Source organism: uncultured Aliiroseovarius sp., assembly GCF_947497285.1.
Taxonomy (GTDB): domain Bacteria; phylum Pseudomonadota; class Alphaproteobacteria; order Rhodobacterales; family Rhodobacteraceae; genus Aliiroseovarius.
In genome coordinates, this window is the sequence record NZ_CANMFT010000011.1 from 1 (window position 1) to 53,025 (window position 53,025).

62 protein-coding genes and 2 pseudogenes are annotated in these 53,025 nt (G+C 52.6%); 31 read left to right on the top strand and 33 right to left on the bottom strand.

Annotation, left to right across the window (positions count from 1 at the left end):
* The first annotated feature begins 603 nt into the window (after positions 1-603).
* Both Q0864_RS16010 and Q0864_RS16015 read left to right on the top strand, forming a co-directional pair.
* Positions 604-1,047 (top strand): hypothetical protein, encoded by a 444-nt coding sequence (locus tag Q0864_RS16010; RefSeq protein ID WP_298571794.1) that lies wholly within the window; start codon positions 604-606, stop codon positions 1,045-1,047.
* A gap of 384 nt (positions 1,048-1,431) precedes the next feature.
* Positions 1,432-1,842, top strand: a complete 411-nt coding sequence (locus tag Q0864_RS16015) for a helix-turn-helix transcriptional regulator (RefSeq protein ID WP_363317629.1) — start codon at positions 1,432-1,434, stop codon at positions 1,840-1,842.
* A 418-nt stretch (positions 1,843-2,260) separates the two neighbouring features.
* Here Q0864_RS16015 and Q0864_RS16020 read toward each other — a convergent pair whose 3' ends face one another.
* The 4 genes from Q0864_RS16020 to Q0864_RS16035 form a co-directional block, all read right to left on the bottom strand.
* The gene (locus Q0864_RS16020; protein WP_298571797.1) at positions 2,261-2,764 is read right to left on the bottom strand and encodes a hypothetical protein; all 504 of its coding nucleotides are present in this window, start codon (positions 2,762-2,764) and stop codon (positions 2,261-2,263) included.
* A 412-nt stretch (positions 2,765-3,176) separates the two neighbouring features.
* Complete coding sequence (locus Q0864_RS16025) at positions 3,177-3,578, bottom strand: hypothetical protein (protein WP_298571800.1); 402 nt, start codon at positions 3,576-3,578, stop codon at positions 3,177-3,179.
* Positions 3,579-3,826: 248 nt separating this feature from the next.
* Positions 3,827-5,029, bottom strand: a complete 1,203-nt coding sequence (repC, locus tag Q0864_RS16030) for a replication initiation protein RepC (protein ID WP_298571803.1) — start codon at positions 5,027-5,029, stop codon at positions 3,827-3,829.
* 622 nt (positions 5,030-5,651) lie between these two features.
* A complete protein-coding gene (locus Q0864_RS16035) occupies positions 5,652-6,404 on the bottom strand; it encodes a hypothetical protein (RefSeq protein ID WP_298571806.1) in 753 nt (250 codons plus the stop codon).
* Positions 6,405-7,131: 727 nt separating this feature from the next.
* Here Q0864_RS16035 and Q0864_RS16040 point away from each other — a divergent pair.
* The 22 genes from Q0864_RS16040 to Q0864_RS16140 all read left to right on the top strand — a co-directional run bounded on the left by Q0864_RS16040 (position 7,132) and on the right by Q0864_RS16140 (position 25,178).
* Entirely contained in the window at positions 7,132-7,479 is a 348-nt protein-coding gene (locus Q0864_RS16040) for a hypothetical protein (protein ID WP_298571808.1), read from the top strand.
* Positions 7,439-8,140, top strand: coding sequence for a lytic transglycosylase domain-containing protein (locus tag Q0864_RS16045; RefSeq protein WP_298571810.1), 702 nt, complete (start codon positions 7,439-7,441; stop codon positions 8,138-8,140). The genes Q0864_RS16040 and Q0864_RS16045 overlap by 41 nt, the downstream gene beginning before the upstream one ends.
* Positions 8,137-8,442 carry a TrbC/VirB2 family protein gene (locus Q0864_RS16050; RefSeq protein WP_298571811.1) on the top strand — a complete coding sequence of 102 codons (306 nt, stop codon included), beginning with the start codon at positions 8,137-8,139 and terminating at the stop codon, positions 8,440-8,442. Before Q0864_RS16045 ends, Q0864_RS16050 begins: the two co-directional genes overlap by 4 nt.
* A 61-nt stretch (positions 8,443-8,503) precedes the next feature.
* Positions 8,504-11,158: a VirB3 family type IV secretion system protein gene (locus Q0864_RS16055; RefSeq protein ID WP_298571813.1), complete on the top strand. Its 2,655-nt coding sequence runs from the start codon at positions 8,504-8,506 to the stop codon at positions 11,156-11,158.
* A 171-nt stretch (positions 11,159-11,329) separates the two neighbouring features.
* Complete coding sequence (locus Q0864_RS16060; protein WP_298571816.1) at positions 11,330-12,445, top strand: lytic transglycosylase domain-containing protein; 1,116 nt, start codon at positions 11,330-11,332, stop codon at positions 12,443-12,445.
* A gap of 29 nt (positions 12,446-12,474) precedes the next feature.
* A complete protein-coding gene (locus tag Q0864_RS16065; protein WP_298571819.1) occupies positions 12,475-13,254 on the top strand; it encodes a type IV secretion system protein in 780 nt (259 codons plus the stop codon).
* Positions 13,255-13,325: 71 nt separating this feature from the next.
* Complete coding sequence (locus Q0864_RS16070) at positions 13,326-13,754, top strand: hypothetical protein (RefSeq protein WP_298571822.1); 429 nt, start codon at positions 13,326-13,328, stop codon at positions 13,752-13,754.
* A gap of 3 nt (positions 13,755-13,757) precedes the next feature.
* Positions 13,758-14,762: a type IV secretion system protein gene (locus Q0864_RS16075; protein WP_298571826.1), complete on the top strand. Its 1,005-nt coding sequence runs from the start codon at positions 13,758-13,760 to the stop codon at positions 14,760-14,762.
* A gap of 33 nt (positions 14,763-14,795) precedes the next feature.
* Positions 14,796-15,449 (top strand): type IV secretion system protein, encoded by a 654-nt coding sequence (locus tag Q0864_RS16080; RefSeq protein ID WP_298571829.1) that lies wholly within the window; start codon positions 14,796-14,798, stop codon positions 15,447-15,449.
* A 6-nt stretch (positions 15,450-15,455) separates the two neighbouring features.
* Positions 15,456-16,196 carry a TrbG/VirB9 family P-type conjugative transfer protein gene (locus Q0864_RS16085; protein ID WP_298571832.1) on the top strand — a complete coding sequence of 247 codons (741 nt, stop codon included), beginning with the start codon at positions 15,456-15,458 and terminating at the stop codon, positions 16,194-16,196.
* A 1-nt stretch (position 16,197) separates the two neighbouring features.
* Positions 16,198-17,610, top strand: coding sequence for a TrbI/VirB10 family protein (locus Q0864_RS16090; RefSeq protein WP_298571835.1), 1,413 nt, complete (start codon positions 16,198-16,200; stop codon positions 17,608-17,610).
* On the top strand, positions 17,610-18,602 hold the full coding sequence (gene virB11 / locus Q0864_RS16095; protein ID WP_298571838.1) for a P-type DNA transfer ATPase VirB11: 993 nt from the start codon (positions 17,610-17,612) through the stop codon (positions 18,600-18,602). The genes Q0864_RS16090 and virB11 overlap by 1 nt, the downstream gene beginning before the upstream one ends.
* Before the next feature lie 247 nt (positions 18,603-18,849).
* Positions 18,850-19,386: a hypothetical protein gene (locus tag Q0864_RS16100; protein WP_298571841.1), complete on the top strand. Its 537-nt coding sequence runs from the start codon at positions 18,850-18,852 to the stop codon at positions 19,384-19,386.
* Between the two features lie 301 nt (positions 19,387-19,687).
* Entirely contained in the window at positions 19,688-20,104 is a 417-nt protein-coding gene (locus Q0864_RS16105) for a hypothetical protein (RefSeq protein ID WP_298571844.1), read from the top strand.
* Between the two features lie 252 nt (positions 20,105-20,356).
* Positions 20,357-20,800 carry a hypothetical protein gene (locus tag Q0864_RS16110; protein ID WP_298571847.1) on the top strand — a complete coding sequence of 148 codons (444 nt, stop codon included), beginning with the start codon at positions 20,357-20,359 and terminating at the stop codon, positions 20,798-20,800.
* 188 nt (positions 20,801-20,988) lie between these two features.
* Positions 20,989-21,180 carry a hypothetical protein gene (locus tag Q0864_RS16115; RefSeq protein ID WP_298571849.1) on the top strand — a complete coding sequence of 64 codons (192 nt, stop codon included), beginning with the start codon at positions 20,989-20,991 and terminating at the stop codon, positions 21,178-21,180.
* Positions 21,181-21,236: 56 nt separating this feature from the next.
* A complete protein-coding gene (locus tag Q0864_RS16120) occupies positions 21,237-21,638 on the top strand; it encodes a hypothetical protein (RefSeq protein ID WP_298571851.1) in 402 nt (133 codons plus the stop codon).
* On the top strand, positions 21,635-22,633 hold the full coding sequence (locus Q0864_RS16125) for a hypothetical protein (protein WP_298571854.1): 999 nt from the start codon (positions 21,635-21,637) through the stop codon (positions 22,631-22,633). Before Q0864_RS16120 ends, Q0864_RS16125 begins: the two co-directional genes overlap by 4 nt.
* Before the next feature lie 257 nt (positions 22,634-22,890).
* Complete coding sequence (locus Q0864_RS16130; protein WP_298571857.1) at positions 22,891-23,388, top strand: hypothetical protein; 498 nt, start codon at positions 22,891-22,893, stop codon at positions 23,386-23,388.
* A 25-nt stretch (positions 23,389-23,413) separates the two neighbouring features.
* Complete coding sequence (locus Q0864_RS16135) at positions 23,414-23,950, top strand: hypothetical protein (protein WP_298571860.1); 537 nt, start codon at positions 23,414-23,416, stop codon at positions 23,948-23,950.
* A gap of 92 nt (positions 23,951-24,042) precedes the next feature.
* The gene (locus Q0864_RS16590) at positions 24,043-24,639 is read left to right on the top strand and encodes an RHS repeat-associated core domain-containing protein (protein WP_363317630.1); all 597 of its coding nucleotides are present in this window, start codon (positions 24,043-24,045) and stop codon (positions 24,637-24,639) included.
* Entirely contained in the window at positions 24,639-25,178 is a 540-nt protein-coding gene (locus Q0864_RS16140) for a hypothetical protein (RefSeq protein WP_298571863.1), read from the top strand. Before Q0864_RS16590 ends, Q0864_RS16140 begins: the two co-directional genes overlap by 1 nt.
* A 282-nt stretch (positions 25,179-25,460) precedes the next feature.
* On the opposite strand, the pseudogene Q0864_RS16145 reads toward Q0864_RS16140, so the two are convergent.
* From Q0864_RS16145 to Q0864_RS16175, 7 genes and pseudogenes are all read right to left on the bottom strand, one after another.
* Positions 25,461-25,652 (bottom strand): annotated as a pseudogene (locus Q0864_RS16145) (transposase domain-containing protein); the annotation flags it as partial.
* 11 nt (positions 25,653-25,663) lie between these two features.
* Positions 25,664-27,187: an IS66 family transposase gene (locus Q0864_RS16150; protein ID WP_298571866.1), complete on the bottom strand. Its 1,524-nt coding sequence runs from the start codon at positions 27,185-27,187 to the stop codon at positions 25,664-25,666.
* A 54-nt stretch (positions 27,188-27,241) separates the two neighbouring features.
* Entirely contained in the window at positions 27,242-27,595 is a 354-nt protein-coding gene (tnpB, locus tag Q0864_RS16155) for an IS66 family insertion sequence element accessory protein TnpB (RefSeq protein WP_298571869.1), read from the bottom strand.
* The gene (locus Q0864_RS16160; RefSeq protein ID WP_298571872.1) at positions 27,592-27,978 is read right to left on the bottom strand and encodes a transposase; all 387 of its coding nucleotides are present in this window, start codon (positions 27,976-27,978) and stop codon (positions 27,592-27,594) included. The genes tnpB (Q0864_RS16155) and Q0864_RS16160 overlap by 4 nt, the downstream gene beginning before the upstream one ends.
* 81 nt (positions 27,979-28,059) lie before the next feature.
* A pseudogene (locus tag Q0864_RS16165) lies at positions 28,060-29,400 on the bottom strand (IS66 family transposase); the annotation flags it as partial.
* Positions 29,401-29,454: 54 nt separating this feature from the next.
* Positions 29,455-29,808 carry an IS66 family insertion sequence element accessory protein TnpB gene (tnpB, locus tag Q0864_RS16170; RefSeq protein ID WP_298571869.1) on the bottom strand — a complete coding sequence of 118 codons (354 nt, stop codon included), beginning with the start codon at positions 29,806-29,808 and terminating at the stop codon, positions 29,455-29,457.
* Positions 29,805-30,191 carry a transposase gene (locus Q0864_RS16175; protein WP_298571872.1) on the bottom strand — a complete coding sequence of 129 codons (387 nt, stop codon included), beginning with the start codon at positions 30,189-30,191 and terminating at the stop codon, positions 29,805-29,807. The genes tnpB (Q0864_RS16170) and Q0864_RS16175 overlap by 4 nt, the downstream gene beginning before the upstream one ends.
* A gap of 267 nt (positions 30,192-30,458) precedes the next feature.
* On the opposite strand from Q0864_RS16175, the gene Q0864_RS16180 reads away from it, so the two are divergent.
* A complete protein-coding gene (locus Q0864_RS16180) occupies positions 30,459-30,833 on the top strand; it encodes a hypothetical protein (protein WP_298571875.1) in 375 nt (124 codons plus the stop codon).
* A 53-nt stretch (positions 30,834-30,886) separates the two neighbouring features.
* On the opposite strand, the gene Q0864_RS16185 is transcribed toward Q0864_RS16180, so the two are convergent.
* Positions 30,887-31,090, bottom strand: coding sequence for a hypothetical protein (locus tag Q0864_RS16185; RefSeq protein ID WP_298571878.1), 204 nt, complete (start codon positions 31,088-31,090; stop codon positions 30,887-30,889).
* The gene (locus tag Q0864_RS16190; protein ID WP_298571881.1) at positions 31,083-31,802 is read right to left on the bottom strand and encodes an acyl-homoserine-lactone synthase; all 720 of its coding nucleotides are present in this window, start codon (positions 31,800-31,802) and stop codon (positions 31,083-31,085) included. The genes Q0864_RS16185 and Q0864_RS16190 overlap by 8 nt, the downstream gene beginning before the upstream one ends.
* Positions 31,803-31,977: 175 nt before the next feature.
* On the opposite strand from Q0864_RS16190, the gene Q0864_RS16195 reads away from it, so the two are divergent.
* Positions 31,978-32,646 (top strand): autoinducer binding domain-containing protein, encoded by a 669-nt coding sequence (locus tag Q0864_RS16195; RefSeq protein WP_298571884.1) that lies wholly within the window; start codon positions 31,978-31,980, stop codon positions 32,644-32,646.
* 324 nt (positions 32,647-32,970) lie between these two features.
* Here Q0864_RS16195 and Q0864_RS16200 read toward each other — a convergent pair whose 3' ends face one another.
* The 3 genes from Q0864_RS16200 to Q0864_RS16210 are packed head-to-tail and all read right to left on the bottom strand — an operon-like array spanning position 32,971 to position 37,803.
* Positions 32,971-34,887 (bottom strand): type IV secretory system conjugative DNA transfer family protein, encoded by a 1,917-nt coding sequence (locus Q0864_RS16200; RefSeq protein ID WP_298571887.1) that lies wholly within the window; start codon positions 34,885-34,887, stop codon positions 32,971-32,973.
* A gap of 17 nt (positions 34,888-34,904) precedes the next feature.
* Positions 34,905-37,223 carry a relaxase/mobilization nuclease domain-containing protein gene (locus Q0864_RS16205; RefSeq protein ID WP_298571889.1) on the bottom strand — a complete coding sequence of 773 codons (2,319 nt, stop codon included), beginning with the start codon at positions 37,221-37,223 and terminating at the stop codon, positions 34,905-34,907.
* Positions 37,216-37,803 (bottom strand): helix-turn-helix domain-containing protein, encoded by a 588-nt coding sequence (locus Q0864_RS16210; protein ID WP_298571892.1) that lies wholly within the window; start codon positions 37,801-37,803, stop codon positions 37,216-37,218. The genes Q0864_RS16205 and Q0864_RS16210 overlap by 8 nt, the downstream gene beginning before the upstream one ends.
* Before the next feature lie 604 nt (positions 37,804-38,407).
* On the opposite strand from Q0864_RS16210, the gene Q0864_RS16215 reads away from it, so the two are divergent.
* Positions 38,408-39,172, top strand: coding sequence for a ParA family protein (locus Q0864_RS16215; protein ID WP_298571895.1), 765 nt, complete (start codon positions 38,408-38,410; stop codon positions 39,170-39,172).
* Positions 39,169-39,831: a hypothetical protein gene (locus tag Q0864_RS16220; protein ID WP_298571898.1), complete on the top strand. Its 663-nt coding sequence runs from the start codon at positions 39,169-39,171 to the stop codon at positions 39,829-39,831. Before Q0864_RS16215 ends, Q0864_RS16220 begins: the two co-directional genes overlap by 4 nt.
* Before the next feature lie 23 nt (positions 39,832-39,854).
* Here Q0864_RS16220 and Q0864_RS16225 read toward each other — a convergent pair whose 3' ends face one another.
* From Q0864_RS16225 to Q0864_RS16235, 3 genes are all read right to left on the bottom strand, one after another.
* Positions 39,855-40,280, bottom strand: a complete 426-nt coding sequence (locus Q0864_RS16225) for a hypothetical protein (RefSeq protein WP_298571902.1) — start codon at positions 40,278-40,280, stop codon at positions 39,855-39,857.
* 752 nt (positions 40,281-41,032) lie between these two features.
* Positions 41,033-41,620, bottom strand: a complete 588-nt coding sequence (locus Q0864_RS16230; protein WP_298571905.1) for a hypothetical protein — start codon at positions 41,618-41,620, stop codon at positions 41,033-41,035.
* Positions 41,620-42,501, bottom strand: coding sequence for a zincin-like metallopeptidase domain-containing protein (locus Q0864_RS16235; protein ID WP_298571908.1), 882 nt, complete (start codon positions 42,499-42,501; stop codon positions 41,620-41,622). Before Q0864_RS16235 ends, Q0864_RS16230 begins: the two co-directional genes overlap by 1 nt.
* A gap of 447 nt (positions 42,502-42,948) precedes the next feature.
* Between Q0864_RS16235 and Q0864_RS16240 the strand changes: the two genes are divergently transcribed.
* Complete coding sequence (locus Q0864_RS16240; protein WP_298571913.1) at positions 42,949-43,368, top strand: hypothetical protein; 420 nt, start codon at positions 42,949-42,951, stop codon at positions 43,366-43,368.
* 89 nt (positions 43,369-43,457) lie between these two features.
* Here the strand turns inward: Q0864_RS16240 and Q0864_RS16245 are convergent, their stop codons facing one another.
* Complete coding sequence (locus Q0864_RS16245) at positions 43,458-43,652, bottom strand: hypothetical protein (RefSeq protein WP_298571916.1); 195 nt, start codon at positions 43,650-43,652, stop codon at positions 43,458-43,460.
* Positions 43,653-44,508: 856 nt separating this feature from the next.
* Between Q0864_RS16245 and Q0864_RS16250 the strand changes: the two genes are divergently transcribed.
* Positions 44,509-44,718 (top strand): hypothetical protein, encoded by a 210-nt coding sequence (locus tag Q0864_RS16250; protein ID WP_298571918.1) that lies wholly within the window; start codon positions 44,509-44,511, stop codon positions 44,716-44,718.
* 44 nt (positions 44,719-44,762) lie between these two features.
* Here Q0864_RS16250 and Q0864_RS16255 read toward each other — a convergent pair whose 3' ends face one another.
* Complete coding sequence (locus Q0864_RS16255) at positions 44,763-44,924, bottom strand: hypothetical protein (RefSeq protein WP_298571920.1); 162 nt, start codon at positions 44,922-44,924, stop codon at positions 44,763-44,765.
* Between the two features lie 262 nt (positions 44,925-45,186).
* Here Q0864_RS16255 and Q0864_RS16260 point away from each other — a divergent pair, with 262 nt between their 5' ends.
* Positions 45,187-45,384 (top strand): hypothetical protein, encoded by a 198-nt coding sequence (locus Q0864_RS16260; RefSeq protein ID WP_298571923.1) that lies wholly within the window; start codon positions 45,187-45,189, stop codon positions 45,382-45,384.
* Positions 45,385-45,431: 47 nt separating this feature from the next.
* On the opposite strand, the gene Q0864_RS16265 is transcribed toward Q0864_RS16260, so the two are convergent.
* The 12 genes from Q0864_RS16265 to Q0864_RS16320 form a co-directional block, all read right to left on the bottom strand.
* Entirely contained in the window at positions 45,432-45,611 is a 180-nt protein-coding gene (locus tag Q0864_RS16265; protein WP_298571926.1) for a hypothetical protein, read from the bottom strand.
* A 382-nt stretch (positions 45,612-45,993) separates the two neighbouring features.
* On the bottom strand, positions 45,994-46,803 hold the full coding sequence (locus Q0864_RS16270) for an N-6 DNA methylase (RefSeq protein ID WP_298571929.1): 810 nt from the start codon (positions 46,801-46,803) through the stop codon (positions 45,994-45,996).
* Complete coding sequence (locus tag Q0864_RS16275; RefSeq protein WP_298571933.1) at positions 46,800-47,006, bottom strand: hypothetical protein; 207 nt, start codon at positions 47,004-47,006, stop codon at positions 46,800-46,802. Before Q0864_RS16275 ends, Q0864_RS16270 begins: the two co-directional genes overlap by 4 nt.
* Entirely contained in the window at positions 47,003-47,209 is a 207-nt protein-coding gene (locus Q0864_RS16280; RefSeq protein WP_298571936.1) for a hypothetical protein, read from the bottom strand. The genes Q0864_RS16275 and Q0864_RS16280 overlap by 4 nt, the downstream gene beginning before the upstream one ends.
* A complete protein-coding gene (locus tag Q0864_RS16285; RefSeq protein ID WP_298571940.1) occupies positions 47,206-47,409 on the bottom strand; it encodes a hypothetical protein in 204 nt (67 codons plus the stop codon). The genes Q0864_RS16280 and Q0864_RS16285 overlap by 4 nt, the downstream gene beginning before the upstream one ends.
* Positions 47,402-47,635 carry a hypothetical protein gene (locus Q0864_RS16290; RefSeq protein WP_298571943.1) on the bottom strand — a complete coding sequence of 78 codons (234 nt, stop codon included), beginning with the start codon at positions 47,633-47,635 and terminating at the stop codon, positions 47,402-47,404. Before Q0864_RS16290 ends, Q0864_RS16285 begins: the two co-directional genes overlap by 8 nt.
* 1,167 nt (positions 47,636-48,802) lie before the next feature.
* On the bottom strand, positions 48,803-49,234 hold the full coding sequence (locus tag Q0864_RS16295) for a type II toxin-antitoxin system VapC family toxin (protein ID WP_298571947.1): 432 nt from the start codon (positions 49,232-49,234) through the stop codon (positions 48,803-48,805).
* The gene (locus tag Q0864_RS16300) at positions 49,231-49,470 is read right to left on the bottom strand and encodes a plasmid stabilization protein (protein ID WP_298571950.1); all 240 of its coding nucleotides are present in this window, start codon (positions 49,468-49,470) and stop codon (positions 49,231-49,233) included. Before Q0864_RS16300 ends, Q0864_RS16295 begins: the two co-directional genes overlap by 4 nt.
* Positions 49,471-49,647: 177 nt before the next feature.
* Positions 49,648-50,022, bottom strand: coding sequence for a hypothetical protein (locus Q0864_RS16305; RefSeq protein ID WP_298571953.1), 375 nt, complete (start codon positions 50,020-50,022; stop codon positions 49,648-49,650).
* Positions 50,010-50,285, bottom strand: a complete 276-nt coding sequence (locus Q0864_RS16310) for a hypothetical protein (protein WP_298571956.1) — start codon at positions 50,283-50,285, stop codon at positions 50,010-50,012. The genes Q0864_RS16305 and Q0864_RS16310 overlap by 13 nt, the downstream gene beginning before the upstream one ends.
* Before the next feature lie 55 nt (positions 50,286-50,340).
* On the bottom strand, positions 50,341-52,194 hold the full coding sequence (locus Q0864_RS16315) for a ParB/RepB/Spo0J family partition protein (protein WP_298571959.1): 1,854 nt from the start codon (positions 52,192-52,194) through the stop codon (positions 50,341-50,343).
* Between the two features lie 306 nt (positions 52,195-52,500).
* Complete coding sequence (locus Q0864_RS16320) at positions 52,501-52,887, bottom strand: DUF3768 domain-containing protein (RefSeq protein WP_298571962.1); 387 nt, start codon at positions 52,885-52,887, stop codon at positions 52,501-52,503.
* Positions 52,888-53,025: the final 138 nt, after the last annotated feature.

Below are 53,025 nucleotides of genomic sequence, written 5' to 3' on the forward strand. Positions count from 1 at the left end.
TCCTTTGTGGTGCGACGTTTCGGGCTTGGTGCCTTCTTTCCGCCGATGGGCTGCGCCTCGGCTCTCTGATCTGACCGGAAACGCATGTTTCCGGCGGAACAGAGTGGAGAGGGCGTAAGCCCGACCCACGGTCCTGAACGGGACTGTCAACGGTCTCGGGGCAGGGGTGGTGCGGCCCGCAGCTCGGCACGAGCGAGGACACGGCCCTGAACCGCGACGACCGCGCAGCGGGCGCTTGCCGATTGACCGGCCTGGGCAGGTCTGTTGGGCGGACAAACAAGAAATGGAAAACTGCCTGATCCGATAGAGCGCAAGCGGAATCGGGTCAGACCTTTGGGATGTGTGATCTGCGCGCCTCGCGCGGATCTCAAAAGACTGACTGCGCCAGTCGATCGTTACCGGCATGGGCCGAACCGCGCTGTCCTGGGCGACCATGCTGGCCGTGTCGGGTGCTGGCTCATGTGAGACAGAAGCAGGCACACCAGGCCGCAAGGAGATAGGGCAGGGTGGTTCGGGGTGAAAGCCGCCTGCCTGCTGAATCCTAGGACGTGGCCTTCACCAACCCTATACTTGACAAAGCGAAGACGATGGAAAGGAAGTTAAATGCCAAGTGAAATCAATGTAATAGGCTTGGAAAACTGGTACAAGCTGCTGTTCCTAGGAATCTCCTCAGTGAGTGCTTTGCTTACTGCCGCCGTGGTGATTATTTGGTTAAGGCCAAAGCAACTAACTATGATTATTGACCGAAATCGATACTATCGTTGGTTAGTTTTTTTGATTGCATCACTACTGCCAGCATCACTGTTTATAGGCCTCTCATATTTAGCAATGGCCATTTGGTATCTTAGTGTAGAAATAATTGTCTTCAATGAGACCAATAGTTCTCTATTTGCTGGTGTCATGAAAAGCACCGATTATGTCCTGCGAGCGCTCAAGTTCATATTCGTTGGCTTGGTCCTGTTTATTACCAGCGCCAGCGCGCCCCTGTTTTTGCCATCTGCTAAACCATCACCCTCAGACGAAGAACAATCGGTTGCTAAAAAGTAAGTTCTCATCCGGGCAACCCTAAAACCTTAAACTGTCAGGTCCGATAGAGCGAAGCGGAGTCGGGCCTGTCTTGTGCTTCCTCGATCTGCGCGCCTCGCGCGGATCTCGAAAGACTGACTGCGACAGTCGATCGTTACCCGCATGGGCCGATCCGTGCCGTCCTGGGCGACCATGCTGGCCGTGTCGGGCGCTGGCTCATGTGAGACAGAAACCGGCACACTAGGCCGCAGGGAGACAGGGCAGGGTGGTTCGGGGCGAAAGCCGGACTGCCGGCTGAAGCCTAGAGCACGGTTTGGAGCGTTTCGCGACAAAGTTACCAAAAACCATCTATTGCAGCGTAAGCTAGTTTATGCCAGAAATTGAGTAATAAAAAAGATTCTCGTATTGAGCGAAACACAACGTCCACAGAAGGAAAAATCATTGAAACATCCTGTTGATGTTCATGTCGGACGCCGCATTCGGCAAGCGCGCTGGCACGCTGGAAAGACCCAAAAGCAACTGGCAGCCAGCCTCAATATCAGCTTCCAACAGCTGCAAAAATACGAAACGGCCGGCAACAGGGTGAGTGCGTCACGGCTTACCGAAGTGGCAGACGAACTCGGCGTTCCCGTAACCTATTTTTTCGATGGCCTTCAGAAGAAAAACACAGGAAAGAAGCGCAAGGCTACTCTTTCAGAAACGCTGAATGATCGAGAAGCTGTCGAGCTGATGCGAATGTACCAAAACACGCCTGAAAAACTGAGAAAGCAAATTTTCGAGCTAACGGCAGCGCTCGCGACCAAGAACCCCGCGTGACCGAGAGAACTATTGAAGATCAAGCAAAGTTCGCTTTATGTTCTCTCCCATGCCATTCGAGGAAATCACTCTTGCTCCTGCCTGGGCGCTTAGGCTCAACGACCTCGCTGCTACAGACGCACTCGTAACAAAATGCTTCATTTGCAATCGTGTGTGGCGCGTACCGCCGCACCAACTGTATGCAAAATTTCGGCCCCATACCCATGTCAGAGAAATAGTAGACTATTTCAAGTGTAGAGAGTGTGGCGGAAGAACCTGCACTTGGCATGTTGAACGAGCCTTCCACGAACACGACTTGCTCTAAGGCCAACCGGGGTGAACGTACATTTCTGGCGCCACGAACCAAAATAGACGTTGGAAAAACGCTAGGTCAACGAGCGGGAACGATGGGCGTATCCGAAAGGCCGGGAATTCATCATCAAGATTCAGGGAATACCGTGCAAACCCCATTAAGCAATGGCTCACGCTTTTGGTTACTAGTGAAATAGCCGTTGCCAAAAGACAGGTGTGACAACCGTGTTCTTAGTTCAAAATCGTCGCCTCTAAATTCGAGGGCGACCGATTGCGACCTGGTTCCAAAAGCACTTCCCCGAGCAACTTCCAAACCAGTCCTTGGAGCAAAGACAAAAAACTGAAACTCGGCCTTGATGGGACCACTATGACTACGCAACTTGTAATTAGAAAAATCGGCATTCTCTTTATCGAGCTGTCTAATTTCTAGTTGATAACTCTCGCCGAGAGGGGCCGCAAGACGTGGCGTGTTCTGTCTATCCGGGTTGAATAAGCACTTTATTACGATCGGGTGGCCAACATAACGTTCGAGGGCTGGCATAGTAGAACCTAGCTCAAAGAATTCATCATCTGCCAAGAGAGGAGCAGAGAACAGCAGACTACAGAAACAGAATAGAAGAATACGGCGCATGTATCACTACCCCCCGACAAAAACCTAGATTCTACTAACAAGCATAAGTCTTTTAATACTACATCGCGCACTACTCAGCGATGATGACGTTTGTTACTTTGTGCCTAATTGCGGTAATTGAGATCCAAATATACACGTTCGATCCTTTAGACCGCAAGAGGGGCTTCCGCCCCCGCGCCTTGGCGCTCCCCCGAGGATATTTTGGGAAAGATGATGGCGCGAGATAACTAACGGTTGCTAAACTAGCTAGCGACTATACAATTATTGGTGCGGAACAGGCAGGGATGCCGATGGCCGTGAAAGGTGATAACCTAGAACCGGATGTTTGCGGTAAACTTGCAAATATCCGGTTCAATCCACTCAAAGAAAACGCGCCGGGCGTAAGAACGTTACTGCAACGGCCCCTATCCCTTCAATCACAAAGGGGCAAACTGCAATAGTCGTCACCAACCGCACATGTAATATCGGCCTTGCAGATCATAATAGTGGGTTTGGGAGAAACGCCATATTTCGCCAAAGTCTCTATCTTAAACCTAAGAGCTCTCGAAATATTTCTAACAATGCTGTCTATTCGATCTCTGGGTTGCTCCGTCCAGCAAAGGCTTTCGCACTCACTGATTTTGCGCGGAAGATCAGCGTTAACCTCGGCGGCAGACTTACCAAAAATAACTTGGTCGTACTGCATTTGCACTTCTATGTCTCGAAAGCACAAACCTTTGCACCCCTCGTAATATCGTCTTTCTTGTGCTTCAGCGATCCCTGCTGAAAGCGAAAGACCAAGCAACGCAACGCGCCATAGAGATAATCCAAACATTGTCTACTCCATTCGCAATAAGGGCAGCATAGCAAAAACGCACGAAAATTGCGAAACCAGTGCGCAAAGCGCTAAATGGTAGCGTTTTTCAGGCCGAGCACCTGGGCAATGGCGCGCAAGATCATGTACGAGGCCAACGAGAGGCGCGATTTCGAGCCCGAAATAGGGTGGAAAAACGCGCAAACCGACCAAGGCGAGGCCGCAGGATCCAAAACCAAGTTGCGGAAATTGGCCGATGAACTTGGGCATCAGAAACCGCGGCGGCGCGCGAGGCCAATGAGGCTGCCGACCAGGTTCAACTTACCCGATTTGTAGCGATCAGTCATGGCGCGCAGCGCCCCGCCCGGGTTGCGAATTGGCGTGCTGGGATGATTGCGATTGGCGTCGATCAGTAGAACACACAGGGCAGCGCCCACGTCGCCCATGAGGCTGACAGCTTTGATCCAAGCGTCGTGATTGATGCCAAGCGGGTGAATGATACGGGTTGCAGCGTCGATGATGTGGATTTCGCGCAAGGTGGGGGTATCGTCCTGACAGGCAAGGATGTAAGACTGCATATCATTACTTGCGAGGTTGAAAATGCGCTCCGGGGTCAGCTGGGCGATGAATTTGTTGTTGTGCGCCGCCCTCTCCGCTTCATGCTTTTTTTCTAAGCAATCTTCGGGGCCGATAGGCTCCGAACAAACAAATTCCATGTGCGCGGGCTTGCCCGCGCTCCGTTCATCCACGCCAGCGTTACAGATTACAGATGAACTATCTTGGTTGTTCTCTTGTATAAAGCACGGGAAGTTTTCTGCCGCTTTGGCGGTAGAATCTGGACGTGTTTCAAGGAAATCATCCAAGGTTGTGCACAGGGCTTGGGCCTCGGAAACGTGACGTTCCAGCGCCTCGATCGGCATACTGGCGAGACGCGCGGCCACGGGCCAGGCGTCAAACGCCTCGATGATGCTCAGAAGGCGAGGATGGGTCAGCTCGTCGGCTGCGGCGTCTCTTAGGTGGCGCTTGATGTGGCGAACGTATGTGCTGCGACGGTTGCGTAGCTCCTTCCGGCGAAACCTCTCGGCCGCCATCTGCTCCTTTAGGTGTAGAAGATCGGGAACAAGCGCGATTAATTTGGAAAACACGATCCCGCACCCGCCAAAGGGCGAGCGAGATCCGTTGCCCTTAACCCGTTTTTCGATCAACCCAGCGGCTTCAAGGGCGGCTTCGTCGTCGTAAAGCGCGCGGCGGGTCTTGTTCAACGCCTCTGCGGTTTGATCCTGGGGTGCGAAAAAGACCGGCTCGCGGTCCGGCGCGGTCCAGTCACCGGGGGCGGTCTGTTTCATCATGTAAAGAAGCGCGTGAAGGCGCGCGCCGCGCAGCCCGAGGGCTGGGGCCAGCTCGATAAGAAGCTGTTCAACGGAAAAACGCTGGTGGCCTTGCGGCAGCGTCGGGAACGTCCTGTCTGTCATGTCCTGTCCTTGCTCGTTAGTGAAGCAAGACGGTGGCGGGCAAATCTTCTTCGTTCGCACTAATGCGTTTTTTGTTGCCAGCACTATGAGGGGGTGGTAAAACCGAGGTCAGAGAATTGGACCTACTGAAGAATTGGCGTTCTTCGGTTTCAGAACCCCCCCCGTTAGGTTTCCGCCTTGCGGGGGTTTCTACTTTCTGGGGGCTGTTTTTCTCCTTTTGATTCTGTTCCGTTGCATAGACGTTAACACACAAGACTTTGCCTGTCGGCTCGTCGGTCTTACTGAGTGTTGTGTCTGAGACTAAACCTTGTGGTTTTTCGAGGCTCAGGCTGAGACACATCTTTCTCGTTCGCAAAAACTGCGTTTTTTACTTGCTTGCGACGATGTGGTGATGTTAAAACCGGAGCTAACTTATGGAGCTTCTTCGGGATTGCCGTCCCTAGGCTTTAACAAAAACCCCCCGTTAGGTTGCCGCCTTGCGGGGGTTTGTTTTTGGGTGTTCTGCTCCTTTGTTTGGGTTTCATTGTATCTGCCTCGTGATTCTTATGTTCTTGGCTACAGACATATAGAATTTAGTAGGTCGTCGCAATTATTGTGGCCCCTGCGATAGGGACCACAATAACTAGTAGTTCACCTGCTCGAACCCATACTTGCCTTCATGATCGCGCCAATCGACAAAGACAGATCGGTGGAACACACTCGGGCAGCTTTGGCCGAAACCTTCCATCCCTGTATGGGCAGCTGGCAAGGCGGTATACGAAACGGTACTTGTTCTGTATCCACCTTGGGGACCATAGGTCCCAAGTTCGACGCCGCCTCCCATTCGATCACAACCGCCAGTGTCGCCTTCAGCTTGCATCGCCAGCCGAACATGGAAAACCCGAATAGAACGCACAAAGTCGAAATCTTTGCCGCTGATGTCGATGTCGGCAGTACCGTTGATCAGTTGCAACATCATATCTTCGGGCAATGGTCGCGCAGACCCCCCGTTCATTTTCAGAACGGCGGGCTGCGCTTCCATCGGTTCCGTGAGTGGCACGGGAGGAAACGATTGTTGCGGGACGGTGCTGTTGTCCATGAGAATTTCGTAAATTCGATCAGCTGTAAGCTCAGATGGGTCAACGTTGAAAGAAGCGCCCATAGGACAGCGCCAAATCTGCAAAGGTGGCTCAATCGGCCAGGGTGTTATTCGGCGGATGAACTCTGCACGGGCGCGAACGCAAGGCACGGAACCGGGCCAACCTCCAGACAGACAAAGCAGAATAGCGCAGTCGATCGGATAAGATTGAGCATTGGCTGGTGCCGGTGCTCCAACAAGCGAAAGCAGCGAAGCGGCGCCAGCGGCGGCGTGAAAAAGATTGCGGGGTAGCTTCATGACAAATCTCCACTCAATTAATAGCTAATAAGCACAAAACTACCTGTCATTGCAATAGATAGCTCTCAGAGCCGCCAGCTACTCCTTGTCACGGCCTTTCCGTGAGGTTAAGGAGGTGGTTGTAGTCGTCAATCGCTTGCTGAATACCCTCACGAGTGGCCGAACCGGAAGCGTTCAGGCAGTTAAGGTACTCAGCGGCAAGGCGAAAGTAGTCATTATACTCTTGCGAGAGTTCGCTTCGGTATTCGATCTGCATTTCGGGGTCGGATGGCAACAAAGGAAGGGCAGGCGGGACGCAATAGACTTCTTGTGAGGAAGCCGAATGTGCACCGACGAAAAACAAATGAATAGCCAAGATAAGTATATGTATAATCTTGCAAATATCGGTTCTGCAACAGGCGATAGAATGACATGAGGGTGATGAAGACAGTGCCATCATAGGCTGATTCAGGTATGCCGATAGATTTGGTGTCATAACAAACGCTGATCAACCTCAGATTAAAGTTGCCGGTGGCACTGTTTGAAGCGGGTGGGTATCTGAGAAGAACATAAGGCCAAGAACCTAGCGACTGCAATAGCTATCTAAAATCGCGTTAAATAGCTATTGACACTCTTAACCACTTCCCGCATCAATAACTAGCTAACGGCATCTTGACTATGGTGACGTAAGCAAAAGTTGGTTATTGCTCCTGTCGTCCACAAACTAAAAAACGACCGGAGCCCCAAAATGGAAACGATCTCGCCAGTGAGTGTCTTAGCGAAAGTGAAGAAGGATCTGGCAGAGGGGGGGCGGCTCGAAGTCGAATGCGAAAAAACAGTCCATAAGGACGGAAGCCAGATGCGCGGACGTTGGATCTTCTTTTTGCTCTATGAGGGCGAAGACGGCGAAACATACCGATCTCAGGTAGTTGTGTGGAAGACTGTGGAACCCAAGGCAATTGTGACCGTAAATGGTCTCGCCGCCTTTGCAAAAGAACTTCGAATTACTGTCCCTGATTTCCCGCTGAATGCGGGTGATAAAGGGGTGTGGCGAATTGACGAAGGCTGTTCAAGTACGAGTAGCGACCGCAAGTAAAGGGTTTCTTTGGTCAGTTCTGGCATCAACCTTCTGCCAGGTCGCACAAGCCGAAGTTTTGGATGTTTCAGGCGGTGAGTATTCGACTGTTCAAAGGTCTTCAGGGACTTTTGTGTCGGGTGTTCTAGACCTTGAGCGACCAAAACAACCCCTTCCACAAGCAGAGGAAGAGGCGCCGCCTCCTAAGGCAGCGGCTCTTCCGATTCCAAACAACACCGGTCGGCGCGGTAGTCCGCAGATCGAAGGTTTGATTCAAGAAATTGCACTACATTACTCGCGACACAAAGGCATTCGCGCAGCGCGCCTTTCGACTACCGAATGGGTTGCTCTGTTTCGAGCCAATATCGCCATTGAAAGCAATTTCAAACAGTCTGCACGCTCGCATGTAGGGGCCATAGGTTTAGGCCAGCTCATGCCCGAAACAGCACGACGGCTTGGCGTAAACCCGAATGACGCAAGGCAAAACCTTCATGGATCAGCCCGATATTTGCTGATGCAACTCGAACGGTTTGGGTCAAAGGAATTGGCTTTGGCTGCGTACAACGCAGGGCCAGAGGCAGTCACTCGGCATGGTGGTATTCCGCCTTATCGAGAAACACAGGGGCACGTCAGGAAAGTGCTCGCAATCTTCCATAAAACAACTGGACAGGAGACCACATGAAAACCTTTGGGAAGTGGATGAAAGAAAGAGTGGGATTGTTTCTGGCAATTCTACCAGTTTTCGTTTTAGCGGCTGAACCTGCGCTGGCGCAGAACCTCGATCCGCTGGAAAATATGTTGCAGACGATTGTGGACGCGCTGACCGGCCCGATCGGGCGACTGATCGCAATCCTGGCCGTAGTGGCAGCCGGATACATGATGTTCACCGGGCGTCTGAATTGGCCTTTGTTCCTCGCCATTTTCTTTGGTGTGGTTCTGGTCTTCTCGGCAGCAACAATCATCGACGGATTTGCGACGCCTTAAGCAAAGACTTTGCCTCGTGCCCAACTGCTGGGCGCGAGGTTTAACCACTTGAGTATGCGATATGAGAGCAACACCAGTATTTCTTGGCCTGACGCGACCGCCGAAGTTCTTTGGACTGCCAATCGGCTACTTCATTGGGCTGATGCTCGGCGCACTTATCCCTTTCGTCGCACTGGATCAGTGGAAGTTTATGCTGCTGATCCCGGTTGTTTACCCCGTTTTGTGGCTCATTGCAGATCGCAATCCGCACCTCTTTGAGATTATGGCGACGGTTTATTCGAAAACGCCGCCAACTAAACAACGGAAACTCCACGGCGGCGACAGTTATGGTCCGATGTTGACCACCCCAAACAAAGCGACACAAGAACTACTTGGAGCTGAGGTATTGAAAGAAGATCCTGCGGCACGACACATCCCATATCTCGCCGGCTTGACCGACGAAATCATTATCACGCGGCAAGGGGATCTGATGGCAAGCGCTGTGATCGGCGGACTGGATAGTCTGACGGTCGAAGAAGTTGAAGTAGACGCTCAGGCCGAAGCGTTTGCACGGCAAGTTGGTCAACTAGGTGAACAGTTCGGATTTTACATCAATAAGATCACTGTACCACAAAAGCTTGACCTTAAGCCGGTCGATTATGACGGGTTTTCAACAGAGGTGGATACGCGCTGGCGGAGTGAACTTAACAGGCGCAAGTTGCAACGGCGCGTAATCATTTTATCCGTCTTTCTCCGTCCATCACTCACGGACAAGCTTGGCCTAGGAGCTTGGCTCTCGCCTCAAAAAGAAGAAGCCGAGTATCGGGCGGAGTTGATGGAGCGCATTGACCGTCTCAATGAAGCGATGCGTATTCTCGAAGGAATGCAGAAAGAAACCGGGTTTAGGCGTCTAAATCTAAAGGACGGTGAGTGGCTGGGACTGTTGGGGACAATCCAAGGACAACCCTTCCAAAAACGTCATGCTTTGCCAGGGCAGTATCTTTCGAATGTTGTTTCAAATAGCACCTTCACCTTCAAGGACCGTGTTGTAGAAATTAGCGACGGTCAGAACAAGCGATATGCCTCGATGTTGGGCATTCACGCATATTGTGCGCAATCCGCACCGGACATGCTGGACAAGCTAGATCTGCCGCATGACATTGTGATCACCAACAGTTTCACGCCGCTGCGGAACAACACGACCGTAGAGAAAATGAAGCTGGTGCGTCGGCAGATGAAGGCAACCGACGACGCGGCGGTTTCAGATGCTCTCGCACTGGAAGAGTCGGCAGACAATGTGGCATCCGGGCGGCAGGTTTACGGATTGCATCACATGTCAATCATGATCGTTGCCAACACGCATGACGAGCTTGAAAAAGCTACGTCTGAGGTATGGCAAGCGGCGCAGGAAACAGGCGCAACGCTTATCCGAGAACGCGCGGAGTTTGCTGTGTTTAAGGGCGCGTTCTCCACGACCTTTTATGGTCAGGCACCTGGCAACTGGTCTTATCGGCCTCGTGCGGTCATGAACTCATCAAACAACTTTTCGGAGTTTGCGGCGTTCCACAAAAGCGCGGGGGGCAGGTTGCCGGAAATGTCCCCTTGGGGTGAAAACATCACGGTCCTGCCAACGGTTTCATCCAGCGCATACCGCTTCAATTTTCATGAAGAGGGTAAACGTACAGAAGAACCGAGTGCTGGACATACGCTTGTAATTGGTCGTCCCGGCTCTGGTAAGACACTGGGGACGGCATTTCTGATGGCCCAAGCGCGCCGTGTTGGCGCTCGGGTGATTGTCTTTGACAAGGATCAGGGATTGGAAATGGCTATTCGCGCAATGAATGGCAGTTACAGCGCAATCCGGGTGGGTGAAGCAACCGGGTTCAACCCGTTTCAAACTGAGACCGATGATCGAGGGACAGCATGGCTCACCGATTGGCTGAGCGACATTCTGGGGCGCCACAAGGCGCTAGATACGACGCAGACGGTCGCATTGAACAACGCTGTGCGTCAGATCGTAACAGCAGCTCCAAACCTAAGAAATTTCAAGGGTCTGGAATCGCTCGTCGCGTCCACGGATGATGAGGGTGAACTGCTGGAAAGAGTACGGGAGTGGACGGAGCAAGGTCGATACGGCTGGCTTTTCAGCAAGAAATCGGACGCACCGATTGAAGTAGGTGAAGAAATTGTGGGCATTGATATGTCTGAAATTCTTGACCTCGACACAGAACGTTCCGCCGTCCTTGCTTACCTGTTCCGACGTATCGAACGCGTTATCGAAGACCGCGAACCAACAATGATCGTGATTGATGAAGCTTGGAAGATGCTCAATGACGAGATCTTTGTAAAGCGGCTGCACGACTGGCTTGTGACCATGCGAAAAAAGAATTGTGTGGTTGTCATGCTGACGCAGACGCCGGGGCATTTGGAGCAAAGCCAAGTCGGGCAGATCATCGCGGAAACCGTCAACACACAAATCCTGTTCCCAAACAATCGCGCTAAACCCGAAGATTACAAAATTCTGCGGACCAATGAAAGCGAAGCGGCATTCCTTTGTGCTGGCGCTGCCGGACTTCGCATCGCTTTGATCAGATCGGCTGGAGACAGCGTTTTCGTGGACTACGATCTCTCCGGTTTGGGAGGTGCTCTGACTGTTCTTGGTGGCGGTCGAACCGGCGATGAAAAGGCACCCCACGGATGGCGACAAAACCCTCAATTCTGGAAGGAAATGCTATGAGAACTATTCTGTTGATTGCGGCTGTGGCCGCCCTCGCAGCTTGCGAGGGAACAACCACTGGCCGGAAATCAGATTGCTTTGGTCAAAAGAGCGCTGATGGAAGCTATATCGCCACGCGGAACGCGACAGATCTCTTCACGATTAGCGCGAGTGATACTCCGGGGGGCCGCTATGATTGCGACTACCAAAGCCTCTAAGTCTGCTGTTTTTGTTCTGGTAGCCAGTGTCGCCTCGTCGGCGCTGGCACAAGGCGTTCCAGTGATCGACGGGAGTAATCTGGCACAGAATATTTCACGACTTACTGAAGCGCTGCGTGATGCAACGGAACAGGGCAATAAGATCGAAAATCGTGACAGTTTGATTGAGCTGAAGGAAGAGCAACGGGAAGCATATGAGCGCTTCCTAGCAGAATCGACAGGCACGACTAACGTCGCCGGGATCGAGGGTGGTTCTGTGAACTTCCCAAGCGCAGATGAAGCCTACCCGGTCTCGGAAGTGGGAAATCAAGATGCTGATCGCTTGTTTGGTGACAACGCTTCAGTTGAACAGATGATCATTACCGTCGCACGGCGCTATGAGGGTCATCCGGGGGTGTCGGCAGCTGGATTAAATCCGTTGACTTGGCGCATCCTGTTTCAATCCCTGATCAAACAGGAAAGTCGTTTCAACAACGCAGCTGTAAGTCATGTGGGCGCGCGAGGGTTTTGCCAGCTGATGCCCGGAACCGCTGCGGATCTTGGAGTGAACCCTTACGATCCATGGGAAAATCTTGACGGTGGCGCACGTTACATTCTGACCCAGCTCGCGAAGTATGGGCGCGTTGATTATGCCCTTGCGGCATATAACGCTGGCCCTGGAAACGTGAACAAGTACGGCGGCATTCCTCCCTTCGAAGAAACACAAAACTATGTTCGACGCATCAAGGGCTACTACGACGAATATTTGTCGGTGATCACCGGTGTCGATATGACCGGATCATTGGATGGGATCGACGGGGCTAATGCCGCGTGGGGCAACTATGCCGATGCTTCGATGGGCTATGGCTCCTATCAATCTGAACAGATCAATGGAGCGATGCGTCGGATTGCTGCAATCCTTGATCAAGGCGATCCAAAGAACGTCAAAGAAGCCTACGACTGGAACACATACCTCATGGCCGAGAGGGCACGCCTGATGGCGCTGACGCTGCGCCTACGCGCAGCTCATGTGAAAGTCGAGGCCGCGCAGGGCTTGAACGAAGCTGCGCAACAACTTCAAGCAACAACCTTTTGGGAGTACGACGAATGAAACTGAAACATTTTCTTTGCACAACCCTGTTGGCGGCTGGCTTGACCGCAAGTCTTGGTGCCGCGCCAGTTTACGCGCAGGGTGTACCTGTTATCGACGGTTCAAATCTCGCCAAAAACATCCAGCAACTGCAACAGGCGCTGGCGGACGCTGACCGGCAACTTCAGCAGATCCAACAGCTACAAGCCCAAATCCAGCAACTGACCGATATTAACGGGTTGCTGGATAGCGTCTTGGGATCAATCACGGGCCTCAATCAAATCGGTGATCTATACAACACGGCTGCGGATATTCGTAGTCGCGCCGAGAAAATCACTGATCTGGGCGGGTTCATGGACTCGCTTGCTATTGGTGATTTTGATGGCCTCATAGATAGCCTTCTGGATGGGCAAGTCACCATGGGCGATAAGATGGCCGCCGAAGCTGTTGAAGAAACGCTTGCAGGCGCTGGGTTTACATCTGATACCCTGAGCGATCTTTCCACATCGGATAATGTCTCGGATGGCACAATCGCGCAAACAGCTGCCGCTAACGCAACAGCTATGGCAGCGGCCCAGATGTCTTACGAAGAGTCGGGCGAAAGTATCGAGCGCACATCCGGCCTTGTTGATGAAATTGGCGGCGCGGACACTCTGAAAGAATCCGTTGACCTCAACACCAGAATGGCAGCGGAAACCAACTATATGCTGGGTCAAATGTGGCGTTTGAACGCCGCGCAAGGGCTTGCCTCGGGACAGAACGGCATCAATTGGGCTGCGGAACAGGCAAAAGAGCGTTCGTTCTTTGACTTCTCAGGGGCGGATGACTGATGCGGAGAAGCATACTCACATTCTGCCTAATTGCCGCCTGTTCGCCCGTGTTCGCGCAGGACGTCGAAGCGATGAACCCGAAAGAGCTGCAAGATGCTGCGGCCGCGGCTGTCATTGCTGAAGACGCAGACTCGCTTCTGGAAATCATGCAGGAAATGCAACGTCGAGAAATGTTGTTTTTCCGGGCAGCGGAAAATCCATTGTGTGATCGTGAACCGCAGAAAGAGGGGTATTTCTCGACCGCACATCCTGGCCATTTCTCAACGGCAAGACAGTGGTATTTTATGAAGCTGAGAGAAACACGCCTCGATGAAGAAAGCTGTGAATGCCTGATGGCCTCAGCAAGCTTTAACGACCTTTTGCAAGAACATTTTGGCATCAATGATAGCGATATTTCCAAAAGCACGATTGCGACGATGCAGCAGGAACGTGACGCGTTTGGCCGCTTGATTGAAGGGCAATATGAGTCGTTTCACCGCGCAAGTTGTCGGGGAGAATAAGGCATGGCGGTAATCGAAGATCTTTTGGGACAAATTGATGCAACGGTCGCCACTATTGGCGGCACCATCTTCAATTCGGTTGCCGCCGAAGTTCTGCCAATCGTCCAAACTGGCTCCATTCTTGTCCTTGCTTTGACGGGGGCAAACTTGGCGATCCAAGCGATACCAATGACACTGCAAAATGGTGTCAGTTTGATGCTGAGAATTGCATTGGTTTATGTTTTCGTTCGCACTTTCAATAACTTCGACGCTGTTTATGGAGTTCTGACTGATGCACCCGCCGAGTTTGGTGGGATTATTCTTAATGAAGTAACTGGTGGATCAGTAACCAATCTCTATGCGGGGTTGGATGAGCTTTATGGTCGAGCGCTCGATGTAGGAGACGCTATTAGCCAAAATGGCAGCTTTATAGCAGGGGCGATTGCTGGCGTTGTGATGTTTTTGGTCGCCGCACTGATGGCGGTTGTCAGTGTAATCATGATCGGCGGCGCTAAGCTGATGATCGGTGTACTGATTATTCTTGGGCCAGTTGCAGTGGCAACGGCCTTGTTCAAGCAGACGGCACCGTTCTTTGAGGCCTACGTAAAGTTGGCGCTTGGTTTCGCGCTGGTTCCGTTGTTGGCAGCTGCGATGGCTGGTTTCACCATTATGTCAGCACAAGCCGTTACACCATCAAACTTAAGCACAGTGGATACCATCGGCGACATGGTGAGCTTCATCGTTGTTATGTTGCTCGGCACCGGCCTAATGGCAATGATCCCCAGCACATCTTCTTCACTTGCACAAACAGGGATCGGCCTGACCGCTGCTGCCGCAGCAACCTATGTGCAGGGCCGCAAAGGGTACGATGCCGGTAAAGCCGGTGCCAGTGCAGCTGGTGGAGCTGTCGGAGGGGCTTACCGCGCCGCCACAGGGCAGGCCCTCGATGCCGGGGCAAGCCGCGCTTCGAAACTTGGTCACGCGACTGTCAGCAAGGTTCAATATCTTGCGAACCGACTGAGAAAATAAACGGAATTAACGAGTTTGAAAGAAAGGCAGCCAATGTCAGAAAAAGGATTCGATGTAGACCTTGTGTTGCAGCCGAAACGTAGTGAACGGCTGGCTTGGAAGGTGGCAACTGCATCTTGCGCTCTGTCGATCGTACTCGGCACAGCAATTGTCTTCATGATGCCGTTGAAGAAAACGGAAGTCTTTACTGTGCTTGTTGATAAAACAACCGGTGCAGCTGAGCGGATCGTTCAAGTACAGCCGACGGGAATTTCAGATGAAGAAGCGGTTAAGGAAGCGCTTCTGGTTGCCTATGTGACGGATCGGGAGAGCTACATTCTTGCGGGTATCCAGGAGCGCCTTGAAAGCGTGCAGCGCCGGTCTGGAGGCAATGCCCAAAGCTCTCTCCGTCGCCTCTGGACAGACAATAGTGACAACGAAAGCTATCCGCCGCGTGTTTACGGGCAAGGATCAGAAGTCACAGTGAGGATCAAGGCAATCAATTTCCTTGAACCACAAGTGGCGCAAGTCCGCTTTGAAAAGTCACTTCGCCGGCCTCGTCAAGAGGCCGTAACCAGATCCTTCGTTGCAACCGTCGGATTTGAGTTCGACCCAAGACGGGAACGCCTGCTTCAAAGAGTTTGGGAAAACCCTCTTGGATTTACAGTCACGACCTTCCGTGTCGATGCCGAAACGCTTGGGGAGTAAAGAGCAATGCACAAGAAACTTAACATAACTATCATTATCGGCGCAGCGTTTTTGCTGGCAGCGACCCCCGCTTTGGCTGAGCGAAAACCGACGACAATGGGTTCTGATGCAAGGGTTATGCACGTCAACTATAACCCAACTGATGTGATCCGTGTTCATACTCATCTGCGTGTAAACACGGCAATCGAGCTTGGGAATGGCGAGCGGATTACCCAAGTGCTTTTAGGCGACAGCGAAAGCTTTGAAGTGGAAGTTCTTTCAAATCGTCAGACAATTTCCATTAAACCCGTGATCGCCCGCGCGAGCTCGAACATGACGGTTTATACGAACCGCCGCGCCATCGCCTTTTATGTGACGGAGGGAAGTGTTCAACGTCAAACCTTCCGTGTGGTGGTCAACTTTCCTGATAACAAACAGCGCCGAACTGTCGCCGCGACCGGATCGCGTGACACCGGATACCAGTTTTCAGGAAAGGCGCGATTCCGTCCTGTACGTGTTTGGAACAACGGTCAAAACACTTTTTTTGAGTTTCGGACCGATACACGTCCATCGATTTTTCGCGTCAACGCCTCGGGATATGAAGTCACAACAAACACCGCGTCAAAGCGCCGGGTTGTTCGTGTAAGCGGCGTTCATACGGAATACTCGATCCGGATCGGAAACGAAGTGATCTGCATTCGCCGCATTCAAGGCGGTAAGGTTAGCAACCAGTCAACTGTCGCCGCGCTTGCCGGGAAGGAGTTCTAATATGGCTGATGATCAAGAGTACGAAGTAAAACCGAAAAAGAAAGCCAAAGGACCAAGCGCAGCTGCAAAAACATTTGTGGGTGCTAGCGTTGTCGGTTTGTTGGGGTTCCTAGCGTATCCGTTGATCGCACCGGACAGCAAGACACCCCTAGAAACGTCCGGTTCACTCGAATTTCAGGAAGGTTCTCCGGACAACAGCTTTGCTCGCATTCAACCAGGCGCAACCGATCCCGAACCGTCCTTTGATTTTTCGGGTGTTGATGCTCAACTAGAAGAACAGCGCAAAGCCATGGCCGAGCGAGAACGCGCGTTGCAAGAACAAGTTCGACAGCTGGAAGCTCAGCTTCGCGGAATATCGGACAATGCGGGCGCAGGGCAGCAAGAACTGGCCGAACAAATCTCGGCCGCTGTGACGGCAGCAAATGAAGAGAACGCCCGTATTCTTCGAGAAATGCAGGCTGCAATGAACCAGCAAATCGAAGGACTTCAAAGCCGATTGAGCGAGGCTGAACAAAAGAACGCGTCAGCTGAAATGGCGCGGCTCGAAGCGGAACGCCTTGCAGCTGAGCGAATGTCGCAAGACGCTCAAGCTCAGAGGTTAGCTGAAGAACAGGCAGCGGCGGAAAGGGAAAGAAGGGCTGAGCTTGAGCGTATTCGGCAGGAACAACGCGCTATTATGGCAGCGCGAATTAAATCACCCTCGGTGATCTATGATGAGCGGGCTACAAGCGGATCTGCAAACCAATCATCGGGTCAGAGTTCTTCAACATCGGCAAACCCAACAGCGGACGAACGCAATCGCGCATTTGTTGAAAGTGGGGCATCGCCAGTCCAAGTAACGTCCGCGGAAGTGATTGCAAATCCTTCAAAGACTGTGGTTCAGGGTACAATGATCGCGGCAACACTGGAAAATGCTATCGATTCATCGTTGCCGGGTGCCGTTACAGCAATGGTAAACGAGCCTGTGTACTCGTTTGATGGATCGGACGTTCTAATCCCGTCAGGATCGAAGGTTTTTGGACAATACAGCTCGGACATATCGCTCGGACAAGGGCGTATTCTCGTTCGCTGGTCCCGTTTGGTAACGCCTGAAGGCCAGTCAGTCCAAATTGCTGCTTACGGTGGTGATCAACAGGGTCGATCGGGCGTAACGGGCCATATTAACTCCCGTTTTGGAATGCGTTTTGGTGGTGCAGCACTAGTATCTTTGATCGGCGCAGCACCCTCGATCGCAGCTAACGCATACGCATCTGATAGTGCGCTGGCCGCCGAAACCGCAGAAGATATTGGCGACGACCTTGCCAATGCAAGTGCTGACGTAATCAATGAATATGCAACACTGCCACCCATTATTACGGTCGAACAAGGCGCGCGTGTGACGATCATGGTTGATCGAGATTTGGAGTTCTATTGATGGACGACGCCGGCTCTTTTCTCGAAGCCTATTTCACGCCGATCAAGGATCTTCTCAAGGACAGTGAGATAGTTGAGATAGCCATTAACAGCGACGGAACCGTTTGGCTGGAAAAGCAAGGAGCGCCGTACATGACGCTCCATTCGCAACACAAGTTCGAAACAATGGATGCAAACAACATCGGCACAGCGATTGCATCCGACATTGGGGCTCAATTCTCAGTGGCAAAGCCGGTGCTTTCCGGAAAGATTTCATATGGTGGCCGCCCACTACGCGCCCAAGTTATCGCGGAACCTGCGATCGAGGGCGGAACTGTTATTACGCTTCGATCCTATAGCCATACAAAAATCTCCCTTGAGAATATGGGCCTCCTGCATGGGGGCCTTATTGATCTTGAGAAAAAGCGGCGCGAGCGCGCCCAACATGTTGCGGATCTCGCCCAGCAAGGAAAAGTGAAAGAAGCGATGCAGGTCTGCATCGAGGATAGGCTGAATATCTTAATCTCTGGCGGGACCTCTAGCGGCAAGACGACTTTCGCTCGTGGCCTTCTCGATCTCGTTGAGCCGCAAGAGCGGATTGTCACAATTGAAGACGCCTTTGAACTATTTCCAGAACAGCCAAACTCTGTTTGCCTTCGGGCAAAGCGGGTTGAAGGCGGAGAAGTCACCGCCGCGAAATTGCTTGAAGCGACGCTCCGGCTGCGACCAGATCGTATCATACTAGGTGAACTTCGAGGCACCGAATGCAAGACTTTCCTAGATGCTATTAACACCGGACACGGCGGTAGTTTCACGACGATTCACGCCGATACTGCGAAAAAGGCGCTGGACCAGCTGGCGCTGATGGTGATGGACGTTGGCATGAATATGACCTTTGGCGAGGTATGGCGATACTGCGCGAATAGCATTGATCTCGTTGTGCAGCTCGGCAGACATGAGGGGCGGCGAGGCGTAGCTGAAATTTACCTTCCTGGGCTTCACGTCGAAAAATAGGGGGCGTCTGCCCCCTGCCCTCCGGCACACCCCCGAGGATACTTTGTGGAAAGATGAAATCTGGGCCGGGTGCTTAGTAAGGGGTGCTTAGGCCCCACCTTTCTTGAACGCGTCTGATCTGCGATGAGAACGGGTAGGTTCGGGACCGCACCCATAAGTAGAGCAACATTCTTGCTTAGCAGCCATCCTACTGTCACAGTGCCGGGGCGGAAAGAAGAAGTGGCTGCCGTACGCTCAAGGGGATCATATGAATTGGCTAAGATCAAAGCTGATTGGCTCAAAGCCATCACGAGAGGAGCAACTTGCGGAGAATTTGTACGCTGCGCTTGTTCTTGACGGTGGGCCATCAAACGCATCGCCGAACCATATAGGCTCCTCTGAATTGGAGATTCCTCTCGGAAGGCTGGAACAGTTTAGCCAGAAGCGGCTAATCTCCTTGGAGGCTCTTCTTTTTGTAGCTGCCCAGATCGAGACGGCCGAGCGCAGTAAGAAACTTCAGATGGCATTTGGCGATAGTCAGCTTCACCCATTTGCATTGGCGACCGGACGGCTCATTTCAAAGAAGTGGCAAGACCGCGGGATTGATATTGAACAATTCGATGCAGGCGAAAGATGCTTCGATGAAGTCGAAGTTTTTCTGGAGAAACCCTTTCGATGGGGTAGGGAATGGCTCGATGAGTTCTTTGGTGATCCAGAGAAGTCAGGTAAGCATTACATCCTCTGGACTGAACAATGGCTGAAGGAATTCGAGGTCATGCGTCAGATGGTAAGACAGGTTGTCTAAGGTATAGGACAGTGAATTTTGATAGGTTGACCATAAAGACCCTTGCCGGCCAACTTGAAGAAATCGGGTATGCAAATGACGAGCAATTTCTGGGCGCTTACACATTCGAGCATCGGGTTGACGAGGTCTTTCAAGACCTATCAGAGATAGGGTACACACGCCGGCTCTTGCATGAAGGGAAGTACTGCTCTGAATCGGGGGCACTGTACTGGTACTACGACCCAGAAATGATCAGCAGCGATGAAGCGTTCACTCATACGTCGCGCCGGGTCAATGATACATCCAATAGAGGTAACAAGCGTTGACAGGCGATCAGATCATTGTGGCCGAGCTCAATCTGCGCCCGCAGGATCGTTTCACCAATCCAAAGAAATATCCACTCGCACGAGAATATGATACGCACTACTGCTCATTCAAAGTCGACGCCCCCAAACGGTCCGGAGTTTACTGGATATTGTTGGATGGCGCGGTAGTATACATCGGCCGTGCCAAATCTTTGCACAACAGGCTCAGCATTCAATATGGAACAGTGTCACCTCGTCACCCGTACAAGGGTGGGCAGCTGCAAAAGTGCCGCACAAATGCAAAGATCAATAAAGCGCTTGGAGCTGGCCGTTCGGTCGTCTTTCGATGGGAGGCGTGTGAAGATTATGAAGATCGTGAAAAGCGTATGCTTGAAGATCCTGAAATGCGACCGCCATGGAACCTGAGATCGTGAACCACAAGACATCCAGAAAAGGTGCAAACGAATGATAAAAAAGTCCCGAATAGCAGGAGTGATAGCTGGCGCTTCCGCGGGCGCAGTCGTTGGAGCGGGTACCGGGATCGTTGGCGGTCCATTTGGCGCAGTAGCTGGTGCATCCGTTTTTACCCTTGTCGGAGCGGGATGGGGCTTCAGCGCCGGACCTGATGCGGCTCAAAAGATTGAAGAGTGGCGTAATAAAAGTTCTTCCAAGAAAGGTGCAGCAGAGTGACTGAGAAACCCAAATACGTTCTTGGTGATGCCGACAGAGGTTTGCAGATTTTTGTTTTCGACCAATACGGAAGCTTGTCCTTTGACAGTTTTTACGTCCTTGATCCAAGCGAAAGCAAAAGCAAAGCATGGGAGGTCTGGCTGGCGGAATGGAGTGATCCAGACATGAAACGAGCTGATCTCATTCGTAAGCAGATCGAAATTCACAGTGATTGGGTGACGACAACCCAGCATGTCCATTTGGTCTGTCAGAGCCTAGAGTACGGATATGACATTGGTGAATTTGACGGTGAAACCAGAATGCAGGCTATCAACCGATTTGCTCACGCGGCTTTGACAGGTGAGGCTGATGCGACAGAGCTTTATGAAGCCACACACCAAGCCGGGTTTGGCATTGAAGAGGACGGAAGCAATTATTCCAGAAAAGGTGCCGAGAAATGAGCTTCTGGAAAACTGTTCTAGCCGTCTTTGTTGGGGTTACGATTCACGGTGTCTTAGATAACATCGTCATGGCAATAATGGCCGGGGTTCAATGATAATACGGCAAACACCGGATGTGCCCATGGATCAGAACACATGTGGCTCACCACGAACCGCATGACCTCCAAGAAAGGTGCAAAGGAAAATCTATGACAAAAAACAATAGCCACACAGATGAAGAACGCGCTGCATGGTACGAGGATCGCCGCCGTGAGCAGCAAGGTGACGCAGGCGCTGAAAGTTCTTCCGTGAGTGGGGATACCTGTATCAATTGCGGCAACCCGCTTGGGCGTGAAATTCCTGACGGCTACGAAGCCGCCCTATGTGACGCCTGCGATTAGGTAGCTTTCGCTCGCAACCCCTTTCATCAAATGACTTCCAACAAAGGTGCAGATGAATGACCGATGCTTCTACAAGCCTCTTCTCGGAAATACTCGAACCGGGAACCTTGGAAAGTGGAACGCCGCATTCACGGGCGCAGAACTTCATGGCACATGTGGGTCTTGCCATGATCCTCACAGTGTCTTTTGGAGCTTTAGGGCTTAGTGCAACCACGGCAGCGCTTGTAGTGATCGCCACAGGCATTGTTTGGGAAGTGAGGGGAATTTTGATCGCCGAAAGAACACTCAAGTTGGCTGCCACTCGAAAATCAATAGTGGACGTTGTTTCTTACTCTATTGGCGCTACCTTTGTGACAATTGAAGAAAGTGCGATAACACTTGTCTTTGGAGCTCTGGCCTTAGCCGGGAGTTACTTGGCGGCCAACCCGAACTTGCTGTCCCGAAAGGGTGAAGATTGATCGGCAGCAACATCACTGATCCTGATCGGAGCCCGAAAGTGAGCGTAAAACACCCAATAAGATTTGCTGCCTTTCTTATTACGGTGTGCCTTCTGTGGGTTCTGGGAATTTCGTCAGCTCATGCGAAGAGTTGGGAGCAGGCGATTTTAGATGTTGAGAACATGTCAGAAGAGTTTTGGCAGAAGTCTAGGGAATTAGGGTTTAATGAGGCGCTTGGAACTGCGTACAATGAAGTCGATGTAAATATGCATCTGTGCGCAATCTTGGGTAGAATGGTCGGGCATAAGGAGGGTATTCGGCACCTTGAACCTCCACAGCCTGCTGATGGGGCAAGCGGTCGAGAGTTTGCAATAGCTTCTGTTTCACTAAGTAACTGGGCAATTGCTGCTAAGTATCATTCCAAGATCACCGCTGCGGAAAAGAAAAGAATCTGGAATCTCGATTGTGTGGGTAATTACGATATCCCTGCTGATCTATATGTGAATGTAGAACGCGGATTTTCTGTCCGATATGATGATGAACGAAAGTCAATCTACATTCAGGGAGATATTGTTGAAGGCTTTTCAGAAACTGTCAAAGAAGCAATAAACGCTTACCCAGATGCGAAAGTAGTGGGTTTGGGTAGTGGTGGTGGGGCCGTCTACGAGGCTATGCGCGCGGGTCGTTATATACGGGCAGCGGGTTTAGAAACTGAGTTGCTGAATGATTGCTATTCAGCATGCCCGCTAGCCCTTTTTGGTGGGACGGTGCGATTCATGTGGTATCCGCATAGCGCTGTAGGATTCCATCAGGTTTCTGTTCGAGGAATTGCGTTACCACTGGACGATCCAACATATCGCGACATCGCCAATTATGTCGCTCTAATGGGAGGAGATGTTTCTTTGGTTTTGGGGTTCATGTTCAGTGCTAACCCGCGAGAAATGTATCTTGCTGATGAATTGGAACGTTGTGCATCTCGAGTTGTGACAAACCACCAGCGCGGATGTATTAACTGATCGAGCACAGGGACTGCCCTATCGTGTTTGTTCCGTGAAGCGTTGCCATCGACACCTTCCGCACCCTCTCGCCCGCTCAATTATGAAGAGTTTAGAACAGAACCGGTAGCGATTTCTAGGTGTAGCAACCAGCATTCATAAGTATGTTGTGTCTCGCTATATTTTTCATGGTCAGTGGTCTCAGACGAGCGATTTGTTCTTTGACCAATTTCTGGGTAATCTTTGCAACAAGTATTTATGTGACGGAGCATTCGAAGATGAGGGTTTTTATATTTGTTTTGGTAGCAAATGCTCTGTTTGCGACAAGTGCGACAGCAAGTGAAAAGCCTACGTTGGTAAGAATTGTGTGTGAGCAAGTTGACCACAAAGGTGTGAACTTGGGCACAACATTAATACTAGATCAGGTGTCAGCAGAAGAACACACTGGAATGGATTTATTAGAAAACATCGTAAAAGGCGGCCTTTACGCTCCTTTTAGGTTGCGGCTTTTCCAAGCCAGATTGAGCGATAAGACAGACATGAAGGCAGAAGCCGAATTAATTTCAAAGCAGCCGCCGATCAATGGTGATGGCGTTGTCGGAGAAGGCTATTTTCTCGCCCGAAACTTTTCCTTTAACCACATTGGAACAGATCGAGTAGATTTTCGGTTTAGTACCAGCAACCTTCAAACAGGATCGTACCATTTCAATAGCAAATACGCCCGAACCGGGCGGTTCTTTTGTCAAACGCCTTATTTGATCGACCAACCCAATTGAACGACTCAAGCATTCGAGGTTTGATATGCCAAGATTACTAATTCTGCTGATTTCACTCACTTGCATTTTCGCACAGCCCGCATTGGCGGGCGGCGTAATTCGTTTCGTCTGCTACGAAGTCAAGTTTGATGGTTCGACGCTCGATCGGATTTTGGTTATCGATCAGATATCATCCGAGAAAATGGATGGGGAAACGATGCTCGAAGACACGACAAGAGGACCGAAAGTTCTCGCGTTGCTGCGGGTGTTAAATGGTAAGATAGGTTCTTCCGAAGGGATGGAAGACCAGTTAGCTGAATTGCTCCTTAGAAAGCCATTACTGGCTTCCGTCGGCCACGTTCATTTCGCGGCAAACGGTTACGTTTTTACGAGTACGGGTTATACTGACGATCCGGCTGAGAATCACAGAAAGATTCGTAATAACACTACGGGCTATTTAGCGTTCAAATCTTCTCTTATAGACCTAACCACTGGTTCTTTTTACCAAGGCGATAAATACAAGAGAGTCGCCGGTTTCACCTGTCTCCCTCCATACATTGTAGATGAAACTAACCGAAATTAGAGTTAGGCGTAAGCGGTGCTTAGATATTTGGAAAGGGTAAATTGTAATGAGCGCACACGGAAAAAAATGTTGTTGGAATTGCGAAGCTCTCTGTGTTTCAATTTCCAATTAATTTCACAATTTGGAGTCAACATCGTGCACGGGCGTATGACCCGGCAGCAGGCGTGTTTGTGCAAAGCGATCCGATTGGGTTCGTTTCAGGCGCATTTTCTTTGTACGGATATGTTGATGTGAATCCCTACAATTGGACAGATCCTACCGGGAACAACAAAAGTGCAGCCGTGCTTTCTGGAGGGGGCGCTGTTATGGCCGGAAACTCCGTAATGGCCGTTTCAACGGGACTCGCTGCCTTGGTCCTGTCGATACAAAATGCACAGTTCCAATCAATGGACCTCTGGGATGTAGTTCCAGGTGATGCTACTCGCAATAGAGATCCAGACGATGACGATCGCTGTGCTGAAGCTCGTGTCAAACTGGATAGAGCAAAAGAAATAACGAATCAGCTCGGCCGTTGTTATGCGGATATGGGGCTAGCAGAGAGGTTTTTACGACACACTGCTTGGCGACGCGAGTTGTTCGCACGATCAGAAAGAGATATTGCGTGCCACGGAGCCCCTGATGGCGGTCATGGAATCGCTCAGAAGAATGCACTAAATCAAATGCGTCGATGTGCTACTGGAGGACTCTGATGAGCGTTCGTTCAATCGTAAAAGATATGAAAATGAGCCTAGGTGAGCTTGATGTAGCGGATCTTCCGGATAGTGCAAGTATTGTAGTGCGCGACAATCCAGATAAGTTTGAGCAATTGAAACTGTCAATGGATGCGTCCAGCGCGGACGCCTTGCTTCTTGATGATCTGCTTCATACGTTTTGGCTGCATTTGGACTTGGTGGCGAAGAGTCATTTTCTCATGCGCCTCATGATCGCTTCGATGGAAGAAAACGTATTGACTAGATTGACCGCCCAAACTGTCATTTCTGAAACCACAGGAGACTTCTGTGAAATTGATGACGTCGATATGTGGGGGGACGCATTTTGGTCCTTCTGGCCGCACCTAAAACCTGAGTTCCTTGATCACGTGATTTCTTGGATCGAGTTGATGGAGGAAATATCGGAAAGCAGGGTAAATCCGGTCCGTGGGGTAGAGAGTAAGTATGCAAGCGTAGCCGTATGCACTCTAAAGAAGATTCAACGGAAACAAATTGGTCCTAAGATCATAGCACTATAAGCCGTGACCTGCTCCCCGAAACTTTTCTCGCTTTGAATGAGGGAGCCTCAGGGGGCAAGTCAACTATCCAAATGTTGAGTTTTGGGACGAAAAGTTCATTGCAAAATGGGCCGACATGACGAGTGAACAATACGACTTGATTGAGATGTGTTTGAACAGGTGCGGACCGGCATTGGGCGAGTTGAATCTTAACCGGGCACATTCGACTTTGTCAGCGCTGAGGCAGCTGAGTGCATAGCGATGTGTTTGTAGCTACTGGACGATTTTAGCGTAAGCGCTTTTTCAGCCCTTGAAGTTCCACGGTAGCAGCAAGTCGATATCCTTCTGTTTATGGCCATTCACGATGGCCGAGAGGACGCCTGTCAGATAGCTGTGCGGCTCGACGTGGTTCAACTTGCACGTCTCGATGAGCGAGGCGATGACGGCCCAGTTCTGGGCACCGGCATCGTGGCCTGCAAAGAGCGCGTTCTTGCGTAAGCGCTTTTTCAGCCCTTGAAGTTCCACGGTAGCAGCAAGTCGATATCCTTCTGTTTATGGCCATTCACGATGGCCGAGAGGACGCCTGTCAGATAGCTGTGCGGCTCGACGTGGTTCAACTTGCACGTCTCGATGAGCGAGGCGATGACGGCCCAGTTCTGGGCACCGGCATCGTGGCCTGCAAAGAGCGCGTTCTTGCGCTGTAGAGCGATGGGGCGGATCGTGCGCTCGACGGCGTTGCTGTCCATCTCGATGCGGCCATCGGTGAGGAACAGGATGAGCCCATCCCAGTATTTGGCGATGTATTTGAGCGCCTCCCCCGTTGGGGATTTGGCAGAGACCTGCGTGCGGGCATGATCCAGCCAGGTTTTGAAGGCAGCTACTTTGGGCGCGGACTTTTGGTTCCGAACAACGAGACGTTCTTCAGCTGACTGGCCACGGATCTGCTTCTCGATCCGGTAAAGCGCCGCGATCTGCTTGAGCCCGTCCTCGGCAATGGGGGCCACATTGTTGTGGGTCAGATCATAGAGCTTGCGACGGGCATGGGCCCAGCAATAGGCCAGCTCGATCGGCGCATTGTCACGCAGATCAAGCACGCGGTTGTAGCCAGCATAGCCGTCCACTTGCAGGATGCCGCTAAAGCCCTGCAATATCTGGGATGCGTATTTGCCGGATCGGCCGGGTGTGTATGTGAAGGCTACGCCGGGCGGTTCAAGACCATTCCACGCCCTGTCGTCCCGCGCCAGCGCCCAGAAGTAACCTTTCTTCACCTTGCCCCGTCCCGGATCGAGCACCGGCGCTGGTGTCTCATCCATGAAGAGCTTGGAACTTGTTTTGAGATGCGCCAGCATAACGTCATGGATAGGCTTGAGTTCGTGGGCCGCTTTGCCCACCCATGAGGCCAAGGTGGATCGCTCGATATTGACGCCTTGGCGGGCATATATCTGGCTTTGCCGAAACAGCGGCAGGTGATCTGCGAACTTTGACACCAGCACCGTTGCGACGGTCGCCTCAGTGGGCATGCCGCCCTCAATGAGATGCGGCTTCGCCGGGGTCTGCACAAAGCTGCCTTCACATTTGCGGCAAGCATATCGCGGGCGGCGGGTGACGATCACCCGGAACTGTGCGGGCACGATGTCCAACCGCTCGCTCACATCCTCGCTGATGACGTGGCGCTCGTGGCCGCAAGAACAGGTGGTGCTGTCTGGTTCGATGATCTCTTCCACGCGCGGAAGATGCTTAGGCAGGAGCCCGCGCGGCTTGCGCTTGGCGGGCTTGGTCTTCGGCGGATCAATCGCCTCATCTTCGGCATGAACCACGGCCATTGCTGTTTCGATATCTTCCAGCGCCAGATGATACTGGTCCGGATGACCCTTCTCGGACTTCGCGCCATAGAGCGCACGCTTGAAGTCCGCCAATAACTTTTCCAGCCGTTCGATCCGCACATCCTTGCGCGCATTACGTTCCTCCGAGGCGATAATGATCGCCTTCAAAGCATCAATATTGTTGGGAAGTTGGTCAAGCGCAGTCATGCCGTTGATCTACTAAATTCCGGTGGGGAGCACCTGTACAAAACGCCACCCGAGTCATTCTGCCGCAGCCGGAGATGGCACGTCCAGTGACGTCACCCTCCGCCAGTCCAGCCCCGCAAAAAGGGCTTCAAACTGGGCCGGGTCCAAGCGCAACACGCCGTCGCGAATGGCAGGCCATTTGAACGCATTCTGCTCCAGCCGTTTGTATGCCATGACCAAACCCGTGCCGTCCCACCAGATCATCTTCAGCCGGTCCGCCCGCTTGGCGCGAAACACATAGACCGCGCCATCAAAGGGCAGCATCTTCAGATGGCTTTGAACCAGAGCGGTCAGACCATCGTGACCCTTGCGGAAGTCCACAGGCTTGGTCGCCACAAAGATCTTCACCCCATGCGATGGATGGATCACAGTGCAAGAGCCAGTTCAATTATCCGCGGCGTGGGGGTCGAGGCCGCAAGCCGAATTGTTACCTCACCCTTCACCAGTTCAATCTTGTCGTCACAAACCGGAAAGGGCGATGAAGGCACCGTAGGTGGAAGAGGAGTTTCCAAAACCACAGGGGCGAAGTTAACGCCCTCAAGGTTCGGCAACACCAATTTGCCTTCCCGCGCTTGCCTGCGCCAATCGGAAACATGACTGGGCACGATGTCATAACGCTCCGCGACCCCCTTGACCGTCGCACCATCCATCAACGTCTCGGCAACAATATGTGCCTTGACCTCGTCAGGCCAACGGCGCTTGCCATCGGATCCGCGACGCACACCAACGAGTAACTCGTTCATAGTCTCCATGGAGAAACTCCCTCAAATCAACGAGGCAAGGAATCTCAGATCACGAAACGATTGGGAAGGTCGGGTCAAAACACCGCTTACGTTCTTGCGCTGTAGAGCGATGGGGCGGATCGTGCGCTCGACGGCGTTGCTGTCCATCTCGATGCGGCCATCGGTGAGGAACAGGATGAGCCCATCCCAGTATTTGGCGATGTATTTGAGCGCCTCCCCCGTTGGGGATTTGGCAGAGACCTGCGTGCGGGCATGATCCAGCCAGGTTTTGAAGGCAGCTACTTTGGGCGCGGACTTTTGGTTCCGAACAACGAGACGTTCTTCAGCTGACTGGCCACGGATCTGCTTCTCGATCCGGTAAAGCGCCGCGATCTGCTTGAGCCCGTCCTCGGCAATGGGGGCCACATTGTTGTGGGTCAGATCATAGAGCTTGCGACGGGCATGGGCCCAGCAATAGGCCAGCTCGATCGGCGCATTGTCACGCAGATCAAGCACGCGGTTGTAGCCAGCATAGCCGTCCACTTGCAGGATGCCGCTAAAGCCCTGCAATATCTGGGATGCGTATTTGCCGGATCGGCCGGGTGTGTATGTGAAGGCTACGCCGGGCGGTTCAAGACCATTCCACGCCCTGTCGTCCCGCGCCAGCGCCCAGAAGTAACCTTTCTTCACCTTGCCCCGTCCCGGATCGAGCACCGGCGCTGGTGTCTCATCCATGAAGAGCTTGGAACTTGTTTTGAGATGCGCCAGCATAACGTCATGGATAGGCTTGAGTTCGTGGGCCGCTTTGCCCACCCATGAGGCCAAGGTGGATCGCTCGATATTGACGCCTTGGCGGGCATATATCTGGCTTTGCCGAAACAGCGGCAGGTGATCTGCGAACTTTGACACCAGCACCGTTGCGACGGTCGCCTCAGTGGGCATGCCGCCCTCAATGAGATGCGGCTTCGCCGGGGTCTGCACAAAGCTGCCTTCACATTTGCGGCAAGCATATCGCGGGCGGCGGGTGACGATCACCCGGAACTGTGCGGGCACGATGTCCAACCGCTCGCTCACATCCTCGCTGATGACGTGGCGCTCGTGGCCGCAAGAACAGGTGGTGCTGTCTGGTTCGATGATCTCTTCCACGCGCGGAAGATGCTTAGGCAGGAGCCCGCGCGGCTTGCGCTTGGCGGGCTTGGTCTTCGGCGGATCAATCGCCTCATCTTCGGCATGAACCACGGCCATTGCTGTTTCGATATCTTCCAGCGCCAGATGATACTGGTCCGGATGACCCTTCTCGGACTTCGCGCCATAGAGCGCACGCTTGAAGTCCGCCAATAACTTTTCCAGCCGTTCGATCCGCACATCCTTGCGCGCATTACGTTCCTCCGAGGCGATAATGATCGCCTTCAAAGCATCAATATTGTTGGGAAGTTGGTCAAGCGCAGTCATGCCGTTGATCTACTAAATTCCGGTGGGGAGCACCTGTACAAAACGCCACCCGAGTCATTCTGCCGCAGCCGGAGATGGCACGTCCAGTGACGTCACCCTCCGCCAGTCCAGCCCCGCAAAAAGGGCTTCAAACTGGGCCGGGTCCAAGCGCAACACGCCGTCGCGAATGGCAGGCCATTTGAACGCATTCTGCTCCAGCCGTTTGTATGCCATGACCAAACCCGTGCCGTCCCACCAGATCATCTTCAGCCGGTCCGCCCGCTTGGCGCGAAACACATAGACCGCGCCATCAAAGGGCAGCATCTTCAGATGGCTTTGAACCAGAGCGGTCAGACCATCGTGACCCTTGCGGAAGTCCACAGGCTTGGTCGCCACAAAGATCTTCACCCCATGCGATGGATGGATCACAGTGCAAGAGCCAGTTCAATTATCCGCGGCGTGGGGGTCGAGGCCGCAAGCCGAATTGTTACCTCACCCTTCACCAGTTCAATCTTGTCGTCACAAACCGGAAAGGGCGATGAAGGCACCGTAGGTGGAAGAGGAGTTTCCAAAACCACAGGGGCGAAGTTAACGCCCTCAAGGTTCGGCAACACCAATTTGCCTTCCCGCGCTTGCCTGCGCCAATCGGAAACATGACTGGGCACGATGTCATAACGCTCCGCGACCCCCTTGACCGTCGCACCATCCATCAACGTCTCGGCAACAATATGTGCCTTGACCTCGTCAGGCCAACGGCGCTTGCCATCGGATCCGCGACGCACACCAACGAGTAACTCGTTCATAGTCTCCATGGAGAAACTCCCTCAAATCAACGAGGCAAGGAATCTCAGATCACGAAACGATTGGGAAGGTCGGGTCAAAACACCGCTTACTCAACATCTGCGACCCTTACCAGAGTTCGATGCAGTCCCATACGGGATTCTAGTCGTGGCAGGGTTGTTTTTTCTTGGGATTACTCTTCGTAGATCGGTGGTAATAACGACTTTGAATTCTCGCTACGACACCTCCGAAATTCCACATTTGATTATAGTTCCAACTTCCAACAAAGGTGCCGAGTAATGGCCGCTAAATACCTCCGAAAACTTGGGTGGATAGCTTTAGCAAGCTCAATTGCGTTGTTTTCGCTAGGATGCTTTTTGTTGACTGAAACACAAAGCCCCTATGTAGGAGTAGACTTCGCATCAGGAGCGAACCGTGCACCGGCCTGCTTCTACATCGGAACGTGTCCCTCCTACTTCCGGTTCTTTACTATTACAAATGCAACCTTTGCAGCATCCATGGTTACTTTGATCGTCACGGTTTGGGCTTTCGTTGTGGACAGACGCATCAAGCTCAACACCGAGGACAGAGACGCTCAAAGATTTGCCTGGGAGCAAGACGAACGTGCTCGAAAAGCTGAAATTGAAAAGCAAACCAACAAAAGTGCAAAGTGATGCGGGTAGCGGCGCTCGGTTTGAAACTCCCGGCTCTCAAGCCCTTGGGATGATCAGTCGTGTAAGAAAAAAATCTTATGTTCTATTTCACTAGCAGGCAAAGCCCAATCGACCAATAGGTTGCCATCGTCACCGCGGTATCTCCTACCGACCTGTATCAGCTCACCCTCGACGCGAATAGAGATCTTCAGCTCGTCGGCAAACTGGTTCGTCCGAGTTTCCGCTACGGTATATGCGTTTGCGGTTTCATCACCCATTGAACAACACCTTGTTAAAAGAATTGGAAATATAATCTGTTAAAGCGTAGAGGTCCGTGCTGCCGTCTTCAAACGGGGGTAACACCTCCGTTTCGAAAGCGAGAAAGCTGTCGCCAGGAGTTCCTACAACCGGTCCCATCGGTACAGGAGTATAGCCCATTCCCTTAGCCATTCGCATGAAGGCCCTTGGACCGAGAAACAAGCATTTGGTCGCCTTCTGTGCGTGTAGAAAATCGTTCGAAGCCTTCAGCACGGAGCGAGCAACGGACGGGTCAGCATCGCCGACGACAAGGCGCGTCAGCTCCCAAACATTTTCGTCTTGGGGTGGTTGTGAATCACAAATGTTCGTTGGCAAGCCCTTTAGGACACCCTTAAAAGCGTCATTGATCATATACGTTGACGACTGATTGCGAGGACTCTTGTGCACTCGGTCGGTACAGACAAGCCTTGCGCCACCAAGTACACGATTGGAACGAGGTTCATAAGCGATGATGTAAAGAGCGTCGAAGCAATCATAGCTGTCCAGATCGTTTTTGGTTGGCAACCACACATCCCACCCTTTTTCGTTTGTGAAAACACGCGTGCGAAGGTCCATGTACTTTGCAAAGAGGTCATTGTTCAGCTCCTCGGCGGTGCTTGCAGGCATTCTTCCTGCAGGAACGGTCACAATCGAACATACGTAGCTCATAGGGATTCTGGTGATGTTGGTCATGGCGCGTCGATTCCTTCTCGGTTGCATGTATCAACATCGGGAATGTGATCGGAGGAATCCAGTTTTACGAGAATATTACCTTGCATAACCAACTCAGGTTAGTTTTGGTGGGTATGCGACCTAACTCAGGTTAGTTTTTCGGGGTAAATGAGGTCTGGAGCAAACGAGTAGTGTAATGAGCAAGAGTTCTAAAGCTGGAAAGTACCGAGCCAGAACGACAAGTATGATTTCAGCGGCATTCCAGGCCCACCTTGATGATGTGGAAGCTATAGGAACCGCTGGGTATAGCATGGTGGTTAACGGTCGTTTGCTCGGCCCAGAGCATTTTGAAACCACCTATCCTGATAGTTGGCAAGAGCGATACGAAAAGCTGAACTGGATCGCTCTTGATCCGATCCTGAATTGGGCTTTCAGAGGTCCAGGTGGCGATGAACGCTGGTCAGAAATTGTTGTTGGCTCCATCGGCGCCAAGAGGTTCATGAAAGCGGCCAAAGATGTTGGGCTATGCTATGGCGGAATTTTCGTGCGAAATATCGGCACAGGCACGTCATTCCTGAGTGTTGCACGATCAGATCGAGAACTGACTGCCGCTGAAATGGTGAAAATGAGCACTATCGCCACAGAGTTTTTTGCTGACATAACAACAGAAGAACGGATCTCGGGCAAAGCTATTGATGTTTTGCAACGGCTTGCGGACAATCAAAGTATTTCTGAGATTGCCGAAGCCCTGAATATCAGCGAGAGCGCTGTCAAAGCTCGCTTAAATGACGCGCGAAAGAAAACTGGTGTACCAACCACCAACGGGCTTATCGCTCACTTGAGGCGCAAAGGGTTAGTGCAGTAAGAGATTGTCGGAACAGACCTCACCTCCATTAAAACCAGTCTATGCGACGCAAAGAGGCGCGAGTATGCAAACAAAAGAAGATTTGGTTTTAGCGGCGGGAACGCACACGTTTCGTTACCGATCTCCAATGCGTGGTGGGGATCTCCATGTATTCGAGAACATGGATACCGGAGCACAGAGCGTTATAACCAATACGACATACAAGCTCGCTAAGCCGTTCCTTCAGAAAACAGGGCATTTCTATGTCTATCCGAAAGACAAATTACCGGCAGCCGTGTGCACGGGACTTTCCATTCCCACAGTGAAAGAATAGGCGCATCACACTCAGCCAGCCAGTTTCTTTCTAGGCGGGCGTCTTCGCATTTTTGCCGCAGCTGATATGCTCGCAAACCCTTCCTCAGCTTTTTCGAGTATCGCCTGACGCTGCTCATCGGTCTGAGGATGCTTTGACTTCGAACCGGACAGGTGACTTAGCTTTGCCACTTTGGTTTTTTTCCGCTCATGTTCAAGAGGCGGGTATGGAAGCAAATGCGTTCCCCTTGCAGCGTCAATCGGAGCAAAATGATTGTCTTCATAGAAGCGAATGTGGTCAGCTTTGATCGGATACTGACCTTCCGGAAGGATCAATACCTTATCCAGGGGGAACCGTAGAAGCTCGCTTGCGGAAACCAAAGGCCGTTCCTCAGACCGGCGACTAACATGAGCACTATCGTCCAAATCACGGACACGCGACTGGCTTTCGCTTTTTGATGTGATGGTGTGTTTGCCGAGCGCTTGGGCGAGAACTTCGGCGGTCCTGTCGTCCTGAGGTGTCATATAGATCTGAATACCCGCACCGGCCAACAATGACCGTCGATCAGCTTCCCCATACAGCGACGGTGAATCAAGGCCTGCGATAGATTGGGAAATAATGAAAAACCGACCGCCGAAGGCGCGAATGGTCTTGATTGACTGCAACACAAGAGGTTGTCGGCCGAGCTGGTCAAACTCGTCCATGAGAAACATGACAGTATGTGGCTCGTCTGAACCGGGCTCAGACCGTTGCAATGACGAAATAGCATCGGCAAAGAGAAGTCGGATCAAAGGAGCAAGGGTTTTCAGATGTTCGGATTGCACCGAAATATAGAGCGTCTGGGGGTCTTTGCGGAAAGTTGTAAAATCAAAATCGCTCTCTGATGTTGATCGCACCACTGATGGATCTGACCAAAGCTCAAATCCCGCGCCATTGATCACAGAAATATAGCTATCCACAATCTTCTGGGTCTCGCCAGCCATTTCGTTGAATGTTCTTGAAACAATGGGAATGGCTGTCATGTCCGCGTATGATCTGTAATTATCCGTGCGGCGTCCACCTCCGCCCATAATCTCAGAAGCGTATCCAAGCGTCGGATTGCCTTGTTCGATAGCAAACAAACAAGACGCCACAAAAAGCCGTTTCCCTGCTTGATAAAACCCTTTGGCATTATCGCCTTCGACCACAAGAAAAAGGTCGGCCATCGCATTCAAAGCGGTGTACTGCTCATCGGTTGATGCCATATCAGCGATACGCTGAAGTGGATTAAACCGGTGTGTCCTCGTGACTCGGCCCGCAGTCGGTTTGCCTTCCATGGCAGGCATGTCAACATAATCGAACGGTGAAAAATACCAGATTTCATTGCCCAAGCCTTTCTGGCGGTGCACTGATGATTTCTGGAAATTCTCTCCCTTAACATCAAGGACAATGGCAGAACCATTGAAATGAAGAAGGTTAGGCAGCACGAAGCCGATCCCCTTTCCTCGACCCGTAGGAGCAATCATGATCGCATGTGGAAAACGATCGGGTGACGCCGAAATAAATGGCTTGTCACTTTTTGGGCGTCCCAGCTTGCCGTACACGAAACCATTCACATCGAAGCCGCCAATCATCTTGTTGCGTCGGATCTCTGATTTCGATTGAAAATGAGCATCGTCATATTGTGTAAGGCTGCCTCGATAGACACCGGCAACGCCAACAGCGGTCAAAGCGAATGTCACAGCTCCGGTAATCAACAACGCGGACTGTAGAATAGCAGGTGATGCCTCAAGGGTTGCCCAGGAATACCGAAGAAAGAACGGTTGAAGCGGATCAATCGTTGCTACGGATTCCTTTCTAGCTACTACAACGTAGATGGTCGCCAGCATCGAACCGATGTAGCCACCCGCAAGCAATCCGCCGAAAAGCGCCAATACATAGCGCCAGCGAGTTTCAATATCCTGGATCATGGCAAACTCCTGAACTCTTAAAGACTAATATCATCTGACAGGTCTGGTGTGACGCTGTGATCTTTTTCACCAACCTTGATAGCTGCGCTTTGACGGGCGAGCTGCTGGAACTGGTCAACAGGCTCGCTATGGCGCTCGTTCCCATCTGAAACATCAGCTTCGTTGCGAAGCTCAGATCCCACTGCGGCACGAATAGCCGGGTCTTTGATTTCTTCACGCAATGCAGTGTAGTCCCCTGCCCTTACGTCGTCCAAATCTTCTTGCGATAGTTCTTGCGACATGCGCTCAACAATCATTTCGATGGCCGGGACGTCAGACAGTCGCTGATACCTCTCGCCATAGATCAGCTGATCGCGAGCAATGACCTCCTGAAGATCACGTGGAACTTCATAGTCAGCGAAAATATTGGCAGCTTCTTCGGATAGGTCGCGCTCAAGTCGGTCATAGGACACTGGAAGTTGACCCGTAATCTCATCGAGCGCAGAAACTTGCCCATCTACGAGCTGATCAACCTGCCGTTCTGCGGCCTCCGGATCGAACATTGCACCATCTTCGTGCTGCGCAAGATCCAAGTGATTGCGACGCGAAATATCCAGTGAGGTGCGCAAACCAGTTTCGTCACGTTCCATGAGCGCTGGCAAAGCGGCCATATATTGCCGTTCTTCGTTCGTCATAGACGATTCAGATGCCATCAGATCGCGCAATGAATCAACATAGTCGCCCGCTGTTTCATGGCCTTCGTGTTCTGTGCCGAGAGCTGTGGCGGAAACGATCAATGTTTCATACTTGGAGTAAACGCTGTCGCTGTCGAAATTTTCACCCACTCCATTCTCCAGCTCTGCCAAAACTGTGCGCGAGTGGTCCATATCTACCTCTGGGCCGATACCCTGAGCGCGCCAAGCCTCGACTTGGCCTGCGGTGCGATTGGACAACATAAACCGCTCCGCCATTTCTTCGGCATTCGTCCCCGCCCTTTCAAGTCGATCTTCATGCACGGTAAACGCCGCTTCAAGTCGCTGCCTTAGATCGTCCATCGCCATTTCCGATGTACGGTGCGCAGCGGGATCGTCGCCAAGGTGATCACGGACAGAATGAATATCGCGAACAATATCCAAGCTGTAAGGATCGTTATCTTGTGATAGTTCGCGAGCGTGGTGCTCCATGAAGGGCTCCGATACTGCTGCATCCCGCATCAAACGGGTTTCTTCAGCAAATCGCTCTTCCAGATGGGCACGCTCTGCTCCGGGTTCCATTTCCTGAATGTCGGCCCAGGTCTCGCGGGCAGACGCAAAAATTCGTTCAACATCTTGCGAGAAGCGTTCTGTCGGGTCGATGCTAGGCGGTTGGGTGTCGGTTGCAGTCATGAGTGAGCCTCCTTCTTTCAAAATATCAGATGCAGCGGAAAACATGCCGCTCAGTTTCTCCATGAACCCCCCCTGCCCTTCTGAGACGGTGGTCAGGCGGGCTATCGAACTTAGGGATTGGTATTGATTGGCAAAGCTTCTCAGCATTGCTTCGCGCTTCATGCGCTCAACAATCGACATTTTAGGCGCTTCAACGGACGGTGTTTCCTCGCCGGTCATTTTGAGATTGTCGTGTGCTGCGCGATATTCCGTCTCTCGGGGCGGATATTCGACAACACCACGAGACAAACGAGACGAAGCATTCAAAGCGACACCATGTTCATTGGCTATTTTGGCATGAAGCTCTCGCATAACGTCATAGTTAAGTTCCGACTTCATGCTGATAGACAAAAACTGGCCGTGATCATTGCCGCGCTTATCAACGACGAAATGAGCATGGACATGATCAGTGTTGGCATGCAGTGCAGCAACATAGCGCCACTGATCCCCAAAATCGCCTGACCCAAACACCGCCCTGCCCCACTCTTTTGCGATGTTCTCTGCTGCCTCTACATTGGTATCCTTTGGAAAACTCAAAATGATATGATCAGAGTGACCTCGCTTGGGATTACCTGCCCAACTGCTTGTCCATAATGGAACTGTGGTTTCCACAGAGTTCTTGTAAAGGCCGCGCTCAATTCCATTGAAGTTCAACCATGTTGATTTTGTTGCCTCGTCGCGTGTGATGTAATCAAGCTGGCGGCGCAATTCCTTGGGAGAGTGCGCACCTCCATTGCGAACCCGCTTTACAACTGATTGCGGAACTCTTTGTGCATTGCCTGCCATTGCACGGCTGGCGCGCTGCTGACGGGTGCCGAGCCGAAGCATGATCGCCTTTTCTATCGGGTCAGATCGCATTCCCGCGTGGCGACGTCCGATGTTAGGCAACACCTCTCCGATGATGGCGTCTTGAATTGAAACCTGGTTACTCATTCATCGCACCTCCGATTGGAAAGGCTGCTTCCACGAACGCCCTTTGGCGACTTGCAGATACAAAAGCGACCAACTGATTGACCGCCCCATCAACCTTTACGTCGAGCTGCTGCACAAGCCTGCCGTCCCTTGCATTCCAAGTAAGACGCCCCGATTGAGCCAACGCAACGAGCTGGTTTAGGTTCACACCGATGGCGTTGAGCTCTTTTCGCAACGCCGCAAGCGCCTCAATTTCTTCAGTCTGTAGATCCAGAACACCCAAAGAATGGCGAACAAGACGCCTTACACCATCCGACATGGTGATACCAAGCGCCTCAGTTTTTGCTTTGAATGCCGCGTGTTCTTCGTCTGAAACACGACCTCGGACGTTCTGACCGCCGGTAGTTACGCTTCTTTTTTGTTTGCTCAATCTGATTTTCGTCACCGTCGAGCGGTGACGACCGAGCTTTCGCGCAATGGAAGCATCGCTTTCACCCTCAGCAATAAGTGCCTGAATTTTCAGGCGTTCCTTGTTGGTGATGCGTCGTTGTTTAGGCACAGATTTTGGCTCCGTCAAAAGTGTGATAAACTCATACCACAATATACCGTTCCAGCCAACCGACCTTTTAGGCCGGTTTTCGCTCCTTCGGAGAAGTATCACTTGCGAAAATCGAACAGCTTAAAAGGTCTCCGTTTACGCCACCGGAAACCGATGCAAATCGCGTTTCCACAGCAGGTGGCGAAAGCAATGAGGACACACAGTGTCCGAATTTCCGTTTGGTGGCCCGTCACGGCCACCTATGCGCCCTCGCCCGCCCACGGCGGGCGCTAGGGCGCGCGCAGCCCATCAGCGCCACACACGGTCAAAAAAAGTAAGTAACCTCCGCATATCATCGCTTCATCATTTCCGCTTTTATGTTTTTCCGCATTAACGGTTATCAGCAATAGCGTAAAAGCGCATCGCAGCACCAGCGCAACAGCGTCACTCCTTACCTAAGCAACTCCGCAACTGCGTAATTCCTTGTTTACGCATCTGTGTGGTTGGGAGGTTCCGTGTTGACGCATTTCCGCTACTCAGCTATTCCATGAAAGAGCAGTAGGGAACTTCATCGGTTCCGCAAAACATTAAAAGCGGTATTCAACAAATCCGCGCAAGGCCGCTTCCGCAAATCCGCACAAGTGCAATTCAGATGAGGCAAACGACGATGCAGGTAGTAACACTCATTCAAACCAAAGGTGGATCAGGCAAAACCACCTTGGCAATGACCCTGGCGAGCGCAGCTCTTGCCAAGGGTCACAAAGTTCAAATGTTCGACGGCGATGTAAACAAGCAGCTTTTGAGCTGGAAGCCATCCTTCGAAGATGCTGATTGGGCACACATCGAAAAACCTGACTGGCCCGAAGACCTAAAGATTGATGAACCACCAGTTGACGTGAACGAGCTCTACGCAAAGCTTGATGAGTTAGAAGAAAGCGGCACAGATCTCGTGATCATCGACACAAGGCCCGGCAGTTACGAAAGCACTGAAGATTTTGCCAACGCGGCAAACATTGTGTTGATACCTGCGAGACCAGCTCAAGCAGAATGGAGACTGGTACTATCCGCTTTTGAATGGATGACTGCATTGAAAGGCACGCTTGCCAAGGGTGAACGCTTTCCCAAAGTAAAATCAGTTATTGCCAACGTGCCTACAAAAATCATCAAAGCAGCAGCTGGTGTTGGCAGCTCAGGCTCACTCCCTAAGCGCGACCAAGATGTACTGAATAACATCCTCGAAACACCTCACTTGGACACGATGATCCCAAACAGTCGAATTTTGGAAAATCTGTTGTTCCATGGTCCATTGCCTACGGCTGAAAAAGCACATCGAAATGGGCGAGGCGGCAAGCTCATGGCGGATCATTTTGAAGACCTGAAAGACATAGCCGTAAGCCTTTATGACGAAATCATCGAGGGGGACGAACAATGAGCCGTAGACGCCCACCATTAAAAGTAGCTCCGAGTCCAGCGGCTCAACGCGACGAAACCAAGCAAGTCGAAAAAATCGTTGAAAGCAGCCGCGCTCTTCAAGAGAGAATGAAGAAATCGGCTGACAGTCACGGTACAGCAAAGCCAACAAATGCTGTTCTCGATGAAAAACCATCAGCTCCAAAGCCTCGATCCAAGCCGAAGTCAAAGACCGTCGAACAATCGACGCCAAAGCCCGCTGATCAGGCGCCAACCGCTCACGAACCAGAAGCCAAGCCCAAAACGGCTTCACCTTCGCGGCGCATGAGCATTTGCGTTCCTATTAATTTGACTATGCGTAATAGGGCAGGGGAGATTGCTAAAAAGCTCGACAAAGACGCGGACTACGTAATCAACGCCTATCTTAAACGAACCAAACAAGGTCTATTTGAACGCTGGAAAAGCGGACAGCTGGAAGACCTTGCTTCGGATGCAAATCTCCTACTGGATCAGCAAGCAGACAAAGGAACGCGCCAACATAGAATAGACGCAACACTGGAAGAAGCTCTTTCAGATGACATTCGCAGTTTGATGGATGATCCATTGGACCTTGTTACGATCAACAAGAAAGCAGCTGCGTTTTTCGGTGCGGAAATGCTCGCGCAGCTTACAAAGGAATGACCCGCAAAAGCGGGTCATTCCGATCAGCAAGACATGTCGGCAATTGGCTCCATACCTGACAATTGCAATGAATCCTGGCTGGTTACGAAAGCATAGTCACCGCCTTCGCCAATGATCGCCACCATCTTTGACCATTGTTCCTCGTCAGCCTTAAACTCAGACACGACACCATTATCAACCGTGAATGCCGCCTGTTCACCAGATTGCGCGAGCAACACCACCTGCGCCGGGGCGGGGTGGTTTGCGAACTGAACGGAGAGAGTGGCGTTCGATTTGTCGCCAAATACCCGATCAGGATCACAAGCCAACGTGATTGAGTAACCGTTTTCTGCATAGGAAAACACAGTCATTCCACGCGAAATGGATTGTTCCCATTGAGAGCCTGCTAACGCAGGCGTTGCAGCTGCAATGAGGCTCATTGCAAGCGAAAGCCGTAAACTAGTTTTCATCACCACTAACCTTCTATTGACATGTTCAACTCATGGCAGAATCCAAGCAATGTGACAACATGCTTATGAAAGAATGTGCGGACACGCGCCAAGGCGCGCGACATTCGTTTGGTAGTCCGCCGCCACCTTTCGTCAAAGGCGTAAAGGGGCGAGCACCAGCAAAGCTGGCGTCAATCTGTCTAACCGGGTCCTCGCGCTACGCGCTGCGGGCCGCACCATAGACAGATTGACCCCTTGACCCCTCCGCCCAAAGTCGTCGGTCGGGCGTTGCCCTCCCTCCTTTGCCCCCGAAAAACCGTGGGGTTTTTCAGGACAAAGGCGCGAGGCCCCGCCAATGCGGGCAGTTTGTCGCGTGTTGATAGCGCTGTGAGAGAAAGGGAAGCCATGAACGCGGCAAAGGCTGGCAGACAGAAATGGCCTGACAGGTTGAAGATCTCCATGCGGATCAATGGTGAGCTGGTGGAAGTGGGGCAGCGATACCGTGGACAAGACGGGAAGCTCTGCGTTGCCTGGACAGTACCATTCAGCAAGATCAAATACGAGATCATCTATCTCGAACGGGCAGGGCGGCGCTCTTAGCGCTGCCCACGGTTTGAAATCGCCCGCGAGGGAGGTTTCAAACCCAATTTCAAATCTGACCAAAGGTTAGATTGGGGCGAGGCTGGGCGAAGCTCGGTCTCGCCCCAATTTTCAATACTAGCACATAAGAAAGGGCCGCGCGGACGGTCCTTTCTTTCGATCTCTCGGGCTGGCTAAACTTTCGACCAGTCACGTTGCATGAATCGACTGATGCGGCATGTCGTGCCTGTGTCCACACATTCAAAGCATGTGGTTGCGCGGCGGTAGCCCGCAAAACGCTCTTTGATAACCTTGAACGTCTGGCGCTCGATTCCGTCACCAAAGGTCAAAGGCTGCTCGAAACGAACAACGTCACCGTGATTTACTTTCCGGCTCACCAAAGCCGCATTTTTCCGGCAACGCTCACGCCACGACACGGCATATTCGCGGTCAGTTTCGCTCAACAGGTCAAGCAACTTCTTGGGGGCCATTGCCTCACATGGACCCATGCTTTCCTCCATGTCCTTGTAGCACCATTCGCCACCACCGCGACGGGTCAGGATCACGGCTGCAAAAACATACCGGCCCAAGCTATCACGGGTGTATCCATAGGTTTCGGTTTCCTCTGTTTTACAGGTCACTTCAACGGCGACATACCAGACTGATCCCTTGCGGGTGGTGAGGATGGGCCGCATGGCCCGGTCCTCGTTCTCAAATGTGACAAGACGCTCAATCTCTGCCTTTTCGTCACGGGGCGGGGTGTAGTGGCAGGTCCAGCCCATTACGCTGCCTCCGACACTGCGGACACGTTCTGCTTGTCCAACACATAATCAAAAGCTTTCTGGGCCTGCGCTGCCGCCTTAAAAATAGCGTTCTTGTCGTCCTTAAGTGCTTTCAACCACCCTTCAACGTAAGCTGCGGTTTGGTCAAAATGCGGCTCAAACCCCAGATGCACGGCAAGAAATGCGCTGAAAATCTCGGCTTCAAGTTCTCCCATGGAATACTCGGCACGGTTCGCAAACTTCTTCTGGGTGCCAATGCGGTGATCGGCCAAGACATAATGCCCGATTTCATGGCTCAAGGTGCCGTAGTATCCAGCTGCATCGTAGAACGTGGCAACAGGTGGCATATGAACCTGATCGTTTTTCGGGTCATAGTAGGCTTTTGGTTTGTCACTGGTGACAATCTCAGCTCCGATAGCGTCAAAGAATGAATCAAGTTCCGGGTTCGCTTCGGTGCCAAGATCGCGGGGCGGTTCAGGGCGAATATAGTATTCCTCGGGCAAGCCTTCGATCTGATCGACGTTGAAAACGCTGAAATACTTGACCACGCGCACGGTTTCGGCCTCGCCATCGACCTCTTTTTCATAGGTTCCATAGTAAACCGATTTCGTGGACTTCGCGCCCTTTTTGACGCAACCGCCCAAATCGAGAGCTTGCTTAAACGTCATCCAGCGCGCGGACTGGTAGCCATGCATCATGGCTGTCGCCCAAAGCATCAACACATTGACGCCCTGATACTTCTCGCCATTGTGCCGCAACGGGAAAGATGCACCCGCCATGTCACCCGTCCAAGGTTTGCGCCAAGGCGGGGTGCCTGCCTCGATCTGCTCAAAGATCGTGTCAGTAACGTGCTGTTTAATGTCGAACCGTGCTTTTGCCATGTCTGGCCTCCTTGTGGTGCGCCCGTTTCGATCTGGTGCCGAAAATGGGCATCGGGGTTTCTGGACAGCGCGAATGCGCCTGCTCCTGAAACTTCGAATGCGATGAAAGAAAGGATTAGGAGCCAGCGGGCCAAATCGACATGACTGGCGCGGGCAGGCGGTGTAGCCGCCAACACGGGAATGTCTATTTTGCTTGCTGGCGGCGGCATCCCTGCCGCCAACTAGCCGAAGTGGCGTTCGGCTTGCCCGAACCCCAAGGCTCAATACCCAGCAGGATACGGATGATGGTGTGGGAGTTGGGCATTGGCCGTCGCGACGCGATGAGCCATGTCCGGAGCTGCAATCGTTATAGCTCAAATGGGTGGGGGATAATGAAAATTGCTTAGATTTGTGCTATCGAGAGCGTGCTCACATTTGCTAAAACTTACAGATTGAAAGGATGAGACTATGCCTAACCCAATTTCTTTAGACATATCGAAGCGCGCGCAAGTGCATGTTGGTCGCGATGCGGCTTATAATCAGCGATTAACGTTCGAAAGTTCGGACGTAGCGTTCTTGATGGATGTCTACGGCATAGCGACAACCGGACAGAATAAATTTATTATACATCTCGATCCGGGCAGATGGACGGTGAAGCACGAATTTAAACAATTTGGTGAAGTCTCACCTTGGCTTCTCGGCAAAGGAAAGGTTCTTAATCATCAATTTGCTTATTTCGATGACGGTGGTGAAAACGAGGGTGATCATGACTTTAACGACGTCTTGTTACGAGTATATTACAACTACAACGATCCAGGAATAATCCGAAACCTTAGGATTACTCCAATCACCGGTACTCCAAATTTACAGTTTAAGTCGACCAAATGAAGTCAAAGGCGAACGAAGCCGCCCTGCCGCGCGCGGCTTCCCGAACACGGGAAAGGGCGGTCTCTCGACCGCCCAGGTACGTTAGCGCCTTAGTCCTGATTTTCCTCCTTCGGTTTGGCAGGGAACGCAGCCATTTCCACGCCGGGGAACATGTCGTGCTTCACTGTGACCGAAGTGACGTTGCCGTCGTCGTCGGTGTTCAGGAAGAGAACCCCGCAGGTGTTCCAGAAGTTTGTGCCGTCTTTTTCGCCGGTTTTAACGCGCAGTTTCAGAGCTTGTGCCATTTTGTAGATCCTTCATCTTGTGTTTCGATAAACAATCTTTGGCGTGCAGCTAAGAGGGGTGTGTCAGCAGGTTTTTTGTCTCGCGAGGAATGCCCGTAGGGCAGGGGAAAATACCTGTTGAAGCGGTTCTTGAACCGCGGCTCTCCCCGGCTGCGCGCGATGTTTTATCAGATAGAAACACATATGAGGGATCGGAAATGGCGCCCCAAGCTCGACTGTGATTATGACAAGCAAGAAAGGCAAAGGCGTTTGGATCAGCTGAAGAAGCTCCAACACCCATCGACAATGACGGCTGTCTCAACACAGGCTAGATGATGCCGCCGACATGTACCCTGTGGAGATCCGCATTCCATACAAGCCAATCTGGAAAATCAGAAAGGTGCAGGCCCGGGCAACACGAGAGACAGGCCCGAAGGGATGAAAAGCGCGGCAGGGCGGCTCCGCCGCCTGGACAAGTCGATCGTTACCCGCACGGGCCGATCCACGCTGACCTTGGCGACCATGCGGGCCTCGCCAGATGCTGGCTCGTAAGAGACAGTAGCCGGCGTTTTGGCCGCAGGGAGACAGGGCAGGGGGGTTCGGAGCGAAAGCCGGCATGCCGGCTGAAGCTTAGAGCACGGTCACGAGCTGCAAGCTCGGGATGGCCCAAAACCCTTTCGAAACCGTTCCGAAACCCTTACTGAAAACAATGTCCAAAAGTCATTAACTATCTATAAGGGGCGTTAAATAGCTACTGGAACTGTGAGCATTCTTTCACTACGGTTCTCCCCGACGACATGAAAACGAAGATCGTAATCGTCCACGGCGCTCACGGTCTTCAATCGTCACCGGAAAAAGTGAAACCAAGGAGATCACGATGGCACACTACACACTAAACGTCCCTGTCAAATATGACGACAACGGCACCGAGAAAACGAGCTTTCGCCGCGTCGGAGCTGTTTTCGAAAATCAGCGCCGCGACAAAGACGAAACCGTTCTTTCGATCAAACTCGACTTCCCCGTTGGCGCGACCGAGCTGGTGGCCTTCCCAGCTAAGGCAGCCGACGAAAACGACGGGACCGAATAGGCTAAACGCGGCGGGCGGCCGACACCGGCCGCCGCCTAGCCGGGCTACTTGTCCCGGCTTTTGACCTCGAACGTGATTTTCAGAAAAACCAAGTTGATTTCGATAGCCAAGCTCAGGTCGATGCGCTGAAGCTGCTTTCGGATTGTCTTCAATCTGCGCGCTGCGATGCGACGAAGGCGCGTTGCTGTTTTACGAATGTATTTCATGATCTGTCTCCTTAGTGAATAAACGAGGCAGAAAGACACGGCGGGAAAGGGGACCAGTCAACACGCGCGGCACGCGCCCGAAGGCTTGGTGTTTACAGGTTCCCGCGCCGTGTAAATTGGCCGATGGTGTTCATGGAGACAGGCAGGGTATATTTGAAAGCACCCCGCAACGCATTGCAGCTAGGGTGACAAGCTAGGGGGCTTCAGCCCCCGCGCCTCCGGCGCTCCCCCGAGGATATTTTTAGAAAGATGATGAGAGAAGATGAGCAAAACAGGAAAGTGCGGGCATTGTGGCTATGAACCGGTAGCGATGCGCGCCAAGATTTGTCCAAATTGCCACGGAGAAGACCCCATACTTGCTGGCGCAACCTTGGGAGATTGGGGCAAGGTTTTGGGGTTGGTCGGTGTTGCTTTGGCGCTGATGATTGGGATGATCGCTGTATTCGGGTTTCCCAACTAAGCGCGGGGAGAAACGGGAAAAGCGGCCCCGAAGGGCCGCTAACCGTGTCAGCCGAAGCCGATCAGGGAGTTCAAAACGACGACGACGCCAACAACGATGGCAAACATGAAGCCTTGAACGGTCAGAACCGATTGGTAAACGTCTGACTTCCTGACCATGTTGCTCTCGATGTGTTCGAGGCGGCTCATTAGTTGTTCGAACTGGTCTTTGCTCATTTGCTCGCTCATGGTGAGATCCTTTCTTAATTTAGGTTGAAAACCGTCTAAAAGCAATGAAAGCACTGCCCCATGCGGTCGCAGGCATTTGGACACGCCACGTCAAGGACGGCCTGCAAGGCCGCGTGCGAGCTGCGCCCTCTTTGGCGCAGCGAAGTCCTTTACGGGTGTGGGATAATGCAAAGACCGTGTGGGGTGGGGATGTTCGGCCCTGGGCCGCGCGACCAGCGGGGACCAGGTTAACAGCCGGACACGATCTGCACGGGTCGATCTTGGCGCACCGAGTCAGGAAATACCGCCGCGCAATGCGGCTTCTGCGCGAATAGCGCACGTCCCTGATGCAGATGGCCGCAAGGTTATCTGGGGCAGGGACTACACAGGCAGGTAGCCACCCTCAAAAGAGGGTGAGCTGATCACCTGCAATGGCTGGACCCGTCCCGAGATTTTCAAGACGCTCTGCGCGCTCAGCCTCGATGCGATTTGTGCGCTCTTTTTCAGCGGCTTCCCATTGGGCGGCGCGCTCTTTCTGCTTGGCAAACGGATCGCCATTGGCATTGAGAAAGACCGTCGCGGCGGCGGTATAGGCGCCAGTGAAAACCTCAAGGGAAATACTGTTGCCGCAAATGATCTTACCAGCAAGGCCACGGGCTGCGCATTGCAGATAGCACATATGATAGGTCGATCGCGAAAGCTCTACAGCCTCGATCCAGACGGTTGTTTCCAGATTATGACCCTTACCCTCGATCACGTCAGCCACCGCCATAAGCATTCCCCCTGCGCCTGCTGCTGGTTCCTGCAAGGTAATGAACCCTTGTTCTTCAATCATCTGGTCAACGGCAGATAGGTTGATTTCGGCCATGAGGCGCGAAACTTCGTAGGGCGTGAAAAACTGCCCTAACCTGCTGTCCAGTGCGCCGATCTCACCGGCGACCATGCCCAGAAAATCGCAACCACCATTGCCAATTTCGCCTAGGGCAATGCCCATGAGTTCGGGCATTTTGCGCACATCGTCCTTGTCGCGGTAGCGTCCAACAACTTCCATATATTGCGCTTCTAGGGCGTCCTTTTGCTCGGCAAACGGGCTGGCCTTCTTAGCCAACGCGCAATAGCCCATTTCGCAGAAGTCGGAGAAAACCTCGGTACGGTATTTTGAGCGGTCAATATCGTTAATCAACCGCACAAATTCTTTCGCTGCTGGTGTCATGCTGCCACCTCAGAAATATAGAAATCCTCTGGGCGTCCGTTCAACTTGTCGCCTGCGCGATTGGTCAAACCGACCGAGTTTTGGTTTGGCTTGAAGGTGATGAAATATTGACCGTGGCAATCAAGGGTGACGGCGTAACCGTCATGGACCCAGCGAACGGGTTTTCCTGCATCAACGGCGGCTTTGATTTCTTCGATGGTCATTGTTCAATCACCTTTTCAACGGCTGTATCCTCGCTGCCGCAATCGTCGCAAACGGTGTGGTCGAAAATCGCGCTAAGCTCCCATTGCTGAAGCTCTGCATTCCATTCGGCGTAAGCGTCCTTTCGGACGTTCTCGCCGCCGCAAGCACCGCAATGGATGGTCACGTCAGGATCGGGGCGGGGGATGGTGGCTGTCTGGTTCACTGGCCTGCCTCCACCCAATCAACCGCCCATGCGTCCATTGAGGCCAGCGTTTTGCCGTATGGATCGGCAAGCGCAAGGTCTGGTTTTGTGGTGGCAGCGCGGTGATGGTCGCGGCCCAAAACCCGCAATGTGACTTCACATGCTGATTGAACAGTTTCCGTTCCCGTCCGGTCGGGGTGGTCAATCGTCAGCTTAAACATGCGATTCATCCTCCACAGAGAAGACAACGGTTTCGTTTTCAACTGTGTAGGCAACTTCCTTGGAAAGAAGCTGACGAGCTGCGCTGGTGGGTAGGTTTGGAAAGGTGTCGCAAACCACCTTAACCATTTGCGCCCGATCTTTTTCGAAGGCATAGCCATTGATCGCCCAAGCAATAATGCCGGGTGTGTGAACTGCTGGGGATGAACCCAAACGATATGTCGTCATAGATTTGTCCTTTGTGGTGCGACGTTTCGGGCTTGGTGCCTTCTTTCCGCCGATGGGCTGCGCCTCGGCTCTCTGATCTGACCGGAAACGCATGTTTCCGGCGGAACAGAGTGGAGAGGGCGTAAGCCCGACCCACGGGCCTGAACGGGACTGTCAACGGTCTCGGGGCAGGGGTGGTGCGGCCCGCAGCGTAGCGAGGACACGGCCCTGACACGCGACGACCGCGCAGCGGGCGCTTGCCGATTGACCGGCCAGGGCAGGTCTGTTGGGCGGACAAACAAGAAATGGAAAACTGCCTGATCCGATAGAGCGCAAGCGGAATCGGGTCAGACCTTTGGGATGTGCGATCTGCGCGCCTCGCGCGGATCTCGAAAGACTGACTGCGACAGTCGGTCGTTACCCTCAAGGGCCGATCCGCGCTGTCTAGGGCAACCATGCTGGCCGTGTCGGGTGCTGGCTCATGTGAGACAGAAACCGGCACACTAGGCCGCAGGGAGACAGGGCAGGGGGGTTCGGGGCGAAAGCCGGCATGCCGGCTGAAGCCTAGAAAGCGCGATTGTTGCCAGACTTGGGATTAACTGCTGGCCTTGAAATAAGATTTAGGAACACCACATTGGAATCTGCATGACGCCTCGGTACAGAAATTCTGTTCAGTGCACTTTTTGTCTATCCAGGGGAAAAAAGTGCCAGAGGGAGTATGAACCGGTTACGCAAGACACCGGGCACTGGAAAAGTTTGAGCATGACAGAGCCGAAAGGTGACGCCATGTCTGGAAGGAACTGTTCGGAAGTGAGTAGGCTCGCCATGAAGGGGAGCATCAGCTTATGCCCGAACTTTCATTTGCGGCAAGTATTGCCGAAATGATCGCGGCCCTCGCGACGCTCGGGGTAGCATACCTCGTGTATCGCCAGAGCCGCAAAAAATAATCGAAGGGGCTGCATCTGTGGCCCCTTCTTTTTTAGGCTGCGAACTAAGTTAAACCTTCCTCATATCTAGAGCTTCCGTAGGGGTTAGCAGGACCATACTTGATGCCAGCCTCTTCAAACCAGCCGTAATAACCGCATAACCATGCCCGGTGAAGGCCCGAGCGCGCTAACTTGCGGCGCATCCAGCGCGGCGCTTCCCAGCCGCCGTACGCATAAAGATAAACACGATGATATGCAGCCTTCATGACTTTGGCCCTTGCCACGGGTTAATCACATCAAGCCTAAATGCCTTAAAGGGTGTCGTGTCTCGCGAGGCGACAGGCGCGGTATTATTCGCAATAGCGATAGAAGCAATTTGCCCATCTGCAAAACCAACGGCGATGCCCTCACTGCGGACTAAGGCCATTCGCATACCGTAGTAGTAAGCAGCGGTTGCATCGAATGGCAAAATTCTGCCCCTGAATTGGTCCTCAATGATGTGGGCCACAGCGTCTTGTAACTCTGCCGCCCGCTTTCCGTTGGGTAGACAATGCGCCCCAAACATAAGCTCCGCTGCAGTGATTGACGTTAGATACAGATTTGTCGGCTCCTGCTGATCCAACCACTCCACGACATTTGGATTGGGGGCGGGCTTTTGAAGCTCAGAAATTACGTTCGTGTCGAGAATGATCATTCTAGCTCCAATGGCTGTGCAGCGGTTTTGTCTCTGGCAATGTCTAGCTCATCACCTTCGATACCCTCGAAGCAAGCCCGTAAGCGTGTGCCAAATCCACCCTTCTGTTCCGCCTCGAAGGTTTCAACCAAAAGCGCTCTAACCTCGGCCTCGGCACTTCGGTTGTTCTGCGCCGCCCTGTGTTTCAAGGCTTCGTGAATTTCGTCTGGTAAGTTTCTGATCGACATATTTCCCATAGGCTCACTCCTTGATGGCAATTTACAAAGTGATAGCAACTTTTAAGGATGATAGCAAACAGAAAAGTGCTATCAACCTGCACACTGGAAGTTAATTGTCACAGCACGAAGGACAAAAAAAGGCCCCGTCGCATGTCGCGAACGGGGCCAGTTGATCCTCACCACAAGGAATTTCTATCAGGTGGACGGGGCGTTTCGTCCTTCAGGTAGTTCGGCGACCGTGGCGCATGGCAGCACCTCGTCAATCCTGTTCAGATAAACGGCCATGGCGACCGTCAGGTCTTTCAGATCGGCTTGCTCGGCCATGTCGTGAACGCTGGCCCAATGCGGAGCCTTGCTGGTCCATGTTCCTCGTTGTTCCTGGCTAACGTCCTGCGCCACGGTTGGCGCGGCGACTGCACCCAGACCGGCCAGCTCATCGGTCAACGGTCGTAGCATGTTTTGAACATCCGCATCCTCGGCACGATTGGACTGCGCTGATTTCAAAATAAGCTGCAACGTCTCAACCATTTTCAGCACACGACCTTCGTTCGTTTGGTTCACAAAAGGCATGACTGCTCATCCTCATCAACGGTTTCGGTCTCTTTCAGAATATCGCGCAATACCGTCTCAGCATCTTGCTTCGCGTCTGCCAAAAGCCGGTAATAGCCACCAAACTCGTCCGGCACGTTCGGCCCCGCCAAGTAGTACGGACGGAGCGGGCGGTTTCCGGTGTAGCGCTTCACCCCAATTTTTCCGATATGGCCCTCAATTTGATATTCGCGGGGTCGGCCATCGGGGCCGGGTGCGGTTGGTATCCATTTGAAGCAGGTCATAGATCGTTTCTCCATCGGTGGATGGGGCAGGGCGCTAAGCGCCCTGCCATTGTTTTCACGCCATGCCTTCGGGCAACCATGCGTCGATCTTGGCGGCTTGCTCGTCGGTGACGTTGTGCGCTTTGCGCATGTCGGCATCGGAAAACAGCTTCTCCAACTTCTCGGCCTTCTCGCCCTTTTTCAGCTTGGCAAAGGTAGTGGCGGTCGGATGATCTTCGGACAGGTCCAGAAGATCGCGCCAAATCTCGACCATGTAAGGACCACCAACGCGACCAAAGAAGTTTTCAGCGGTCGGCGTCCAAACCTCGCGAATGCTCGGCTTGGTTTCCTTTGCTACCATCGCCGCCAGCTTGGCCTCACCACCTTGATACTGCGCAGCCAGAAAGCGGGTCAGTTCGCCTTTGATGTGATCCGCACCCTTCTTGCGGAACGCGCGGAAGGATGCGCCAAGGTCTTTTGCATCGTACATGTCGCGCGGCGGATTGCTGGTCAGACGTTCGTCCAGTTCATAGCCATTGCCCTCGGTGGTGGGCCAGTTCGGGACAGTATTCATGGAAATTCCAAAGGGAGTTTTCCAGAAAAGATTGTGGCTCAACTGGTAGGCCAGAAGGTCGATCAGCAAGTCAGGATCGCGCAAGATCGCGTGTTGCTGCGCCCCTTGGGCGATGCGAGACAGATCGTCGGCCAGCTTTTGAGAAATAGGCGACTTCTTCACATCACTGTTGCCAGTGCTGTGCGCCGATTTTTTGAGAATGCCAGCGTCGATAGCAGCCTGTTTATCTTCGGGCTTCACCATACCAGCCGAAAGTTTCACCGCGCCTTCGCGGTCCACATAGACAAACGCGCCTGCATGGGCCTTCTGTTCTTCGGTGAAATCACCGTCAAGGATCACCTGCAAGGCATCAAGCTCTGCTTGGCCTTCCTCGTCCAACACGCCACCATCTTCAAGCTCGCCCAACTCGTCAAAACGCTCAACCTGTTCTTCGGTCAGGATGCCCTCAACCGGATAGATACGGCCAAACTTTTCCAAACCCATACTGTAGGTGCACACATACGGCTCGGTGACTGTATCAACCCACTTCCAGCCTTCGGCCTCGCAAACTTCCTTCGCGGCGGCGTCCAGTTTCGCGTTGAACACCTCGTCCAGAATTTCGGGGTTGTCGAATAGGGTAACTTCGGCAAACAGATCACCGCCGATCTTGCCACCTGCTGCTTTATAGGCTTCCTCGCCTACGTAAACTGCGCGACGGTTGGACCCTTCCACACTGTCAGGTTTCAGCAAGCTTTTCAGTTGATAGTCAGACCAGCTTTCGCCGCGAACATGCTCCAAAACCTCAAGGCTGCGTTTCTCGTCGTCGCTGATCGTGAAACATGCAGCCATGCTTAGATTGATTTCGCCTGCCGCCAATGCCTCGATGATCGGATCGGACAAATGCGCCAGCGCAAGGCGGCGATAGACGTGCTTTTCCGTGACCGCGAAAGAGCGAGCGATAGCGGCTGGTGTCGATCCTGCGGCTTCCATTTTGCCATAGGCACGGATTTCATCGGCGGGTGACAGATCGCGTCGTGCCACGTTCTCGGCATAAGCCCATTGTTCGGCGGTTTCTGCGTCCGGTGCCAGCATCACCATAGGGTTTGCCAGTTCGGGGCGCGTATCTGCCATGTTCGGGTGTTGTTCTGCGAGATACTGCAACGCGCGCAAGCGGCGACCGCCTGCAACAATGTCGGCTCCACCCATATCGTCGCCAAGGCCAGCGATAGGCTGGATCAGACCAGCGGCCCAGATGCTTTGTGCCAGTTCGGCAACTTCATGCTCGGGAACATGTTGGCGCGGGTTCAACGGGGAAAGTGTCAACATAGCCAGCGGAATGCGGGCTTCGGTTGCGATGATTTTGGATTGCTTAGTCATTAGGTTCATCCTTGTTTGGTGGTGAGATTTTGTGTTATGGATGCCCCAGCCCTGACGGGCTGAGGCGAGAGGGCTTAAATGGCCCCATGCTGGATCAGGAAGCGGCGTCCGATACCAAACTGATCGCCCTTCCTGAGAAGCGCCCAAGCCTCGGCAATGTGGCGCTTCTTCTTTTCATTGCTCATGTGTTTCACCTTCCTTTCTGCTTGTGGTGATGGGTGGGAAGGGCGTTTGCCGCCCCTCCCTTGGACCTGCTCAACAGGCCAGCCTCGGTGCGGGATCGGGAGAATACCCCGCCAACCGAACTCAGTAATCGCTTGGGAAAAGGATGGTCAGAACGCGGCGTGTCTTGGTGACTTCTGACGGATCATCCGAACCGCCTTCATAGTTCGCGTCATAAAGGTCGATCTTGAACCAGACCGCCTTGCCTTCAATCTCAAGCCGCCCCATTGAACGCTCGCCATATGGGTCCATTTCTTCGGTGAAGTCTTCGAACTTGCGCACGGCCAAGATGCAAGCCGCAACAAAAGCGGGGCCTTCTGCATAAACGGCACGGGTCACGACCCAACGTCCTACGCTCTCGTCCAGCATGATCATCTTGCGAAAAGCATCGTTTTGCTTGGCAATCGCCTCACGGCGCAACGCTTCGCCAAACTGTTCAACAGTCACTTTGTCGATCTTGATAGAAGTCATAGATTTTTCCTTTGTGGTGCGACGTTTCGGGCTTGGTGCCTTCTTTCCGCCGATGGGCTGCGCCTCGGCTCTCTGATCTGACCGGAAACGCATGTTTCCGGCGGAACAGAGTGGAGAGGGCGTAAGCCCGACCCACGG

What these genes read in the sequence shown, in the direction of transcription:
- Q0864_RS16010 (WP_298571794.1), top strand. Translation starts at nt 604, where the DNA reads ATGCCAAGTGAAATCAATGTAATAGGCTTGGAAAACTGGTACAAGCTG.
- Q0864_RS16020 (WP_298571797.1), bottom strand. Translation starts at nt 2,764, where the DNA reads ATGCGCCGTATTCTTCTATTCTGTTTCTGTAGTCTGCTGTTCTCTGCT.
- Q0864_RS16025 (WP_298571800.1), bottom strand. Translation starts at nt 3,578, where the DNA reads ATGTTTGGATTATCTCTATGGCGCGTTGCGTTGCTTGGTCTTTCGCTT.
- repC (WP_298571803.1), bottom strand. Translation starts at nt 5,029, where the DNA reads ATGACAGACAGGACGTTCCCGACGCTGCCGCAAGGCCACCAGCGTTTT.
- Q0864_RS16035 (WP_298571806.1), bottom strand. Translation starts at nt 6,404, where the DNA reads ATGAAGCTACCCCGCAATCTTTTTCACGCCGCCGCTGGCGCCGCTTCG.
- Q0864_RS16040 (WP_298571808.1), top strand. Translation starts at nt 7,132, where the DNA reads ATGGAAACGATCTCGCCAGTGAGTGTCTTAGCGAAAGTGAAGAAGGAT.
- Q0864_RS16050 (WP_298571811.1), top strand. Translation starts at nt 8,137, where the DNA reads ATGAAAACCTTTGGGAAGTGGATGAAAGAAAGAGTGGGATTGTTTCTG.
- Q0864_RS16055 (WP_298571813.1), top strand. Translation starts at nt 8,504, where the DNA reads ATGAGAGCAACACCAGTATTTCTTGGCCTGACGCGACCGCCGAAGTTC.
- Q0864_RS16060 (WP_298571816.1), top strand. Translation starts at nt 11,330, where the DNA reads ATGATTGCGACTACCAAAGCCTCTAAGTCTGCTGTTTTTGTTCTGGTA.
- Q0864_RS16070 (WP_298571822.1), top strand. Translation starts at nt 13,326, where the DNA reads ATGAACCCGAAAGAGCTGCAAGATGCTGCGGCCGCGGCTGTCATTGCT.
- Q0864_RS16075 (WP_298571826.1), top strand. Translation starts at nt 13,758, where the DNA reads ATGGCGGTAATCGAAGATCTTTTGGGACAAATTGATGCAACGGTCGCC.
- Q0864_RS16080 (WP_298571829.1), top strand. Translation starts at nt 14,796, where the DNA reads ATGTCAGAAAAAGGATTCGATGTAGACCTTGTGTTGCAGCCGAAACGT.
- Q0864_RS16085 (WP_298571832.1), top strand. Translation starts at nt 15,456, where the DNA reads ATGCACAAGAAACTTAACATAACTATCATTATCGGCGCAGCGTTTTTG.
- Q0864_RS16090 (WP_298571835.1), top strand. Translation starts at nt 16,198, where the DNA reads ATGGCTGATGATCAAGAGTACGAAGTAAAACCGAAAAAGAAAGCCAAA.
- virB11 (WP_298571838.1), top strand. Translation starts at nt 17,610, where the DNA reads ATGGACGACGCCGGCTCTTTTCTCGAAGCCTATTTCACGCCGATCAAG.
- Q0864_RS16100 (WP_298571841.1), top strand. Translation starts at nt 18,850, where the DNA reads ATGAATTGGCTAAGATCAAAGCTGATTGGCTCAAAGCCATCACGAGAG.
- Q0864_RS16115 (WP_298571849.1), top strand. Translation starts at nt 20,989, where the DNA reads ATGACAAAAAACAATAGCCACACAGATGAAGAACGCGCTGCATGGTAC.
- Q0864_RS16120 (WP_298571851.1), top strand. Translation starts at nt 21,237, where the DNA reads ATGACCGATGCTTCTACAAGCCTCTTCTCGGAAATACTCGAACCGGGA.
- Q0864_RS16130 (WP_298571857.1), top strand. Translation starts at nt 22,891, where the DNA reads ATGAGGGTTTTTATATTTGTTTTGGTAGCAAATGCTCTGTTTGCGACA.
- Q0864_RS16135 (WP_298571860.1), top strand. Translation starts at nt 23,414, where the DNA reads ATGCCAAGATTACTAATTCTGCTGATTTCACTCACTTGCATTTTCGCA.
- Q0864_RS16140 (WP_298571863.1), top strand. Translation starts at nt 24,639, where the DNA reads ATGAGCGTTCGTTCAATCGTAAAAGATATGAAAATGAGCCTAGGTGAG.
- Q0864_RS16150 (WP_298571866.1), bottom strand. Translation starts at nt 27,187, where the DNA reads ATGACTGCGCTTGACCAACTTCCCAACAATATTGATGCTTTGAAGGCG.
- Q0864_RS16160 (WP_298571872.1), bottom strand. Translation starts at nt 27,978, where the DNA reads ATGGAGACTATGAACGAGTTACTCGTTGGTGTGCGTCGCGGATCCGAT.
- Q0864_RS16175 (WP_298571872.1), bottom strand. Translation starts at nt 30,191, where the DNA reads ATGGAGACTATGAACGAGTTACTCGTTGGTGTGCGTCGCGGATCCGAT.
- Q0864_RS16180 (WP_298571875.1), top strand. Translation starts at nt 30,459, where the DNA reads ATGGCCGCTAAATACCTCCGAAAACTTGGGTGGATAGCTTTAGCAAGC.
- Q0864_RS16185 (WP_298571878.1), bottom strand. Translation starts at nt 31,090, where the DNA reads ATGGGTGATGAAACCGCAAACGCATATACCGTAGCGGAAACTCGGACG.
- Q0864_RS16190 (WP_298571881.1), bottom strand. Translation starts at nt 31,802, where the DNA reads ATGACCAACATCACCAGAATCCCTATGAGCTACGTATGTTCGATTGTG.
- Q0864_RS16195 (WP_298571884.1), top strand. Translation starts at nt 31,978, where the DNA reads ATGAGCAAGAGTTCTAAAGCTGGAAAGTACCGAGCCAGAACGACAAGT.
- Q0864_RS16200 (WP_298571887.1), bottom strand. Translation starts at nt 34,887, where the DNA reads ATGATCCAGGATATTGAAACTCGCTGGCGCTATGTATTGGCGCTTTTC.
- Q0864_RS16205 (WP_298571889.1), bottom strand. Translation starts at nt 37,223, where the DNA reads ATGAGTAACCAGGTTTCAATTCAAGACGCCATCATCGGAGAGGTGTTG.
- Q0864_RS16215 (WP_298571895.1), top strand. Translation starts at nt 38,408, where the DNA reads ATGCAGGTAGTAACACTCATTCAAACCAAAGGTGGATCAGGCAAAACC.
- Q0864_RS16220 (WP_298571898.1), top strand. Translation starts at nt 39,169, where the DNA reads ATGAGCCGTAGACGCCCACCATTAAAAGTAGCTCCGAGTCCAGCGGCT.
- Q0864_RS16225 (WP_298571902.1), bottom strand. Translation starts at nt 40,280, where the DNA reads ATGAAAACTAGTTTACGGCTTTCGCTTGCAATGAGCCTCATTGCAGCT.
- Q0864_RS16230 (WP_298571905.1), bottom strand. Translation starts at nt 41,620, where the DNA reads ATGGGCTGGACCTGCCACTACACCCCGCCCCGTGACGAAAAGGCAGAG.
- Q0864_RS16235 (WP_298571908.1), bottom strand. Translation starts at nt 42,501, where the DNA reads ATGGCAAAAGCACGGTTCGACATTAAACAGCACGTTACTGACACGATC.
- Q0864_RS16240 (WP_298571913.1), top strand. Translation starts at nt 42,949, where the DNA reads ATGCCTAACCCAATTTCTTTAGACATATCGAAGCGCGCGCAAGTGCAT.
- Q0864_RS16245 (WP_298571916.1), bottom strand. Translation starts at nt 43,652, where the DNA reads ATGGCACAAGCTCTGAAACTGCGCGTTAAAACCGGCGAAAAAGACGGC.
- Q0864_RS16250 (WP_298571918.1), top strand. Translation starts at nt 44,509, where the DNA reads ATGGCACACTACACACTAAACGTCCCTGTCAAATATGACGACAACGGC.
- Q0864_RS16255 (WP_298571920.1), bottom strand. Translation starts at nt 44,924, where the DNA reads ATGAAATACATTCGTAAAACAGCAACGCGCCTTCGTCGCATCGCAGCG.
- Q0864_RS16260 (WP_298571923.1), top strand. Translation starts at nt 45,187, where the DNA reads ATGAGCAAAACAGGAAAGTGCGGGCATTGTGGCTATGAACCGGTAGCG.
- Q0864_RS16265 (WP_298571926.1), bottom strand. Translation starts at nt 45,611, where the DNA reads ATGAGCGAGCAAATGAGCAAAGACCAGTTCGAACAACTAATGAGCCGC.
- Q0864_RS16270 (WP_298571929.1), bottom strand. Translation starts at nt 46,803, where the DNA reads ATGACACCAGCAGCGAAAGAATTTGTGCGGTTGATTAACGATATTGAC.
- Q0864_RS16275 (WP_298571933.1), bottom strand. Translation starts at nt 47,006, where the DNA reads ATGACCATCGAAGAAATCAAAGCCGCCGTTGATGCAGGAAAACCCGTT.
- Q0864_RS16285 (WP_298571940.1), bottom strand. Translation starts at nt 47,409, where the DNA reads ATGTTTAAGCTGACGATTGACCACCCCGACCGGACGGGAACGGAAACT.
- Q0864_RS16290 (WP_298571943.1), bottom strand. Translation starts at nt 47,635, where the DNA reads ATGACGACATATCGTTTGGGTTCATCCCCAGCAGTTCACACACCCGGC.
- Q0864_RS16295 (WP_298571947.1), bottom strand. Translation starts at nt 49,234, where the DNA reads ATGATCATTCTCGACACGAACGTAATTTCTGAGCTTCAAAAGCCCGCC.
- Q0864_RS16300 (WP_298571950.1), bottom strand. Translation starts at nt 49,470, where the DNA reads ATGGGAAATATGTCGATCAGAAACTTACCAGACGAAATTCACGAAGCC.
- Q0864_RS16305 (WP_298571953.1), bottom strand. Translation starts at nt 50,022, where the DNA reads ATGCCTTTTGTGAACCAAACGAACGAAGGTCGTGTGCTGAAAATGGTT.
- Q0864_RS16310 (WP_298571956.1), bottom strand. Translation starts at nt 50,285, where the DNA reads ATGACCTGCTTCAAATGGATACCAACCGCACCCGGCCCCGATGGCCGA.
- Q0864_RS16315 (WP_298571959.1), bottom strand. Translation starts at nt 52,194, where the DNA reads ATGACTAAGCAATCCAAAATCATCGCAACCGAAGCCCGCATTCCGCTG.
- Q0864_RS16320 (WP_298571962.1), bottom strand. Translation starts at nt 52,887, where the DNA reads ATGACTTCTATCAAGATCGACAAAGTGACTGTTGAACAGTTTGGCGAA.